The 57671-nt window shown below is 51.9% G+C and carries 51 protein-coding genes and 1 other RNA gene (2 of these 52 only partly in view); 34 read left to right on the forward strand and 18 right to left on the reverse strand.

Annotated elements, in window-relative coordinates; translation table 11 throughout:
* Positions 1–630 carry the 3' portion of a thiolase family protein gene (locus tag ACJJI0_RS20860; protein ID WP_444884046.1) on the forward strand. The gene continues 561 nt to the left of window position 1, outside the view, so only the last 630 of its 1191 coding nucleotides appear in the window; its start codon lies off the left edge, out of view; the stop codon is at positions 628–630.
* A gap of 129 nt (positions 631–759) precedes the next feature.
* Here the strand turns inward: ACJJI0_RS20860 and ACJJI0_RS20865 are convergent, their stop codons facing one another.
* The 4 genes from ACJJI0_RS20865 to ACJJI0_RS20880 form a co-directional block, all read right to left on the reverse strand.
* Entirely contained in the window at positions 760–1350 is a 591-nt protein-coding gene (locus ACJJI0_RS20865; protein ID WP_444884047.1) for a BON domain-containing protein, read from the reverse strand.
* Positions 1351–1353: 3 nt separating this feature from the next.
* Positions 1354–1944 carry an SIS domain-containing protein gene (locus ACJJI0_RS20870; protein ID WP_226645585.1) on the reverse strand — a complete coding sequence of 197 codons (591 nt, stop codon included), beginning with the start codon at positions 1942–1944 and terminating at the stop codon, positions 1354–1356.
* Positions 1945–2007: 63 nt separating this feature from the next.
* Positions 2008–2370, reverse strand: a complete 363-nt coding sequence (locus ACJJI0_RS20875; protein WP_252082974.1) for a YraN family protein — start codon at positions 2368–2370, stop codon at positions 2008–2010.
* Positions 2357–4270 (reverse strand): penicillin-binding protein activator, encoded by a 1914-nt coding sequence (locus tag ACJJI0_RS20880; protein ID WP_444884048.1) that lies wholly within the window; start codon positions 4268–4270, stop codon positions 2357–2359. The genes ACJJI0_RS20875 and ACJJI0_RS20880 overlap by 14 nt, the downstream gene beginning before the upstream one ends.
* A 39-nt stretch (positions 4271–4309) precedes the next feature.
* On the opposite strand from ACJJI0_RS20880, the gene rsmI reads away from it, so the two are divergent.
* The 21 genes from rsmI (at position 4310) to mutT (ending at position 29572) form a co-directional block, all read left to right on the forward strand.
* On the forward strand, positions 4310–5152 hold the full coding sequence (gene rsmI / locus ACJJI0_RS20885; protein WP_444884049.1) for a 16S rRNA (cytidine(1402)-2'-O)-methyltransferase: 843 nt from the start codon (positions 4310–4312) through the stop codon (positions 5150–5152).
* A gap of 69 nt (positions 5153–5221) precedes the next feature.
* An RNA gene (gene rnpB / locus ACJJI0_RS20890) (RNase P RNA component class A) lies at positions 5222–5589 on the forward strand.
* A gap of 465 nt (positions 5590–6054) precedes the next feature.
* A complete protein-coding gene (gene mraZ, locus ACJJI0_RS20895; RefSeq protein ID WP_252082971.1) occupies positions 6055–6498 on the forward strand; it encodes a division/cell wall cluster transcriptional repressor MraZ in 444 nt (147 codons plus the stop codon).
* A 12-nt stretch (positions 6499–6510) separates the two neighbouring features.
* Positions 6511–7443: a 16S rRNA (cytosine(1402)-N(4))-methyltransferase RsmH gene (gene rsmH / locus ACJJI0_RS20900; protein WP_444884050.1), complete on the forward strand. Its 933-nt coding sequence runs from the start codon at positions 6511–6513 to the stop codon at positions 7441–7443.
* A 4-nt stretch (positions 7444–7447) separates the two neighbouring features.
* Positions 7448–7723 carry a cell division protein FtsL gene (ftsL, locus tag ACJJI0_RS20905; RefSeq protein WP_252082969.1) on the forward strand — a complete coding sequence of 92 codons (276 nt, stop codon included), beginning with the start codon at positions 7448–7450 and terminating at the stop codon, positions 7721–7723.
* 166 nt (positions 7724–7889) lie between these two features.
* On the forward strand, positions 7890–9650 hold the full coding sequence (locus tag ACJJI0_RS20910; protein WP_444884051.1) for a peptidoglycan D,D-transpeptidase FtsI family protein: 1761 nt from the start codon (positions 7890–7892) through the stop codon (positions 9648–9650).
* Positions 9647–11176 (forward strand): UDP-N-acetylmuramoyl-L-alanyl-D-glutamate--2,6-diaminopimelate ligase, encoded by a 1530-nt coding sequence (locus ACJJI0_RS20915; protein ID WP_252082967.1) that lies wholly within the window; start codon positions 9647–9649, stop codon positions 11174–11176. Before ACJJI0_RS20910 ends, ACJJI0_RS20915 begins: the two co-directional genes overlap by 4 nt.
* The gene (locus ACJJI0_RS20920; protein WP_444884052.1) at positions 11173–12552 is read left to right on the forward strand and encodes a UDP-N-acetylmuramoyl-tripeptide--D-alanyl-D-alanine ligase; all 1380 of its coding nucleotides are present in this window, start codon (positions 11173–11175) and stop codon (positions 12550–12552) included. Before ACJJI0_RS20915 ends, ACJJI0_RS20920 begins: the two co-directional genes overlap by 4 nt.
* A complete protein-coding gene (mraY, locus tag ACJJI0_RS20925) occupies positions 12552–13637 on the forward strand; it encodes a phospho-N-acetylmuramoyl-pentapeptide-transferase (RefSeq protein ID WP_252082965.1) in 1086 nt (361 codons plus the stop codon). The genes ACJJI0_RS20920 and mraY overlap by 1 nt, the downstream gene beginning before the upstream one ends.
* Positions 13638–13644: 7 nt before the next feature.
* Complete coding sequence (murD, locus tag ACJJI0_RS20930; RefSeq protein ID WP_444884053.1) at positions 13645–15027, forward strand: UDP-N-acetylmuramoyl-L-alanine--D-glutamate ligase; 1383 nt, start codon at positions 13645–13647, stop codon at positions 15025–15027.
* Positions 15024–16256, forward strand: coding sequence for a putative lipid II flippase FtsW (ftsW, locus tag ACJJI0_RS20935; RefSeq protein WP_444884054.1), 1233 nt, complete (start codon positions 15024–15026; stop codon positions 16254–16256). The genes murD and ftsW overlap by 4 nt, the downstream gene beginning before the upstream one ends.
* On the forward strand, positions 16256–17353 hold the full coding sequence (murG, locus tag ACJJI0_RS20940) for an undecaprenyldiphospho-muramoylpentapeptide beta-N-acetylglucosaminyltransferase (protein WP_444884055.1): 1098 nt from the start codon (positions 16256–16258) through the stop codon (positions 17351–17353). Before ftsW ends, murG begins: the two co-directional genes overlap by 1 nt.
* A gap of 55 nt (positions 17354–17408) precedes the next feature.
* A complete protein-coding gene (gene murC, locus ACJJI0_RS20945; RefSeq protein ID WP_435583648.1) occupies positions 17409–18851 on the forward strand; it encodes a UDP-N-acetylmuramate--L-alanine ligase in 1443 nt (480 codons plus the stop codon).
* A gap of 6 nt (positions 18852–18857) precedes the next feature.
* Positions 18858–19664: a cell division protein FtsQ/DivIB gene (locus tag ACJJI0_RS20950; RefSeq protein WP_444884056.1), complete on the forward strand. Its 807-nt coding sequence runs from the start codon at positions 18858–18860 to the stop codon at positions 19662–19664.
* A 112-nt stretch (positions 19665–19776) separates the two neighbouring features.
* The gene (gene ftsA / locus ACJJI0_RS20955; protein WP_444884057.1) at positions 19777–21012 is read left to right on the forward strand and encodes a cell division protein FtsA; all 1236 of its coding nucleotides are present in this window, start codon (positions 19777–19779) and stop codon (positions 21010–21012) included.
* A gap of 88 nt (positions 21013–21100) precedes the next feature.
* Positions 21101–22360 (forward strand): cell division protein FtsZ, encoded by a 1260-nt coding sequence (ftsZ, locus tag ACJJI0_RS20960; RefSeq protein WP_252082958.1) that lies wholly within the window; start codon positions 21101–21103, stop codon positions 22358–22360.
* 428 nt (positions 22361–22788) lie between these two features.
* Positions 22789–23700, forward strand: a complete 912-nt coding sequence (gene lpxC, locus ACJJI0_RS20965) for a UDP-3-O-acyl-N-acetylglucosamine deacetylase (RefSeq protein ID WP_252082957.1) — start codon at positions 22789–22791, stop codon at positions 23698–23700.
* Positions 23701–23901: 201 nt separating this feature from the next.
* Entirely contained in the window at positions 23902–24837 is a 936-nt protein-coding gene (locus ACJJI0_RS20970; protein ID WP_252082956.1) for a M23 family metallopeptidase, read from the forward strand.
* 162 nt (positions 24838–24999) lie between these two features.
* Positions 25000–27744: a preprotein translocase subunit SecA gene (gene secA / locus ACJJI0_RS20975; protein WP_444884058.1), complete on the forward strand. Its 2745-nt coding sequence runs from the start codon at positions 25000–25002 to the stop codon at positions 27742–27744.
* A gap of 217 nt (positions 27745–27961) precedes the next feature.
* Positions 27962–29164: a bifunctional glutamate N-acetyltransferase/amino-acid acetyltransferase ArgJ gene (gene argJ / locus ACJJI0_RS20980; protein ID WP_444884059.1), complete on the forward strand. Its 1203-nt coding sequence runs from the start codon at positions 27962–27964 to the stop codon at positions 29162–29164.
* Between the two features lie 9 nt (positions 29165–29173).
* Positions 29174–29572 carry an 8-oxo-dGTP diphosphatase MutT gene (mutT, locus tag ACJJI0_RS20985; protein ID WP_444884060.1) on the forward strand — a complete coding sequence of 133 codons (399 nt, stop codon included), beginning with the start codon at positions 29174–29176 and terminating at the stop codon, positions 29570–29572.
* Between the two features lie 65 nt (positions 29573–29637).
* On the opposite strand, the gene yacG is transcribed toward mutT, so the two are convergent.
* The 5 genes from yacG to pilB form a co-directional block, all read right to left on the reverse strand.
* Positions 29638–29853, reverse strand: a complete 216-nt coding sequence (gene yacG, locus ACJJI0_RS20990) for a DNA gyrase inhibitor YacG (RefSeq protein ID WP_444884061.1) — start codon at positions 29851–29853, stop codon at positions 29638–29640.
* A gap of 73 nt (positions 29854–29926) precedes the next feature.
* A complete protein-coding gene (gene coaE / locus ACJJI0_RS20995; protein ID WP_444884062.1) occupies positions 29927–30595 on the reverse strand; it encodes a dephospho-CoA kinase in 669 nt (222 codons plus the stop codon).
* Positions 30596–30657: 62 nt separating this feature from the next.
* On the reverse strand, positions 30658–31536 hold the full coding sequence (locus ACJJI0_RS21000; protein WP_444884063.1) for a prepilin peptidase: 879 nt from the start codon (positions 31534–31536) through the stop codon (positions 30658–30660).
* 3 nt (positions 31537–31539) lie between these two features.
* On the reverse strand, positions 31540–32754 hold the full coding sequence (locus ACJJI0_RS21005; protein ID WP_444884064.1) for a type II secretion system F family protein: 1215 nt from the start codon (positions 32752–32754) through the stop codon (positions 31540–31542).
* Between the two features lie 122 nt (positions 32755–32876).
* Entirely contained in the window at positions 32877–34589 is a 1713-nt protein-coding gene (gene pilB / locus ACJJI0_RS21010; RefSeq protein WP_444884065.1) for a type IV-A pilus assembly ATPase PilB, read from the reverse strand.
* A 383-nt stretch (positions 34590–34972) separates the two neighbouring features.
* Here pilB and ACJJI0_RS21015 point away from each other — a divergent pair, with 383 nt between their 5' ends.
* Together ACJJI0_RS21015 and ACJJI0_RS21020 are read left to right on the forward strand one after the other, a co-directional pair.
* Entirely contained in the window at positions 34973–35494 is a 522-nt protein-coding gene (locus ACJJI0_RS21015; protein WP_444884066.1) for a pilin, read from the forward strand.
* Positions 35495–35558: 64 nt separating this feature from the next.
* Positions 35559–36731, forward strand: a complete 1173-nt coding sequence (locus ACJJI0_RS21020) for a methyltransferase family protein (RefSeq protein WP_444884067.1) — start codon at positions 35559–35561, stop codon at positions 36729–36731.
* On the opposite strand, the gene ACJJI0_RS21025 is transcribed toward ACJJI0_RS21020, so the two are convergent.
* From ACJJI0_RS21025 to imuA, 3 genes are all read right to left on the reverse strand, one after another.
* A complete protein-coding gene (locus tag ACJJI0_RS21025; protein ID WP_444884068.1) occupies positions 36711–37748 on the reverse strand; it encodes a serine hydrolase in 1038 nt (345 codons plus the stop codon). The genes ACJJI0_RS21020 and ACJJI0_RS21025 overlap by 21 nt on opposite strands.
* 210 nt (positions 37749–37958) lie before the next feature.
* Positions 37959–39134 carry a Y-family DNA polymerase gene (locus tag ACJJI0_RS21030; protein WP_444884069.1) on the reverse strand — a complete coding sequence of 392 codons (1176 nt, stop codon included), beginning with the start codon at positions 39132–39134 and terminating at the stop codon, positions 37959–37961.
* 21 nt (positions 39135–39155) lie between these two features.
* Positions 39156–39863, reverse strand: coding sequence for a translesion DNA synthesis-associated protein ImuA (gene imuA, locus ACJJI0_RS21035; RefSeq protein WP_444884070.1), 708 nt, complete (start codon positions 39861–39863; stop codon positions 39156–39158).
* 204 nt (positions 39864–40067) lie between these two features.
* On the opposite strand from imuA, the gene dcd reads away from it, so the two are divergent.
* The 3 genes from dcd to ACJJI0_RS21050 are packed head-to-tail and all read left to right on the forward strand — an operon-like array spanning position 40068 to position 42061.
* A complete protein-coding gene (gene dcd, locus ACJJI0_RS21040) occupies positions 40068–40637 on the forward strand; it encodes a dCTP deaminase (protein ID WP_152454498.1) in 570 nt (189 codons plus the stop codon).
* Positions 40638–40665: 28 nt separating this feature from the next.
* Positions 40666–41874, forward strand: a complete 1209-nt coding sequence (locus ACJJI0_RS21045) for a BaiN/RdsA family NAD(P)/FAD-dependent oxidoreductase (protein ID WP_444884071.1) — start codon at positions 40666–40668, stop codon at positions 41872–41874.
* A gap of 1 nt (position 41875) precedes the next feature.
* Complete coding sequence (locus ACJJI0_RS21050; RefSeq protein WP_252082943.1) at positions 41876–42061, forward strand: hypothetical protein; 186 nt, start codon at positions 41876–41878, stop codon at positions 42059–42061.
* A 142-nt stretch (positions 42062–42203) separates the two neighbouring features.
* Here ACJJI0_RS21050 and ACJJI0_RS21055 read toward each other — a convergent pair whose 3' ends face one another.
* Positions 42204–42473, reverse strand: coding sequence for a YMGG-like glycine zipper-containing protein (locus ACJJI0_RS21055; protein WP_252082942.1), 270 nt, complete (start codon positions 42471–42473; stop codon positions 42204–42206).
* A gap of 152 nt (positions 42474–42625) precedes the next feature.
* Between ACJJI0_RS21055 and ACJJI0_RS21060 the strand changes: the two genes are divergently transcribed.
* The gene (locus ACJJI0_RS21060; RefSeq protein ID WP_444884072.1) at positions 42626–42835 is read left to right on the forward strand and encodes a DUF3820 family protein; all 210 of its coding nucleotides are present in this window, start codon (positions 42626–42628) and stop codon (positions 42833–42835) included.
* 585 nt (positions 42836–43420) lie between these two features.
* On the opposite strand, the gene ACJJI0_RS21065 is transcribed toward ACJJI0_RS21060, so the two are convergent.
* From ACJJI0_RS21065 to gltA, 5 genes are all read right to left on the reverse strand, one after another.
* On the reverse strand, positions 43421–43969 hold the full coding sequence (locus ACJJI0_RS21065) for a Tll0287-like domain-containing protein (RefSeq protein WP_252082940.1): 549 nt from the start codon (positions 43967–43969) through the stop codon (positions 43421–43423).
* Positions 43970–43981: 12 nt separating this feature from the next.
* Positions 43982–45334: a cytochrome c3 family protein gene (locus tag ACJJI0_RS21070; protein ID WP_444884073.1), complete on the reverse strand. Its 1353-nt coding sequence runs from the start codon at positions 45332–45334 to the stop codon at positions 43982–43984.
* Positions 45335–47365, reverse strand: coding sequence for an FAD-dependent oxidoreductase (locus ACJJI0_RS21075; protein ID WP_444884074.1), 2031 nt, complete (start codon positions 47363–47365; stop codon positions 45335–45337).
* Between the two features lie 702 nt (positions 47366–48067).
* Positions 48068–48604: a hemerythrin domain-containing protein gene (locus tag ACJJI0_RS21080; protein WP_252082936.1), complete on the reverse strand. Its 537-nt coding sequence runs from the start codon at positions 48602–48604 to the stop codon at positions 48068–48070.
* Between the two features lie 318 nt (positions 48605–48922).
* The gene (gltA, locus tag ACJJI0_RS21085) at positions 48923–50212 is read right to left on the reverse strand and encodes a citrate synthase (protein ID WP_444884075.1); all 1290 of its coding nucleotides are present in this window, start codon (positions 50210–50212) and stop codon (positions 48923–48925) included.
* Between the two features lie 442 nt (positions 50213–50654).
* On the opposite strand from gltA, the gene sdhC reads away from it, so the two are divergent.
* The 6 genes from sdhC to odhB all read left to right on the forward strand — a co-directional run.
* The gene (gene sdhC / locus ACJJI0_RS21090; RefSeq protein ID WP_252082932.1) at positions 50655–51029 is read left to right on the forward strand and encodes a succinate dehydrogenase, cytochrome b556 subunit; all 375 of its coding nucleotides are present in this window, start codon (positions 50655–50657) and stop codon (positions 51027–51029) included.
* Positions 51023–51391 (forward strand): succinate dehydrogenase, hydrophobic membrane anchor protein, encoded by a 369-nt coding sequence (sdhD, locus tag ACJJI0_RS21095; protein ID WP_252082931.1) that lies wholly within the window; start codon positions 51023–51025, stop codon positions 51389–51391. The genes sdhC and sdhD overlap by 7 nt, the downstream gene beginning before the upstream one ends.
* Before the next feature lie 3 nt (positions 51392–51394).
* A complete protein-coding gene (gene sdhA, locus ACJJI0_RS21100; RefSeq protein ID WP_252082930.1) occupies positions 51395–53167 on the forward strand; it encodes a succinate dehydrogenase flavoprotein subunit in 1773 nt (590 codons plus the stop codon).
* A 19-nt stretch (positions 53168–53186) separates the two neighbouring features.
* Entirely contained in the window at positions 53187–53891 is a 705-nt protein-coding gene (locus tag ACJJI0_RS21105) for a succinate dehydrogenase iron-sulfur subunit (RefSeq protein ID WP_252082928.1), read from the forward strand.
* A 207-nt stretch (positions 53892–54098) separates the two neighbouring features.
* On the forward strand, positions 54099–56927 hold the full coding sequence (locus ACJJI0_RS21110) for a 2-oxoglutarate dehydrogenase E1 component (RefSeq protein WP_252082927.1): 2829 nt from the start codon (positions 54099–54101) through the stop codon (positions 56925–56927).
* A 46-nt stretch (positions 56928–56973) separates the two neighbouring features.
* Positions 56974–57671 carry the 5' portion of a 2-oxoglutarate dehydrogenase complex dihydrolipoyllysine-residue succinyltransferase gene (gene odhB, locus ACJJI0_RS21115; protein ID WP_444884076.1) on the forward strand. Its footprint extends 496 nt past the window's final position, so the window shows 698 of its 1194 coding nt (coding positions 1–698); it begins with the start codon at positions 56974–56976; its stop codon lies beyond the right edge, outside the window.

A 57671-nucleotide genomic window follows, 5' to 3' on the forward strand; every position in this document is an offset into this window, starting at 1 on the left:
CTGGCTCGGGCCCAGGCAGCCATCGAGAGTGGCAGTTTTGCTCGTGAGATCGCCCCAGTGACCATCGCTTCTCGTAAGGGCGAGGTAAAGGTTGATACGGATGAGGCCCCCGGCAATGCCCGCCCAGATAAGATTCCCCAGCTGAAGCCGGCCTTCCGCAAGGATGGTACTGTCACCGCGGCCAACTCCAGCTCTATTTCTGACGGCGCCGCCGCCCTGGTGCTGATGCGCAAGAGCGAAGCGGAGAAGCGCGGTCTCAAAGTGTTGGCGGTGATCAAGGCACAGGCTCAGTTTGCCCGCGAACCCGAGTGGTTCACCATCGCTCCGGTGGGCGCCATGCACAAGCTGCTGGAAAACTCTGGTTGGTCCGTCAGCGATGTAGACCTGTTTGAAATCAATGAGGCCTTTGCTGTGGTGACCATGTCGGCCATGCGCGAGCTGGATCTGCCCTGGGAGAGGGTCAATGTGAATGGCGGCGCCTGCGCATTGGGGCATCCTTTGGGCGCGAGCGGTGCCCGCATCCTGACCACCCTGCTGGCGGCGATGGAAAAGCGCGATGTAAAAAAAGGGGTGGCGAGCCTCTGTATCGGCGGTGGTGAGGCCACAGCAGTAGCGATTGAGCGGGTATAGGTCCCGCGCGATAGTTAGAAATAAAAAACGGAGGCAAAAGCCTCCGTTTTTTTTGCGCTTGTTCTTTTTGACCGATATCACCAGGCTCTTATTAAGGCCTAGCTACAGTAGCGCGCAGTGGATGAGTTGTTAGTTGATATATTCCACCGCTTTCACCACTTTTTGAACTCCGCCAATTGAGCGGGTGAGATCAGCAGCGCGCTCGGCCTCGGCTGGGGTGAGCAGCCCCATCAGGTAAACCACTCCGTTTTCCGTCACGACTTTAATGCGTGCACCATCAATTTCTTTGTGAGCGAGTAAGTTGGTTTTGACCTTGGTGGTCAGCCAGGCATCGCTGGTAGAGGCTAGAAAAGTAACTTTACCGCGAACCTGAGTTTCATTGTAAACCTGGCGAACATTTTGTACTTGGTTGGCAGTGCGCCCAGCGAGTAGGCGCAGTTCTTGATCGGGCACCTGTCCAGTGAGTAGTACGACTCCGTTAAAGGAGGTCACATCGATATTTGAGGTCTTCAGATCCGGATGTGCCTTATTGATATTGACCGTCACTATGGTTTCGATTCTCTCGTCATCGATATAGGTGCCCAGTGAGCGTTTGCCGGGATCTTGTTGAATGGGGCCATCGTGGGTGGCCTCCATAACGGTGCTACAGCCACCGAGTAATGCGGTTGCGGCAAGGGCAGAGAGAAGGCGTTTTCCCAAGGAAAGCTGGTTTTTTTTCATGGTTCAGTCCTCGTAGCCACCAAAAAGGCTGCTGTCGATTAGATCACACAGGCAAAAAATAGTCAGAAGGTGCACCTGGTGTACCTCTGCTGCGACATCAGAGGGCACTCGCAGTTCAATATCGTGTGTGTCTAGCAGGGCTGCACAATCGCCACCGTCGCCACCGGTCAGCGCCAGTATGCCCATATCGCGATCCCGTGCAGCGCGCATGGCTTGAACGAGATTTGAGTCGCGACCATCACTGCTGATAATTACCAAAAGGTCGCCGGGTTGTCCCAGTGCGCGCACTGGGTGCGCAAAGGTATCGGCGCTGCCGTGATTTTGCGCAACGGTGCCCATGGAGACGCCGTCACTGTTAAGGGCCATGGCGGGCAGGCCTGGGCGCTCACGCTGGAACCCCCCGGTAAGTTGAGAGCAAAAACTCTGTGCCAGGGCGCCGCTGACCCCATTGCCGCAGAGCAGCACCTTGCTCTCTGCCAGCAGTGTGTGCACCACCATTTCACTGGCTTCCGCAATCAGGGGCGCCAGTATCTCACCGGCGTTCATGGTGGCTTCCAGGCTGTGGTGAAAAAGGGTTACGACTCGCTGTTCCATTGTGTCCTTAATACTGGCGAACTGGGGTTCGCCATACTTGGCAAGGTAAATCTCGGTTTTGCCTCAAGCTTCGAAGGCGTTTTTAATCCACTGAATGTTTTGCGCATCGCCCTCTATAGCAAGGACATCGAAGCGGCAGGGACAGTCCAGTTTGTGTTGTTGCAAATAGCCGTGAGCAGTGGCGAGCAGTTTCTGTTGCTTGCGAATATCTACACTGGCTCCGGCCCCGCCGAAACGGTTGTTGCGGCGGAAACGCACCTCCACAAACACTACAGTATCGCTTTCACGGGCGATAAGGTCTATCTCTCCGTGGCGACTTCGGTAATTTCGTTCGATCAGGGTGAGTCCGGCACGCTGTAAATAGCGTGCCGCGGCGCCCTCCATGTGGGCGCCGATACTGCCTGCGGAGCCTTTAAAAAGTTTCACTATTATCCGCTTGCAGGCTGGGTTGTCGCGCTGGCATCGGGGGTTCTATGGTTGTAATCGGTACCGGCACACCTTTTTCAATTTGAGCCCACATCTGCTCGCGCACTATACGCCCGTCGGTGCTTAGGCTCAGTGCGCCGGTGAGGCCGTGAACTTTTTGCTCTGGGAACTGGCGCAACATTGGCAGACGCGGGTAGAGACGGAAAGCATCTGCGCCCAGAGCGTAAAGGCGGGCGAATGCAGCCTGCGGGGCTACCTGCTCTTCGATATTCCGTTTGGTTTCACTGTCTTCAAACAACCAGGGCAGTGCGGTAAAGCGCACGCCATTGATATCTCGATCGCGATTTGGGTTAGCCTGGCCGGCAAAAACATGTGAGGTCGCATAAACCGGCAGGTCTCCAGCATAGAAGTAGGTCAACATGGGGTTGAGCTGTCGTGCCTGCTGCGGCAGGGCGGCAACAAAGATCATGTCGACATCACCGCGCCGGCGTGGGGTGAACTCCAGTGGCGCCGACAGGCGTCCCTGGAGTGCCTTCTTGCGTGCCTTACTGTCGGGAATGAGTAGGACATCGCTGACCAGGTCAGAAAATTTGCTGTTATTAGTGAAGGTTTCATTGATGCTTACGGAGCCGCCAAGTTGCTGCCATTCCTCCACGAACGTTTCGGCACCACGCTGTCCCCAGCTGCTATTGGTGCTCAAAACCATCGCTTGGCGATGTCCCTGGCGATAGGCGTGACGAGCAATCTGGCGAGCTTCATCCTCAACTGCCAGTCCAAATTGGACCAGGTCGCCAGTAAGTCGGCCCCTGTCTCCATAGTTCAGCGCGAGTGTGGGGACGGGTAACTTTTCAGTGGCCAGTAAGTTAGCGACCTTACTTTTATCGAGTGGGCCGACAATAAACTGCGCTCCCGCGTCTACAGCATTTTGATAAATCTCCTCGAAAGGTTGTTCGGTACCGGTGTCGTACACCAATACCCGAGGCGTTGCTGCACCAGCTTTTAAGGCGGTGTAGTGGGCGGCCATAAAACCATCGCGAATCGCGCGGCCGGCACTGCCCAGTGAGCCACTGATAGGCAGTAATAAGGCAATATTATCTGCCCGCTGCGCAGCTAGGCGTTCGAGTAGTTGCAGTGCCTCGGGTGGGTGGGAATTGGCACTGTGTGCTGGCCAGCGCTCCCGCCAGCGGCTCAGGGCGGTGAGTTGAGAGCTGATATCGGCCTGGGTATCGCGCCCCAGCAGGGCGAGCTGATACCAGCCGCGCATCTGGGTATCGCTGCTACTGTTAGCGCGCTGCTGAAGTTCACTGGAGGGCAGCTGGGTTAACAGCTGCCAGAAACCGTTGTTGTTCTCGGTGATGCTTTCATCAGATTGGGCCAGGTAGGAAATCTCGCGGCGCTCAGATATAGCGCTATCCAAGTCTCCCAAAAGCCCCCATAGGTCGGCACGCAGGTTTCGCAACGGCAGGGCGGTATCGTGGGGTAGTTGCCTCCAGACGCTGTCGAGGCGCGTCGAGGTTGCTAGGTCTAAAGCCTCGAAGAAATCGTCATTATCAACCAGTAGGTGGCCGTAAACCTGGGCGTAGCTGGCAAACAGAGTGTCGTCGAGCTGCTCGGGAATTATTAGGGTTACTGCGTCTTTGGCCGTCTCTTTGTCGCCCAGCTCGTATAGAATAGCCGCCGCTTGCAGACGCTGTTGGTCCCTAGCGGGTGCCGGCAGGGTATCTGCGCGGCGCAGCAGCCGCAGGGCATCACTGCGGCTGACTTGGTGGTTTGCCGGATAGGAGGGCTGGTAGCCCCCAGGCCGTGAGGCTGGAGTCTGGCAGGCAGCTAAGGCCAGTGTCAGGGCGGCGGCTGCCACGCTGGTGATCACAGTAGAGGTACGCCGGGAAGAGGCGAACATATTCTTCTCCCGCAATATTTATATTTGGAGTGAACAGCTATGGGGCCGGATCAGGCGCTGCTATATATTGTTGCTACGCCCATCGGTAATTTGGCCGATATGGTACCGCGAGCGATTGAAGTTCTACAATGCGCCGATCTGGTTGCGGCAGAGGACACACGTCACAGTCAGAGACTCTTTTCCCATTTCAATATCGATACGCCGCTAATGGCCTATCACGATCATTCCGATGGTAAGCGTACGGGACAGATACTACAGCGCCTGGAGCAAGGGCAAACGGTGGCGCTGATCTCCGATGCCGGTACCCCACTAATCTCCGACCCCGGCTATCGTCTGGTACGCGAGGCGCGAGAAAAGGGTATTCGCGTGGTGCCTATCCCAGGCGCCTGTGCCTTTGTCGCCGCGCTGAGTGCTGCCGGCTTGCCCAGTGACCGCTTTAGCTTTGAGGGTTTTCTACCCGCCAAATCCGGCCCCCGTGAGCGAGCATTACAGGAGTTGGCATCAGACAGTCGCACTCTGGTTTTCTATGAGGCGCCCCACCGGGTCGCAGATACCTTGCAGGCGATGGCAGAGGTTTTTGGCGCTGAGCGCGAAGCGGTCATAGCGCGGGAGGTGAGCAAGGCCTTCGAGACATTCCAGTTGATGCCTTTGGGTGAGTTGGTAAATTGGGTACGTTCCGACAGTAATCAGCAGCGAGGAGAGATTGTATTGTTGGTGCGTGGTGCTGAGCGTCGCCGCGACAATGCGCTGGATGGAGAGGCGCAGCGAGTGATGACTCTGTTGCTGGCCGAGTTACCACCGAAAAAGGCCGCCGCTATTGCTGCGGAGATTACCGGTGTTAATAAGAAGGTCCTGTATAACTGGAGCCTGGAGCAAAAATAAGGCGCTGTCTTTCGCGGTTCAGGGAAAATGCCTGTTGCATTCCGGCTGTCGCCTCATTACTCTTCGCCGCGAGCTGGCCGGGCAATCGCTGTCGCCTTGTGCGGTGGAGGAAAGTCCGGGCTCCATAGGGTGGAACGCCAGGTAACGCCTGGGGGGCGCGAGCCTACGGAAAGTGCAGCAGAGAGTAGACCGCCGATGGCTTCCCTCGATTTTGGTCTGGGGAAGCACAGGTAAGGGTGAAAGGGTGCGGTAAGAGCGCACCGCGCGGCTGGTAACAGTCCGCGGCACGGTAAACCCCGTTCGGAGCAAGACCAAATAGGCCCTCTATAGGTGTGACCCGCACTGAGGGCGGGTAGGTCGCTTGAGGTGTCTGGTGACAGGCATCCCAGATGAATGGTTGTCCTCGACAGAACCCGGCTTACAGGCCAGCTCACACATTTCTAAAGCCCGGCATCCGCCGGGCTTTTTATTTTGCTCCCTCTAGCTTGGCATAGCCTTTGGCGGAGAATGGAACGGATGTACCTCTGTTTTTGATCGTGGCGCGCTTACTGGTGCTGTGGCGGCTAGTTTAATATGGTTGACTATTTTGTAAGTGGGTGCCCACTCCATTTTGTTACTTTGTGACAGTGATTTATATGTCATTACTCCCATCTTTGCTGTAGACCCCGATTTTACTGGGGTTTATGCGGACTTTGCGGTCGATTTCCTTGACTTTGTGTCGACCAGTTTTATAGTGTCGAGAGTGGGTAAAAGTGGAAATTCGTGGAACTTTGTGGTTTATTCGTCGCCGGTAAGTGGGCATTTACACAGTGCGGCGTAAGTTTAAATTTTTCCCGCTATCGGCCCGCTGGATGAAGGGGTCTACCGCGACAATCGCCTAGCAGAGCGAGTGAACTCACAAAGTGTATTTAGGCAGCCATGCAATCAATATGGACGCCAAGGGGCGTCTGGCGATACCGGCGAAGGTCCGCGACCGCTTGCTGGAGGAGTGCGCCGGTAGCCTGGTGATCACAGCTCATACAGAGGAGCGTTGCCTGCTGGTCTATCCGGCGCCGCAGTGGCAGCAAATTTTGCCTAAAGTCGAGGCTCTTCCCAGCTTTAATAAGGTGGCGCGCCGGGCCCAGCGATTACTGATTGGTTATGCCTGTGAGCTGCAGGTGGATGGCAATGGCCGCGTTTTGATCCCTCCTACTCTGCGCGAATATGCGGGGCTGGAGAAAAAGCTGATGCTCGTGGGGCAGGGCAAGAAATTAGAACTTTGGAGCGAGGAACGATGGATGTCCTGGCTCGATAATAGTGACGACGAGGAGGGAATGCCCGAGGAAATGGCTTCCCTTTCTTTATAAGGAGTACACCGAGTGTCTCAAGAATTGCATCGCAGTGTGTTGTTGCGCGAGGCCGTGGACGCTCTGGTGACTGACACCGAAGGTTTCTATGTGGATGGGACCTTTGGGCGCGGTGGACACAGCGCTGCGATCCTCGAACAACTGGGCCCCAAGGGGCAATTGTTGGCTGTGGATAAAGACCCCCAGGCGATTGACTATGCGCAGCAGCGTTTTGCTGCTGAGCCGCGCTTTTCAATTTGGCACGGCTCCTTTGCCGATATGGATCTCGCTGTTGGCGAGAGGGCGGGAAGTGTTAACGGAATCCTGTTGGACTTAGGGGTTTCATCTCCCCAGTTGGATCAGGCTGAGCGCGGCTTTAGCTTTATGCAGGACGGGCCGCTGGATATGCGTATGGATACTAGCCGGGGTATCAGCGCAGCGCAGTGGGTGAATACCGAGGCCGAGGATGAGATGGTCCGGGTGTTTAAAGAATATGGCGAGGAGCGTTTCGCGCGGCGAATGGCCGCAGCCATCGTTCGCCGTCGCACTGAAAAGCCCTTCGAGCGAACTTTGGATTTGGCTGAGGTAGTGAAGGCAGCCAATCCAGCTTGGGAAAAGGGTAAGCACCCGGCTACTCGAGTCTTCCAGGCTATTCGCATTCATGTGAATGGTGAGCTGAACGACCTGCAGAGTACGTTGGAGAAGTCTCTGCAGTTGCTCGCGCCGGGAGGCCGGTTGGTGATTATCAGCTTCCATTCGCTGGAAGATCGCATGGTCAAGCGCTTTATCCGCGAAAAAGAGCGCGGACCCAAATTGCCGCGCGGACTTCCGGTAATGGATAGCCAAATCGCGAAGCCCCTGCGTTCAGTGGGCAAAGCGGTCAAGGCTAACACCATTGAGGTGGATGAAAACCTGCGCTCGCGCAGTGCGGTGATGCGGGTTGCCGAAAAGCAGGGTGGGTGCTGATTCTGTGCCAATACGGTCGTTTCTTGGCATTGCTGTGCTCTGGGTGGGTGCAATTGCCTCGGCCTTGGCAGTGGTGTATTCGACTCAGCGCAGCAGAGAATTGACCGCAGAGCTAGGCCGCGCACAAAAGACTCGCGATGAATTGCGTTATGAGCAGGAGCGCCTGCTGCTTGAGCGGGGGGCTTGGTCTGCCTATAGCCGTGTGGAGAAAGTGGCCCGGGAAGAATTAAAAATGCGCATGCCGAGCCCTTCAGAGCAGATCTTGGTGCCAGTGGAGTGATTGGCTTGGTCGGAGTGTAGGCGGCTCTTTTAGGCAGTGTACACCGGAAATTGACTTAATAAACATAAGAAAATTTGTTTATCGATGCGCTGTCGGGGTACCGGTTAAATCGCCCCGCTAAGAGGTTTGCCCTCAGGATGACAATATAACGCCAAATTGGAAAATTATGGGCGCAGTAAAGAAAAAGCAAGTTCAAGCGGGAATCGCTCGCTGGCGCTTTGTGCTGGTAGCGGTTCTGTTGTGCCTGCTCGCCCTGGCACTGGTGTCTCACTTGGCGCGGTTACAGGTGGTTCCTGCAGCGGAACGGGGATATCGCTTCCTGCAGGATCAGGGGCGCGCGCGCACCATCCGTACCGAGGAGATAGCCGCCTATCGGGGTTCCATTGTCGATCGCAACGGAGAGCTGTTAGCGGTTAGCACCCCGGTGCACAGCCTCTGGGCCAATCCCAAATTATTGCGCGAGAGCAGTCCCGAACAAGTAAAGCAACTGGCTAAGACGCTGAGGTTAAAGGCGGATAAGTTGACCGCGCGCCTGGAAAAATACCGCAATAAGGAATTTATGTATCTGCGTCGCCACCTGACCCCAGAGCAGGCGGAGCGGGTCTTGTCTCTCGATTTGCCCGGTGTCTACAGCAAAAAGGAATACCGCCGCTTCTATCCCGCCGGCGAGGTGGTTGCGCAGCTATTGGGCTTTACCAATATCGACGATCGCGGTCAGGAGGGCATTGAGCTTGCTTACGATAACTGGTTGTCCGGAGAGCCAGGTGCGCAGCAGGTGGTTAAGGACCTGAAAGGTCGCACGGTGCAAGAACTGGCTATTCAGAGAGAGGCTCAACCCGGTCAGGAGTTGCGCCTCTCGATTGATATGCGTCTGCAATACCTCGCCTATCGGGAATTAAAAAGTGCTGTGGCAGAAAATGGTGCCGCTTCCGGTTTTATGGTGATTTTGGATATCCACAGTGGCGATGTCCTCGCTATGGCTAACCAGCCCTCTTTTAACCCCAATAACCGCAAGGGAGTTAGGGCGGCGGCCATGCGCAATCGTGCCCTGATTGATCAGTTTGAGCCGGGCTCTACGGTAAAGCCTTTGACGGTATTGGCGGCGCTGGAGACAGGTCGCTATAAGCCCCATACCCAAATAGATACAAGCCCGGGTTATATCCGCGTGCCCGGTAAAACTTTGGTGGATCCGGTCAACTACGGCAAGTTGGATCTAACCAGCATTATCACCAAGTCGAGTCAGGTGGGTATTACAAAAATTGCCCTGGATTTGGAACCAAATACGCTTCGAGAACTCTTTTACCGCCTGGGTTTGGGGGAGGCGGTTGGCAGTGGTTTTCCTGGTGAGACGCCGGGAATCCTACCTAGCCGCAGCCGCTGGCACCCAATTGAGCGGGCTAATTTTGCCTTCGGCTACGGTTTAACCGTGAATGGGGTGCAATTGGCCCAGGCCTACAGCGTGTTGGCTAACGGTGGGCTTAAACGTCCGGTTTCCCTGATTCTATCTGACGATAAGCCCGATTCTGAGGCGCAGCGGGTAGTCGAAGGGCCGCTCGTTAAGGATGTGAGCGCCATGCTGGAGACCGTAATTGGCAGCCGCGGCACTGGCCGTCAAGCCGCTGTAGAGGGTTACCGAGTGGCGGGCAAGACTGGCACTGTTCACAAGGTTGGTAGTGGTGGTTATGCCGATAATCGCTACCGTTCAGTATTTGCGGGATTTATTCCCGCAGACAAGCCGCGCCTTGCCGCGGTTGTAGTAATAGACGATCCCAGCCAGGCGAAGTACTACGGCGGTGAAGTGGCAGCGCCGGTATTTGGCGCTGTGATGGCTGGGGCTATGCGCCTGCTGCAAGTACCGCCAGAGCTTAAAGAGCCGGCGGAACGGCAGCTGGCCGCGCAGTTAACCGGAAGGGGTTCAAAGTCGTGACTCAGCGCGAACAATCATTTATCTCCCTGCAGGAATTGGTGCCCGGATACGCGAGCATACCCGATGTACCTGTTAGTGGTGTAGCTCTGGATAGCCGCAAGGTGAAAGCTGGCGATGCTTTTATGGCGTTGCGCGGCTCTGTCGTGGATGGGCGGGAATATATTGATGCCGCAATAGAAGCTGGCGCTGCCGTAGTGTTGGCAGATGGGGACAAACTGGAATGTAAAACCCACAAGGATATCCTTGTGGTTACCGTACCCGGGCTTGCTAAGCGGGTGGGGGAAATAGCCGCGCGCTTCCACGATAATCCCAGCGGAAAAATGCATTTGGTGGGAGTGACCGGCACCAATGGTAAAACTACCTGCGCTTATCTCACCTCCCAGTTATTGGCTCGGCATTTTGGCAGCGCTGCCCTGATCGGTACCATTGGTAATGGCATATGGAATCACGGGGTGATTGAGCTGCATGAGACGGGGCTCACAACTCCTGACCCTGTGCGGCTACAGGAGGATTTTGCCGATTTTTGCCGACGCGGAGTAGGTGCTGCGGCGATGGAAGTTTCCTCCCATGCCCTGTCACAGGGCCGAGTACATGGTCTTATTTTTGATACCGCAATTTTTACCAATCTTTCCCGCGACCACCTGGATTATCACGGCAATATGGCAGCCTACGGGGCTGCCAAAGAGAAATTATTTGGCCTGCCAAAATTAAAGCGCGGCATTATAAATCTGGATGACCCTTTCGGCGCTCAACTGGCGGAGCGTTGCAGATTGCGCGGGTTGCGTGTAATGACCTATGGCCTGCAGGCGGGCGACCTGCATGTGACAGATTTACGCCGTCATGAAAAAGGCTTTTCTGTCCAGCTCAGCTCTCCCTGGGGGAGTGGTGAACTCAATGCATCGCTGATTGGCGATTTCAATATTTATAACGCACTTGCAGTTATCGCTGCTGCTGCTTCGGCGGGCATGCCGTTCGAGGAAATTCTCACGGTTTTTCCCTCTATTCAGGGGGTGCCCGGTCGTATGGAGCGGGTTCAAGTCGAAGGTGTCTATGAAGTGGGAGTGTTGGTCGATTACGCCCATACTCCAGATGCGTTGCGAGCGGCGTTGGCCGCTGCACGCCCTTATTGCCGTGGGAAATTGTGGTGTGTATTTGGCTGTGGTGGTGATCGTGATACTGGTAAGCGCGCTTCAATGGGGCGTATAGCTTCGGAAATGGCCGATCGGGCCATTGTTACCAGCGACAATCCCCGCAGTGAAGAGCCGCAAAAAATTATCGACGATATCCTCGAAGGTGCTGCCAGTAATATTGAAGTAGAAATTGATCGGGCCAAGGCTATTGGCCAGGCAGTGGCTGCGGCACAGCCGGGAGATATAGTGCTGATCGCTGGTAAGGGCCATGAGAATTACCAGATTATCGGCAGCGAAAAAATTCATTTTTGCGATCGCGAACAGGCAGCTTCTGCGTTGCTTCGGCGTATGGGTAAGCCCCTCAAGGTTGAAGGGATGAAGGGGGAAGCCCAGTGATTGGGTCGTTATCTCTTAAGCAACTGCAAGAGCGCTTCGGTGGTGAGTTGATCAATGGCTCGGTCGAATTTTCTGAGGTGTGCACAGATACTCGTAAATTAAACCCCCAAGCACTGTTTGTTGCATTGGTTGGTGACAATTTCGATGCTCATGATTTTGTCGGAGAGCTTGATGGTCAGGCACTTGGCTTAGTTGTTGATCGGGAGGTTCGGGGTTGCAGCCTGCCTCAGTGGCGGGTGAAAGATACTACCGTAGCACTCGGACAAATTGGTCTGCTGTGTCGTGAGAAATTCTCTGGTCCAGTAATTGCGATTACTGGTTCCTGTGGCAAGACCACGGTTAAGGAAATGCTATCGGCGATTTTCTCCCAACGCCACACACCTTGTGTGACTGCAGGCAACCTAAACAACCAGTACGGTTTGCCGATAACCCTTTTCGGTCTCAGCGAAGAGCACGATGTACTGATTTTGGAGATGGGGGCGAATGGCCCTGACGATATTGCTTATCTGTGTAGTATCGGCAAGCCACAAGTGAGTGCCGTCAATAATGTTATGCCCGCTCATGTTGAAGGGTTTGGTTCTATTGACGCCATCGCCAAAGCCAAAGGTCAAATTTATACAGGGTTGGATGTCGGTGGAACCGCAATTATCAATGCCGATGATAATTACGCAGACTATTGGCGCGGGCGAATGCCCGAAGGTGTGCGCACTTTAGAGGTGGGGCTTGCCAGCCAATGTGAAATCTTTGCGGAAAATATTGTCCTGAATAATAGTGGCTGTGCCGGATTTGACCTAGTGATTGAAGGGCTTAGCTACCCGTTGCAGCTTCAGCTACTTGGAGAGCACAACGTGCATAACGCTCTAGTAGCGGCAGCCTGTGCTTTTGCCGCGGGGATATCGGCAAAAGAAATTGTTCAGGGGCTATCAAGCCTGAGAGGTGTCAGCGGTCGCTTGCAGGAGCAGCGCGGTATTTGTGGAGCCACAGTTATCGACGATAGCTATAACGCGAATCCGGGTTCTGTGGGTGCGGCTATTGAGCTTTTGGCACAACGACCAGGGAAACGAATCCTGGTGCTTGGGGACATGGCGGAGTTGGGGCCAGATGCTGAGGGCATGCATCGCGACGTGGGTGATCTGGCGCGAGAGCGAGGGCTTGATGCGCTGTTTACTCTGGGACCATTAGGCACTGCTGCCAGCTTGGCATTTAGCCATGGGGGCAATGAGCCCCTGCAGAATTATCGGGAGCGGGAGCCGTTGATCGCGGCTCTGACCCATGAATTAGATAACAACACCACTGTTTTGGTGAAGGGTTCTCGTAGTGCCCGTATGGAACTGGTCGCTCAGGCCCTGCTTGGCAACAGCAGAGGGGAGTCGTAATGCTGCTTTGGCTGGCGGAATTATTACAACAACATGTGAGCACCTTTTCGGTGTTCAATTATTTAACTGTCCGCGCAATTCTTGCGGCCCTTACCGCACTGGGGATTTCCCTGATTGTTGGACCACGCATGATCAACTGGCTGAACCATTTGCAAGTGGGGCAGGCGATTCGCGACGATGGCCCTGAAACACATTTGAGTAAATCCGGTACGCCCACTATGGGCGGCACCCTGATTCTCGCCTCGATCTTTGCTTCGGCGCTGCTATGGTCGGATCTTGGTAATCGCTATGTGTGGGTCACATTACTGGTGACCTTTGTCTTCGGCGCGGTAGGTTTTGTCGATGACTATAAAAAAGTTGTACACAAGAACCCCCGTGGCCTCATCGCGCGCTGGAAATATTTTTGGCAGTCCATTGCCGGTTTAGGGGCGGCCATATATTTATTTATGAGTGCGACCAGCCCGGCGGAAACCCAGTTCTTTGTGCCTTTCTTTAAAGACGTCGCTATTAATCTTGGGCCCGTCACCTTTATTTTGCTGACCTATTTTGTAGTGGTGGGTTCCAGTAATGCGGTTAATCTGACCGATGGTCTTGATGGCCTGGCAATTATGCCTACGGTGATGGTAGGCGGGGCACTGGGAATTATTGCTTATTTATCTGGACATGCGGAGTTTGCCGATTATCTACATATTCCTGCGATTGCTGGTGCGGGGGAACTCGCCGTATTTTGTGCCGCTCTGTGCGGTGCGGGCTTAGGGTTCCTATGGTTTAACACCTATCCGGCGCAGGTGTTTATGGGGGATGTAGGTGCCCTGGCCTTGGGTGCGGCACTGGGCATCATTGCGGTGATCACTCGCCACGAGATTGTGCTGTTTATTATGGGAGGCGTGTTTGTGATGGAAACTGTTTCAGTCATCCTGCAGGTTGCGTCCTTCAAGTTGACGGGTAAGCGTATTTTCCGCATGGCCCCGTTGCACCACCATTTTGAATTGAAAGGTTGGCCCGAACCGAGGGTAATCGTGCGCTTCTGGATTATCACGGTAATTCTGGTTCTGGCTGGACTGGCAACACTGAAACTCCGATAAAAATACAATGAGCCTGATCGCGACTTCCTCGCAGCATAAAGTGGTAATTGGACTGGGCGCTACCGGGCAATCGGTGGTGCGCTACCTGCTGCGTCATGGTCATACCCCGGTGGTGGTGGATAGCCGTGATAACCCTCCAGGGCTTGCGGCTTTTCAGGGGGAGTTTCCTCGGGTCGTGGTGGAAACCGGCCCGCTACGTCCAGACACTTTACTTGCGGCCAGTTTAATTATTGTCAGCCCAGGTGTGCCCTTGGCGGAGCCGGTTTTGCAAAAGGCCGTTACCGAGGGTATTCCGGTTGTTGGTGATATTGAATTATTTGCCCAGGCTTTAGTGCGAAAGCAGTCTAAAGCGAAATTGGCCGCGATTACTGGTTCTAACGGCAAAAGCACGGTCACGACACTACTTGGCAGAATGGCTGAAGCCGCCAACATTTCTGTGCGGGTGGGTGGCAATATTGGCGTACCGGTGCTCGATTTATTGGATGACCCCTTACCGGAGTTGTTTGTACTGGAGCTTTCCAGTTTCCAATTGGAGACAACTTATTCCCTCACTCCAACAGTAGCGACTGTTTTGAATATGAGTGCGGACCATATGGACCGCTATCCCAGTATGTTGGAGTATCACCGGGCGAAACAACGGATTTATCGCGGTGCAGAAGTATTTGTGGTTAATCGCGAAGATCCCCTGAGCCAGGGACCTCTGTCGCGAGAGCGGCGTGAGTGGACTTTCGGCCTTGATCGACCGGACTTAAAACAGTTTGGTGTGTGCTTATCTGGGGAGCGTGAGTGGTTGGCTCAAGGAAGTGAGCAGTTATTGCCGGTCGATGAGCTGGCGATGGTGGGCAAGCATAATATTGCCAACGCTCTGGCTGCATTGGCCATGGGTAGTGTAGTGGGACTGCCCATGGCGGCAATGCTGTCGGTGCTGCGTAGTTTTCCTGGCTTGGCACATCGCTGTGAGCGCGTGGCGGATTTACATGGCGTAACTTATGTCAACGACTCTAAGGGCACTAATGTAGGTGCAACACAGGCCGCGTTGGATGGATTGGCGACCTCAACCCGTAAAATAGTTTTAATCGCAGGTGGAGATGGTAAAGGTGCAGACTTTTCCGCATTGAAGAAAAGCGCAGGCTCCTTGCGTGCAGTGGTTTCAATCGGTGTTGATGGCGACAAAATTGCCAGCGTGTTTGCCGGTCAGTGCAGGACACTCAGCGCTGATTCTATGGCGGATGCTGTGAGTAAGGCCCGAACTTTGGCTCATAGCGGAGACTACGTGTTGCTCTCCCCGGCGTGTGCCAGCTTTGATATGTATCGCAATTTTGAAGCGCGTGGTGAAGACTTTTGCAATATTGTAGCGACGCTGTGTGAGTGCTCACGGGAGGGGCAATGAGTGAATTGCCCTCCCTAAATACCAGGCGTGATTTTCTCGATGCTCTTTTACCTTTTAGCGTTTTGGCGTTGGTGAGCATCGGCGTTGTGATGGTGGCTTCAGCGTCGATCGCTTTTGCTACAGATATTTATGCAGACCCTTGGTATTTCCTGAAGCGTCACTTGGTATTCTTGTTAATTGGGGCAATTGCGGCGTTATTGGTAAGCCAGATCCCATTGGCTATTTGGTCGCGCCTATCTTGGCCACTGCTACTGTTTTCCTGTCTGCTTTTAATCGTGGTATTGGTGCCAGGTATTGGTCGAGAGGTGAATGGTAGTCGACGCTGGTTGGTGTTTGCGGGAATTACTATCCAACCTGCAGAAGTGGCGAAGTTTTGCATGCTGGTATTTTTTGCCAGTTTTCTAACCCGGCGCAGCAAGCAATTACACCACTGGAGCAGCTTTATGGTACCGGTGGTTATTCTCACGATGGTTGCTTTTTTACTGTTATTGCAACCGGACTTCGGCTCTGTGGTAGTACTTTCCGGCACAGTGCTGGCGATGGTGTTTTTGGGTGGTGCACGCTTACCCCACACGTTTTTACTCGTGGCGGCAGCGGCTTGCGGTTTGGCCTTGATGGCGCTGATGAGCCCCTATCGTTTGCAGCGCCTGCTAACGTTTCTAGACCCCTGGGGAGACCAGTTTGCCAGTGGCTATCAGTTGACCCAATCGCTCATCGCTTTTGGTCGTGGTGAATGGTTTGGTGTGGGTCTGGGTAATAGCGTGCAAAAACTGTTTTATCTGCCCGAGGCCCATACCGACTTTATTTTTGCCATCCTCGCCGAGGAGTGGGGCATGTTTGGCGGCTTGGTTGTTGTTGGGCTTTTTGCGCTCCTGACCTGTTCGCTATTGCGTTTGGTCCGTGAAGCCCTGGCGCAACAAAAATTTTTTGCGGCTTTATTGGCATTTGGCATGGCAATACAGATTGCTGGCCAGGCTTTTGTGAATATGGGAGTGGCTTCAGGGTTATTACCGACTAAGGGGCTGACCCTGCCGTTTGTCAGTTCCGGTGGTAGTAGTTTGATTATTTGCTGTGCCCTATTGGGGTTGGCTTTGAGGATTCGCACTGAATTGCGAGGGCAATTTGGGCAAGCCGGAGATAGTGAGGAAAGTCCTGGTTTGTTTGGGAAGTTGCCAATTTTTGCCCGGCGCCGCACCAGTGCTGGTGTTGGTAGTGGGGAGGTAGTCTGATGTCCCATGAAGAAAAAATTTTCGCCAATAAGAAGTTTTTACTGATGGCCGGAGGTACCGGTGGCCATGTATTTCCAGCACTGGCAGTGGCAAAAGCCTTGCAGGAGCGCGGTGCCAGTGTTGAATGGCTGGGTACACAGCGCGGTATCGAAGCGCGTTTAATTCCCGAGGCGAATATTCCACTGCACTGTATTCGTGTGGAGGGTGTGCGTGGCAAAGGTAAATTGGCCTTGTTCAAGGCACCTCTGCAGATTTTTCGCGCGGTGGTCCAGGCCCGTGCCGTGGTAAGGGCGGTAGCACCAGATGCGGTGCTCGGGTTCGGTGGCTTTGCCACCGGTCCCGGTGGTGTAGCAGCACGACTCAGTGGAATTCCGCTGATTATTCACGAGCAAAATGCGGTTGCCGGCACCACTAACCGCCTGCTTGCTCGAATCGCGAGTAGGGTATTGGAGGCTTTCCCCAGTGGTTTGCCTGGTGCTAAGCAGGTCGGCAATCCTGTGCGTACTGAGATTGCGAGTTTGCCTGAGCCGCAACAGCGTATCGGAAATGAGGCACCACTGCGCCTGTTGGTGCTCGGTGGCAGTCTCGGCGCTGTGGCAATTAATGAGCTGGTGCCAAAAGCTGTGGCTCTTCTGCCGTTATCCCTACGGCCGAAAGTGGTTCATCAGGCGGGTGAACGTCATGCAGCGTTGGCCCAAGAAGCTTATAAGGCTGCGGGAGTAGAGGCAGAGGTTGTACCTTTTATTGCGAATATGGCCGATGCCTATAGCGTTGCAGATTTGATCATTTGTCGCTCCGGGGCGCTGACTGTGTCGGAAATCGCTGCCGCTGGTGTGGGCGCAATTATGGTGCCTTTTCCCTTTGCGATTGATGATCATCAGACACGCAATGGCGAGTGGTTACAAAATGCCGGTGGTGCTGTGGTAATTCAGCAGAGCGCCATGGATGCACAGAGTCTGTCAGAATTATTGCAGAAGCTTCTCTCGGACCCTCAAGCGTTGCTTGAGATGGCGAAAGCTGCGCGCAGTGTGGCAAAAATTGATGCAACCGAGCAGGTAGTAGGTGCCTGCGCTGAACAGCTGGCTCTTGTCAGATAGCAAATAAAAAATGAGTGGATCAAGGTTGGAAAGTATGGCTTCTGAGCGTGCCAATATGGAAAAAAGTTATGCTGTACCGACGATGCGCCGCATTCGTCGCATCCACTTTATCGGTGTGGGTGGTGCAGGCATGAGCGGCATTGCTGAAGTGCTACAGAATCAGGGTTACGAGGTTTCTGGTTCCGATTTGCGCGAATCAGCTGTAACAGACCGCCTGCAAAAGCTCGGTGTTAGGGTTGAAATTGGACACAGTTCGGAAAATATCCGCGGTGTCGATGTGGTTGTTAACTCTTCGGCCGTGCATGACGACAATCCAGAGTTGGTCGCTGCCCACGAAAACCGAATTCCGGTGGTGCGCCGTGCGGAAATGCTCGGGGAACTGATGCGTTATCGCTACGGTATTGCCGTAGCGGGTACACACGGAAAGACTACAACTACCAGCCTGATAGCCTCGATTTTTGCTGCGGATAAAAAAGATCCGACGTTTGTGATTGGTGGTTTGGTCAATTCGGCAGGTGCCAATGCGGCATTGGGCGAAAGTCGTTATCTAATCGCCGAGGCAGATGAAAGTGATGCATCTTTTATTCACCTGCAACCAATGGTGACGGTGATCACGAATATTGATGCGGACCATATGGAAACCTATGGTGGGGACTTTGAAAAGGTCAAACAGATCTTTATTGATTTTGTTCATAACCTGCCTTTTTATGGCCTTGCTGTGGTCTGTGGTGATGATGCCAATGTGCAGGAAGTAATACCCAAGTTTTCCCGGCCGGTGCTGACTTATGGGTTTGCTGAGGGCAATGATTTCCGCATTGTCGAGGTTAAACAGGAGCCGTTGCGAAGCCATTTTAAAGTGCAGCGCCCGGCGGGTGATCTGCTTGAGGTCTCGGTAAATACTCCTGGCATCCACAATGTATTGAATGCTACTGCTGCAATTGCTGTCGCTACCGATGAGGGTATCGGTGATGAAGCTATTCAAAAGGGATTACAAGGTTTTCAAGGTGTCGGTCGTCGCTTCCAAATTTATGGAGATTTCTCTATTAGTGACGACAGTAACGCAGAAAAAGTGATGCTTGTGGACGATTATGGCCACCACCCAAGGGAAGTGGCAGCAACCATCAGGACTGTACGTGACGGCTGGTCCGATCGGCGCTTAGTGATGGTTTACCAACCGCATCGCTATACCCGAACCCGAGATCTGTTTGAGGATTTTGTTCAGGTGCTGTCCGAGGTGGACAAATTAATTTTGCTGGATGTTTACAGTGCTGGGGAGGCACCGATAGCCGGCGCGGATGGGCGGACTTTGGCTCGTAGCCTGCGCAATCGAGGCCAGGTCGATCCCATTTTTGTCGAAACCGTTGATCAGGTTCCCCCGATCCTGGCTGATCTACTGGAACCCGGCGATGTGGTTCTGACTCAGGGCGCGGGTAATGTTGGGGCTCTTTCACAGAGGTTGGCGGAATGGCGCCTGGGTGAGAAAGATCTCGAGGCTTGAGTGGTAGTGAGGTCTGCACAAAAAAAAAATACAGGGACTCCCCGGGCCTCGGTTCGTGGTGCCAGCCCTCTCATAGAGAGAGAGAAGCGGGGATTCCACTGGCGCCCCTGGTTATTTACCAGTGTCTTTATGTTCTTGCTTGGTGGGTTGCTTAGTGGGGGCTACTGGTTGTGGCAGCACCTACCGGCGATTCAGCTCAGTCGAGTTGATGCACTGGAGCAGGTTGAGGTTCGCGGAACCTTTAATGCTGTAACTGAAGAGCAGATTAAAGAAACTTTACTGCCGTATTTGCAAGCGGGTTTTTTTTCTGTTGATATCCGCGCGATGCGCGCAGCATTGCTGGAGAAACCGTGGATTACCAAGGTTTCCATAAGTCGCCGCTGGCCCAAAGGCGTTGTTGTTGAAGTCAGCGAGGCGCAGCCACTTGCCATCTGGGGCCGTGATCGTTTGTTGGTTGCCAGTGGTGCACTGCTGCCACGGCCGAAACAAATGCAGGTGGGTACACTACCCGAGCTCGCCGGGGATGAAGAGTTGGTTGGGCAAATTATGTCCCAATACCAAGCGCTTGCGGGGCTTTTGACTACGCGGGATATGGAAGTAAAGCGCTTGTCATTTGATGACCTTAGTGGCTGGCATCTGGAGTTGATGTCGGGAATTGAATTAAAACTCGGTCATGAGGCACTGCTGGAGCGTGTTAACCGCTTTCTCACTTTGAGTCGCGGGTTACTTGCTCCTTATTTACAAAAAGTAGCCGAGGTAGATACTCGTTACGGTAACGCGGTAGCGGTTCAGTGGAAGAACGAGCAAGAGTAAACAGGGACGCGGCAGTAGCCGCTGTGGAAAGATAAAGTTTAAAAGCGAAGGCGCTGATCCGGTTGATAATGAAAGGAAAGCCGGGGTATGGCCTAGCGAGGTTGGCACAAAAATGACACAAGTATCCGATCAGCGCATGATTGTTGGGCTGGATATCGGCACCTCCAAGGTGGTTGCCATCGTTGGTGAGGTATCTGCTAACGGGGACCTCAATATTGTTGGTATTGGCTCCCATCGCTCCACCGGGATGAAAAAAGGTGTGGTGGTAAACATTGAATCCACCGTGCAATCTATTCAGCGTGCGGTGGAGGAAGCAGAACTAATGGCGGGGTGTGAAATTCACTCTGTGTATGCCGGTATCGCGGGCAGCCATATTCGCAGTCTCAATTCTCACGGCATTGTGGCTATTAAAGATCGTGAAGTAACCCAACAGGATTTGGATCGGGTAATTGATGCAGCTCGTGCAGTTGCTATACCCGCGGATCAGAAAATTTTACATACGCTGCCGCAAGAATACCTGATCGACAACCAGGAGGGGGTAAAAGAGCCTCTGGGGATGTCTGGTGTGCGCCTCGAAGCAAAGGTGCATTTAGTCAGTGGTGCCGTCAATGCGGCACAAAATATTGAGAAGTGTATCCGCCGCTGTGGTCTTGAAGTGGAGGATGTCATTCTCGAACAGCTGGCTTCCAGTTACGCGGTACTGACTGAAGATGAGAAAGAGCTCGGAGTATGTATGGTGGATATCGGTGGGGGCACCACCGATATTGCTGTATTTACCGGTGGCTCAATTCGCCATACTGGAGTGATTCCCATCGCTGGGGATCAGGTGACTAACGATATTGCGATGGCATTGCGTACCCCGACACCGCACGCCGAAGATTTAAAAATAAAATATGCCTGTGCTCTGGCAAAACTTGCGCGGGAAGGTGAAACCATAAAAGTACCGAGTGTCGGAGATCGGGAACCCCGGGATTTGTCCCGTCAGGCCCTGGCTGAAGTAGTAGAGCCGCGCTATGACGAACTGTTTACTCTGGTGCAGGCGGAATTGCGCCGCAGTGGATTTGAAGATCTGTGCGCAGCAGGAGTGGTTTTAACAGGAGGCTCTTCAAAAATGGAGGGTGCTGTAGAGCTGGCTGAGGAAATTTTCCATATGCCGGTACGTCTCGCAGTGCCTCAAGGAATTTCTGGATTGAGCGATATTGTGAGCAATCCAATTTACTCCACCGGAGTTGGATTATTGATGTACGCAATGCAGCAGGAAGAGGCTGCAGAGGGAAGAACTCAGCCCGTGCGTAACGATAATCAGTGGTGGGACAAAGTAAAGCACTGGTTTCGTGGAAATTTGTAATAGCATGCAACCAGAATTAGCCGTCCCATAAGGGATTTTTTTTAGGCGTGGCTGTAAAATTCGACATGAGCAAGAAAGGGGAACAGCGATGTTCGAGCTAGTTGATAGCGTACAGGATAAACCTGTCATCAAGGTAATAGGAGTCGGCGGCGGCGGTGGCAATGCTGTTAAGCATATGATTGCCAGCGACGTGGAGGGCGTAGACTTTATCTGCGCGAACACTGACGCTCAGGCGCTGAAAGATATTGAAGCGCAAACTATCCTACAGCTTGGTAATACGATTACCCGTGGACTAGGTGCTGGGGCCAATCCCGATATCGGTCGTCAGTCCGCTCTGGAAGACCGCGATCGCATCGCTGAAGTCTTGGGCGGTGCTGATATGGTGTTTATTACCGCTGGCATGGGGGGCGGCACTGGTACCGGTGGAGCGCCGATTGTAGCCGAGATTGCCAAAGAGCTCGGCATTCTCACCGTGGCTGTTGTTACTCGCCCGTTCAAAATTGAAGGCCGCAAGCGCACTGTCGTAGCCGAAGAGGGTATTCTCGAACTGCGCGACAAAGTGGACTCCCTGATTACTATCCCTAACGATCGCCTGCTGGAAGTATTGGGTAGCAAAATCACCATGAAGTCTGCCTATAAAGAGGCTGACAACGTGTTACTCGGAGCGGTTCAGGGTATTGCCGATCTGATGATCCGCCCCGGCATTATGAATGTGGACTTCGCCGATGTACGCACGGTGATGTCTGAAATGGGTATGGCGATGATGGGCTCCGGCTCTGCCATTGGCGAGAATCGCGCTCGTGAAGCGGCGGAGAAGGCTGTACGCAGTCCTCTGTTGGATAACGTTAACCTTGCTGGTGCACGCGGTATTTTGGTCAACATCATTACCGGCAGTGAAGAAGCTGGCTGTCAGGAGTTGACCCTGGGTGAATACTCTGAAGTGGGTGAGATCGTGCAGGAGATCGCCTCTGATGAGGCCACAGTGGTTATTGGTACGGCAGTGGATGATAAGCTGGGTGATGAAATGCGGGTGACTGTAGTAGCCGCTGGCCTGGGTGAGGGAACTCCTGCGGCTCGCCCGGCTAAAGTGGTAGATAACACACGTCGTCCAGAAGTGCGTGAATCCCGCGATGTTCGCGAGACTCGAGACATGCGTGAGAGCCGGGATATGCGCGATATGCGTGAAAGCCACGGTGCCGCAGGGCTAGTCTCTCGTGAGAGCGCGGCCGACACCCGTCCTAGGGTGGATGTAGAGCGTCCCAAGCGCCCCGCTCCGTCGCTCAGTTCTGCTGATGCCGATATGGAATATTTGGATATTCCGGCCTTCCTGCGCCGTCAGGCAGACTGAGAGTAGCCGCCGCAGAGGCAGTACACTGCTCATGTCCACCCAGCTTATTGTTGGGTGTCGCCTCTGCGGGGCGGCTTATCGCAGAATTTTGTATTTGATATCACTTTTGGTATTGCTAAATCAGAAGTTTGCTCAGTTCCATAAGACCTGCTATCAGAGTTACTCTCTGCTATGAGGGGCAAGGAAATAGGCAAGTAAGAGTTTAATTAACAATTTTTTACAGTGATCCCGGCGCTCATGGTCTTAAAATGCTGTCTCAGCGACTGAGATGTGGCGCTCCAATCTTTATTTAAACTATCCTTAGAAGGACGGTGGCGGTGTGTTAAGTTGACCACACGCCCACAATTGGTATTGGCGTCGCAATTGTGCTAATATCGGCGGCTTGCTGCGCGTTTTGCGTAGACCACCGACTGGGAAAAGATAGTTTCATGATCAAACAGCGCACGCTTAAAAATGCTATTCGCGCCACTGGCGTAGGTCTGCACACTGGCAAAAAGGTCATCCTGACCTTGAAGCCGGCTCCCGTAGACACCGGCATCGTGTTCCGTCGAACGGACTTGGACCCGGTGGTCGAAATTGAAGCCCGCGCAGAGAATGTGGGCGATACGCTACTTTCCACTACCCTGGTCAAGGGTGATGTTCGTATCGCTACCGTGGAGCATTTGCTCTCAGCGATGGCGGGCCTGGGTATCGATAATGCGATTGTCGAACTGTCCGCCCAAGAAGTACCGATTATGGACGGCAGTGCCGGTCCTTTTGTGTTTTTGATCCAGTCTGCGGGCATTCAAGAACAGTCTGCGCCGAAGAAATTTCTGCGTATTAAGAAGCCGATTACCGTGGAAGAGGGCGATAAAGTAGCCAGCTTCCTGCCTTTCAATGGTTTCAAGGTCTCCTTTACCATCGACTTTGACCACCCGGTATTCCAGGGGCGTAACCTAACCTCTTCCGTGGACTTCTCCAGTACTTCTTTTGTGAAAGAGGTGAGTCGTGCGCGTACATTTGGATTCATGCACGAAATTGAGTATCTGCGCTCTAAGGGCTTGGTTCAGGGTGGCTCTGTGGATAACGCCATCGTGATTGACCAGTACCGCATTCTGAATGAAGGTGGATTGCGTTACGAAGACGAATTTGTGAAACATAAAATTCTCGATGCAATTGGTGACCTTTATCTTCTGGGTACCAGCCTGATCGGTGAGTTTAAAGCCTTTAAATCCGGCCACTCCTTGAACAATAAGTCTCTGCGTCATTTGATGACCCAAAAGGACGCATGGGAGATGGTGACATTCGAGGGAGAGCAAGAAGCTCCGATCTCCTACGTTAAGCCAATACTGGCAGTTTAAACTCTCAATAAAAAAGCCGGCATTATATTGCCGGCTTTTTTACGTGACAGATTCGCCAGAGAGGGTTGGGGTAATTCTGGTAACCTTGTTTCCCTTTGGGTATTTGGATGACCGGTCTTTTAGTGTGAGGTATTGCACTGGAGCCTCGTCTCACTTACAGAGACAGCAAAATTACAAGATATCGGACTTCTCCTGCTTGTTATGAAAGTAATTCTGGTCAATGAGCGCGGTGCAACCCGCAGCTTCAACTTTGGTGGGCTGAGCAAGGCGCTATTGAGCTTGTGCCTCTTGGGCCTCCCGGTTGGTGCCTTCTTCCTGGGTGCCAATCTTCCCGTGACCAAAACTGATTTATTTGATGCGCGTACAGCCAAGGCTTGGGAGCGCGCTTTACGTAAGCAGCAGCAGGAAATTGAGGAGGCCGATCGCGAGGCTCACGAGCAACTTGCTGCGCTCACGGTAAAACTGGCTGAATTGCAGGCGCGCCTTACCCGATTGGATGCTGTGGGTGAGCGCCTAACCGCAGCGGCCAATCTCGATCAGGGCGAGTTTGAATTTAGCGCTGTGCCTGCAGTGGGTGGTCCGGAAGATCCCGGCATCGCCGGAGCTTCAGATTTACCCTATCAACCCCCCGAGTTTCTCGAAGTGATTGGTGACTTGTCTCACAAAGTAGATGATCGCCAAATGCAGCTCAATACGCTCGAGTCCCTGATGGCAAACCTGCAGCTCGAGGATGAGCAATTTATTGCCGGGCGCCCGATCACCAAAGGCTGGATGTCCTCGCGCTATGGTTATCGTACCGACCCTTTCACAGGGCGCCGCACTTGGCATAAAGGTGTGGACTTTGCCGGTAAGATGGGGTCAGACGTAGTATCTGTAGCCGCCGGTGTTGTTACCTGGGCTGACGAGCGTCACGGCTACGGACATATGGTGGAAATCAATCATGGTAATGGTTATTCCACCCGCTACGGCCATAACAGTGAGCTCAATGTTGGGCTCGGTGATGTAGTTAAGAAAGGGCAGGTGATTGCCCAAATGGGGTCCAGTGGGCGCTCCACTGGTCCTCATGTACACTTTGAGATCTTTAAGAACAATCGCACGGTCGACCCGGCCAGCTATATCCGCCGTACAGGCAGATAACAACTATCCTTCCTTTACGCGTAATTGCTGGCAGCTTGGCATAAGAGTTGCCAGCGCTTACGCCTTCCTGTTTACTTGCACCCCTCGCATAAAGGAGTATCGGTGCAATATCTGCCCAGCATTAGCGCCGATAGCGCACATAAGATAAGTGGTTTCTAGATAATGATTGGCAAACTGATTAAATCGGTCTTTGGTACAAAAAATGACCGCGAGCTGAAGCGCATGCGACGCGTCGTGGAAAAAGTCAACGCGCTGGAAGAGGATTTCCAGAAGCTGGATGATGCAGCTCTTCGAGCCAAAACAGAAGAGTTTAAAAAGCGTATTGCAGATGGGGAAACCCTAGACCAGCTGCTGCCGGAAGCTTTCGCTGCAGTGCGTGAAGCGGGTCGGCGCACAATGGGCATGCGTCACTTCGATGTTCAGCTAATCGGCGGTATGACGCTACATGAAGGTCGTATCGCGGAAATGCGCACCGGTGAAGGTAAGACTTTGGTAGCGACCTTACCGGCTTATTTGAACGCGCTCGAAGGCAAGGGCGTACATATTGTTACAGTCAACGATTACTTGGCATCCCGCGACGCCAATTGGATGCGCCCAGTCTATGAATTTCTCGGTCTGACTGTTGGAGTGATTATCTCCCAGCAGCACCCGGACGATAAAAAGGCCGCCTATCAAGCCGATATTACTTACGGCACCAACAACGAATTTGGCTTCGATTATCTGCGTGACAATATGGTGTTACGCAAGGAAGATCGTACTCAGCGCCCACAAAACTTCGCTATCGTGGATGAGGTGGACTCAATCCTTATCGATGAGGCGCGTACCCCGCTGATTATTTCTGGTGCGGCGGAAGATTCCTCTCACCTTTACTTGGCCATGAATAAGCTGATTCCACAGCTGGAGCGTGCCGAAGAAGGTGGTGAGGGACACTACACCGTAGATGAGAAGACCCGCCAGGTAGAGCTGACCGAGCAGGGGCATCAGTTGGTGGAAGAGCTGCTGTCTAGCAGCGGCTTGATGAAAGAAGATCAATCTCTCTACGCCCCTGGTAACCTGGGCCTGCTGCACCATGTGCATGCCGCATTGCGTGCCCAGGTACTGTTTAACCGGGACGTGGACTATATTGTGCAAAACGGTCAGGTTGTCCTGATCGATGAGCACACCGGCCGTACTATGCCGGGCCGTCGTCTCTCCGAGGGTTTGCACCAGGCGCTGGAAGCCAAGGAGAATGTTCAGATCCAGTCTGAAAGTCAGACGCTGGCCTCCACTACCTTCCAGAATTTATTCCGTTTCTATCCAAAGCTCTCTGGTATGACAGGTACCGCAGACACTGAAGCGTTTGAATTCCAGCAGATTTATGGTCTGGATGTGGTAGTGATCCCCACTAATAAGAATATTCAGCGGGATGACCTCAACGACCTGGTCTACCTGAGTAAAGAAGAAAAAATGGACGCCATTATCGAGGATATTAAGTTCTGCCGTGATAAGCAGGCACCCATCCTCGTAGGTACTGCCTCTATCGAGACTTCTGAAGAGATGTCGCGCATGTTGCAAATGGCGGGCATCAAGCATCAGGTACTAAACGCCAAATATCATGAGCGTGAAGCACAAATAATTGCTCAGGCTGGCCGTCCCGGCACTGTCACCATTGCGACCAATATGGCCGGTCGCGGTACTGATATCGTGCTGGGTGGTAACTGGGAGGCTGAGGCCGAGGCGCTCGCTCAGGAGAAAGGTAGTGATTTGAGTGAGGCCGAAGTGGCCAAGGTGAAGGAGCAGTGGAAGAAGCGCCACGAACAGGTGATCGAGGCGGGTGGTTTACATATTATCGGCACCGAGCGTCACGAGTCGCGCCGTATCGACAACCAGCTGCGCGGCCGTGCCGGGCGTCAGGGTGACCCCGGTGTAACCCGTTTCTACTTGTCTCTGGAAGATAATCTGATGCGTATCTTCGCCTCCGATAGGGTGAAGAACTTTATGCAGATGCTGGGAATGGAGCGCGGTGAGGCTATTGAGCACCGCATGGTCTCCAATGCGATTGAAAAAGCCCAGCGTCGCGTTGAAGGGCGCAACTTCGATATTCGCAAGCAGCTGCTGGAATATGATGATGTGGCCAATGATCAGCGCCAGGTGATTTACAGCCAGCGCAATGAGCTGCTGGAAGCCGGTCAGATCAGCGATACCATCAACGCTATTCGCGAAGATGTTGTGAATGAAATTATCTCCGCTTCTGTACCACCACAGAGTGTTGAGGAGCAGTGGGATATCCCGGCACTGGAGCAGCAGTTGGCCGGTGAACTGGGCATTGAGCTGCCTATTCAGAAATGGTTGGATGAAGACCGCAATCTGCACGAGGAGACGCTGCGCGAGAAGGTTGTTGCCGAAGCTCAAGCCGCTTACGCCACCAAGGTGGAGCGCATTAGTGAATCTTCTGGCGATGCCAATCTGATGCCGACAGTGGAGCGTCAGATCATGCTGCAAGTGCTGGATCAGCTATGGAAGGAACACCTCTCCAGCATGGACCACCTGCGAGCGGGTATTGGTTTGCGTGCTTACGCCAACAAGAACCCTAAGCAGGAGTTCAAACGCGAGTCTTTCCACCTTTTCCAGAGTATGCTGGAAAACCTCAAGCACGAGGTGGTACGTATCCTGGCCCATGTGGAACCTATGACCCGCGAGCAAATGGACGAGTTGGAGCAGCGCCGCCTGGAAGAGCAGCGTAAGCAGCAGCTGGAGCTCCAGCATGCCGAGGCCTCCGCAATTCCTGAAAGTCAGCCGCAGCAGCAGGCGGCACCTGTGCCAGAGCGCCGTGGACCCAAGGTTGGCCGTAATGACCCATGTCCCTGCGGTTCTGGCAAGAAATACAAGCAGTGCCACGGTAAGTTGGCTTCCTCTACCCAGAGCTAAGGCCTTCAGACTGTAGTGTTTAAGTTAGAAAATACCCCGCTATATGCGGGGTATTTTTTTGACTGACAAGAAAATATTCTGCGGAATTTATATTTTTATCCGCATCAAGTGCGGATAATTGTTGATTCGAAAGAGGTAGGATCTAATAATGGCGCTTTTCTACCTACAGCTAGCTTTAACTAACTAGAGCCGAAGCCGGTGCTAGAGTCGATCAGATATGCCTGAATCATTACTTCCTCCCGTAAAAGGGGTTCGCCTTGCCAGTGTTCCAGCCAAGATCAAAGATTGGTCCCGTGATGACCTGTTGTTAATAGAGGTCGCCGAGGGTGCATCGGTCTCGGCCACCTTTACCCGGAACAGCTTCTGCGCCGCGCCGGTATTAGTAGCCAAGGAGCATATCGCACAGGGCAATATCCGCGCCTTGCTGGTTAATGCGGGTAACGCCAATGCGGCCACGGGTGCGCGTGGTCTAAGCGACGCCAGGGTCTGCTGTTCAGCAGTAGCTGCAGCGATGAATGTTCGAGCAGAGCAGGTATTGCCATTCAGCACTGGGGTGATTGGTGAGCACCTGCCTTTGCAGCGTTTATTGGATGCTATCCCCAGCGCTGCTGCCGAACTAATCGAAAGCGGATGGGGGCGGGCAGCAAAAGCCATTATGACTACGGATACTCGCCCGAAAACTGCCAAGCGTCTCCTGAATATTGGCGGTGAAGAAATTACGGTCGTGGGGATCGCCAAAGGATCCGGCATGATTCAGCCAAATATGGCGACCATGTTGGCCTATGTCGCCACTGATGCCAGCATCGCCCAGCCTTTACTGGATCAAATGGTGAAGGAGGCCGTAAATGCCTCCTTTAATCGCGTTAGTGTAGATGGCGATACCTCTACCAATGATGCCTGTGTGCTCATTGCCAGTGGAGTAAAAGGTAAGCCTATCCATTCCCCTGCTGATGAAGGTTATAGCGCATTGATGGAAGCTATTACCCAGGTGCATATCGAGCTGGCCCAGGATGTGGTTCGGGATGGTGAGGGGGCCAACAAATTTGTCACGATTCAGGTGGAAGGTGCGGAGAGTAGTGAAGAAGCTCTTAAAGTCGCTTTCGAAGTAGGTAATTCCCCTCTGGTAAAGACTGCACTCTACGCTTCAGACCCCAACTGGGGGCGTTTAGTGATGGCTGTTGGCAATGCAATAACTCATGGTCTGGATACTGAAAAGGTCAATATTTACCTGGATACTGTGCAGGTAGTACAGGCCGGAGGTCGCGCGGTGGACTACCGGGAAGAGTTGGGCGAGCAGGTGTTTTCTCAGCCTGAATTTACCATTCGTATAGAGCTGGACCGTGGCAACGTCAGTGAGCATATCTGGACCTGTGACTTCTCCCACGAGTATGTCACCATCAACGCCGAATATCGCACCTGAGGAGTTGTTGTGAGCCGTGTTATTCATGTTGCTGTTGGTGTAGTCCGTCGCAGCGATGGCAAAATTTTAATTGCCCGCCGCCCGGATCATCTGCATATGGGCGGGCGCTGGGAGTTTCCTGGTGGCAAGGTGGAGCTAGGGGAAACCGTACAGCAGGCTCTGACCCGCGAGCTGCTTGAGGAAGTGGCAATTGAGGTTGAGCAACTGCAGCCTCTGGTGGAAATCCAGCATGAGTATGCGGAAAAGACCGTATTGCTGGACACCTGGCAGGTAACGGCATTTTCCGGTGAGGCTCAGGGACGTGAAGGGCAGGAGACCGCCTGGGTGGCGGTACAGGAACTAAACAATTATCAATTCCCAGATGCCAACCAGGCGATTATTGAGGCTATCAAGGCTGTGGAAGTTTAAATCGAGCACGCCTATGTAAAGTCTTGGCAGAGTCTTATGCATAGGCTGCAATCATAGATCTCGACTTAATGGCGCTGCTTGCTCGGGTCCAGGTCATCACTCAAAACGTCATCATAAATTGACTCGCCCGGTATCTTGTGCCCCTCACTGGCCCACTCGCCAAGATCAATTAATTTGCAACGCTCGCTGCAAAAAGGCTTAAAGGGAAACTTATCGCTCCACTCTATTGGCTTTTTGCAGGTGGGGCAGTTTAGGCTTGGGGCTTCTTTTGGCTTGGGCATATTAGGTTTGGTACAGCTTCTTCGATGTTTGGGGTAGTCTCAGGGTCTATTATTTTACATTAGTAGAGTCGTGCTAAGACTTCGCTAATTGCAAATATTTCTGATGCAAAGCTTGTACCTGGCTGCGTAACTTCGTCAATTCTTTAGAGTTGTCCAACACATCATCAGCCTTGGCCAGGCGTTCCTGTCGGTTAAGCTGCGCCGCCATAATTTTGCGTATTTGTTCAGGGTGATTTTCATCTCTACTGCTGGCCCTCTCCAGCTGTAAGCTTTCCGGCAAATCCACCACGCAGATTCTATCTACCAGCTGATATTGGCCGGATTCGATCAATAGTGGTGACTCCAGTATCGCGTAAGGGCTAGAACTCTGTTCCAGCGAGGTAATGATTTCCTCGCGTATTAAAGGGTGCAGCAGTCTCTCCAGCCAGGCCCGCTCTTCATCATGATTAAACACCAATACACGCAGTTGCGCTCGATCCAACTCACCATTTTCTAGTAATACATTTGCGCCAAAGTGACGGGCTATCTGCTCTAATGCAGGTCTGCCAGGTTGTACCACTATCCTTGCGGCCCAGTCAGCGTCTACCACGTGAATGCCCAGCTCGCGAAAGTACCCCGCGGCGGCTGACTTGCCACTGCCGATACCTCCAGTTAAGCCTACTCGAAACAATGGCTTGTCCCCTTGCAATAAAAAATTTGGAGCTAAAAATAAGAAACCCGGCCAATGAGTGACCGGGTTCATGGTAATTCACTTGCCTCAAATGGGCTAATTGAGCCCTGAAAATAGCTGGTATTACTGGCTATCTATAGGCCGGAAATACTCAGGTACCAAGCAACTATCTGCTCACCCCATAGCATAGCAATCCAGCCGGCACCGGCCAGATAAGGACCAAAGGCAATCGGCAGGCTGCGATCCCGTCCAACCGCCAGGCTCCAGGAAATACCCGCTATAGCACCAACTGCGGCAGAGAGCAGAATTACCAGAGGCAGCATCTGCCAGCCAAACCAGGCCCCGATAGCTGCGAGTATCTTGAAGTCCCCAGCTCCCATACCTTCCTTGCCGGTAACCAGCTTAAAGATATGAAACACTAGCCACAAAGAAAGATAGCCTGCGATAGCCCCAATAACGGCATCTTGCAGTGGAACAAAAATACCCCAAAGGTTTATCAGTAAGCCGCCCCAGAGCAACGGCAGGGTAATGCTGTCTGGTAATAACTGCTTATCGAAGTCGATACCGGTTAGTGCGACTAAAGCCCAAGTAAAAACACAGCCTGCCAGCGCCTGCCAAGTAAAGCCCAGCTGCCAAACCACTACTGCGGTGAGAATTCCAGTAGCCAACTCAATCAAAGGGTAGCGTTTGGATATCGGTGTACCGCAGGAGCCGCATTTGCCACGCAAAAATAGATAGCTGATGACAGGAATATTATGCCAGGGCTTAATCTCGGTTTTGCATTTAGGGCAGTGTGAGTTGGGTAGCACTAGATTAAAAGGCTTCTCGAGTTCTTCCTGTTCTTTGGTGTCTGGTTTAGTGTTGAAGTAGCTATAAAAATCTCGTTTGTATTCCCGCTCCATCATCGTTGGCAGGCGAAGGATTACTACATTAAGGAAGCTGCCTATGAGTAGTCCTAAAATAAAAGCACTACTTAAAAGCAGCGCAGGGTGAAAAATAAAATATTCAAGCATTTTTTAAACAACTTGGCCCAGCTGGAAGATAGGGAGATACATAGCAATCATCAGGCCGCCCACCAATATACCCAGTACGGCCATAATCATAGGCTCTAGAAGGGTAGTGAGATTATCCACCATATTGTCTACGGCCTCTTCGTAGTAGTCGGCGGCTTTTCCCAACATTTCATCAAGTGCACCGGATTCTTCGCCGATTGCTGTCATTTGCACCAGCATAGTGGGGTAAAGACCCGAAGAGCGCAGGGCACTATTGAGAGGGACACCAGTTGCCACTGAGTCTCTGATCTTAAGCGTAGCCTCTTCATATAGGCTGTTTCCGGTAGCTCCGGCCACAGATTTAAGGGCATCTATAAGGGGGACACCAGCGGCAAAAGTTGTAGATAGAGTTCGGGCAAATCTTGCTGAGATAGAGTTGTACGTGATTGTGCCTAGAATGGGAAGTTTTAAGATTAGTCGGTCAAAAAATTCAGCAATTTTTTTATTACGTTTTTTGGCTTCAATAGTGCCGCCAATTCCAATAACAATTGCTATTAAAGCAAAAAGCCAATTAGCCTGCATCCATTCAGACATGCCAACAACAAGTTGGGTGAATGCCGGTAAGTCTGCCCCGAAACTAGAGAAGGTTTCGGCAAACTGCGGTACAACTTTTATCAGCAAAATGGAAGTGACGATGATGGCAACTACAACGACTGCTATAGGGTAGGTCATTGCCTTTTTGATCTTTGCTTTCAGTGACTCTGTTTTTTCTTTATAGGTGGCAATCCTATCCAGCATGGTTTCCAGTGCGCCGGATTGTTCACCGGAGGCAACAAGGTTGCAAAAGAGGTCATCAAAATAAAGTGGATGTTTTCGTAGGGCATCAGCAAAAGTAGTACCTGAAGCCACTTCATCCCGAACTTTAAATATTAATTCTTTAACCCCCTGATTATCTAAGCCATCGGCGACAATCTCAAAGCTCTGAACCAAGGGGACCCCGGCCTTCATCATTGTGGCCATTTGGCGGGTAAACAAAGCAATGTCGGCAGGTTTGACTTTTTTCTTGCCTCCCCCAAATAAAGGTTTAGGCTTTTTTTGGACGCGGTTGGCAATAATACCCTGTTTGCGTAATTGCGCCTTTATCAGCGCTGGGCTGGTACCGTTGATTTCCCCTTGGACCTTGGCCCCCTTGCTATCCACTCCTTTGTAGATATATGGGACTGCTGTGGCATTGGCCATAAGTGCTTTCCTACTTTGTCTCAACTAACAACGGTCAATTATTGGCTTATTCCGTTGATGTATTTTTAATCGCAAACCCAGAAGGTTAGTTTTATTTAGTTATTGAAAGTACATGCATGGTTCTAATCTTTAGTCACCCGATTTGCCTCCTCTAGGCTGGTCACTCCCATAACCACTTTGCGCAGGGCGGAGGTTCTTAAATTGTTAAAGCCTTCCTCGAGAGCCTTATCGGCAATCTGAATTGAATTGCCGCCCTCCATTATAATTCTTGATATACCGTCGGTAATGCGAACCACTTCATACACACCTACGCGCCCTTTATAGCCCTTGGAGCAATGTTCACAGCCAGTAGGTTGGTAGATCGTCCATTCATTTTGGGGGATGGTGACGTTGTCAAAGCCTTCGGCCTTGAGTACTTCACTGGGAAGACTTGTGGGCTTCTTGCACTCATTACACAAACGTCGTGCGAGGCGTTGAGCAATAATCACACTGACAGATGTAGCGATATTAAATGTAGGGACCCCCATATTCATAAGGCGCGTGAGGGTCTCGGGTGCTGAATTTGTGTGCAGTGTAGAAAGCACTAGGTGCCCTGTCTGCGCTGCCTTGATGGCAATCTCGGCTGTCTCCAGGTCTCGTATTTCCCCCACCATCACGATGTCTGGATCCTGACGAAGGAAAGAGCGCAGCGCTTCGGCAAAGTTGAGCCCCACTTTAGTGGAGACATTGACCTGGTTAATGCCTTCCAAGTTGATTTCTACCGGGTCTTCCGCCGTGGAGATGTTACGTTCCGGTGTATTAAGAATATTAAGGCCGGTATATAGGGATACTGTCTTACCGGAGCCTGTAGGACCTGTGACCAGGATCATACCCTGTGGTTGGGCCAGGGCATCCATATAGATTTTTTTCTGCTCATCCTCATAGCCAAGTGCATCAATGCCCAACTTGGCTGAGGAAGGGTCTAGAATACGCAATACAATCTTTTCTCCCCACAAGGTCGGCAGGCTGTTTACACGAAAATCAATTGCCTTGGTTTTAGAGAGTTTCATTTTAATGCGGCCATCTTGTGGAACCCGCTTTTCAGAGATATCCATCCTGGACATAACTTTAAGACGTGCGGACAGGCGGCTGGCAAGTTGTATTGGTGGTTTCGCGATCTCGTGCAATACGCCATCGGTGCGAAAACGTACCCTATAAGATTTCTCGTAGGGCTCAAAATGAATATCCGAGGCACCGCTTCGAATAGCATCAAGTAAAACTTTGTTTACAAAACGCACAACGGGTGCTTCATCTCCCCCCGGTTCGCTGTCGTCACTGTGCTCGGTATTGTTACTCCCAACATCGAGAGCATCTAACTCCTCATTTTCCATGCCCTCTAGGCCGGCACTTATATCGCCGCTATCGGATAGGTAGTTCTCGATGGCTTTTGCCAGCTTGTCGGTCTCTACGAGTACAGCATCGGTATTAAGACCAGTATTAAAGTTGATTTCGTCTAGGGCGGCTAGATTGGTGGGGTCTGCTACGGCAACGAATAGCCGATTACCTCGCTTATAAAGGGGAAGGGTAAAGTGCTTGCTGATTAAATTTTCAGCAACGATATCCTTGGGGATTAAGTCAAAATTATAACTGCCCAGCTCGAAGAGCGGAGTGCCAAAGGCTTGCGAGGCAATATCGGCAAGCTCCCGGCTTTTGACAAGTTTTGCCTCCACAGCATGCTGGGCAAAAGTTTGCTGCTCCCTGCGCGCAGCTTTAAGGGCCGACAACGCCGTAGTTTCGTCGATAACTTGGTCCGCAACCAAACGCTTAGCCAAGCCACTAAGAGAAATAGTGCTCATTGTTTTACCGCTTTATTGAACTGACAGACACCCAACTGCCGGGGATTCGGTTTTACCTCACTGGAATCATACCAGAGAGGACTACTGTTTGAGTGACCTGGCTAAGCAATGCGTATTAAGATGAGGGCAAGCAGGAAGTTGTTGTCAGCCTGTGAAGTGACAAAGCGGGCCAGGCCTGACATTTTTTGTCAGTCCTGGAAGGAAATTGTCACTGCAAGTTGGTTTGTCCAGATTGGCAAATGTAAGAAAGGGGTTCACAAACCTATTTATTCGGTAGGTTTGCCAAACTTGGCACAATCCTTGTATCTTGCATGATGAATTCCTCACGGGATGCCATCCCTCACGGGGCTCACAACAAAAAAGTCTGTATGGAGACGGTTGCAATGAAAAAGCAAATGAAAAAGCAAAAGGGTTTTACACTGATTGAATTGATGATCGTGGTTGCGATTATCGGTATTTTGGCTGCAGTAGCTTTGCCCGCTTACCAGGATTACACCGTGCGTGCAAAAGTATCTGAAGGCATGATTATGGCTAGCGCCCTTAAAGTTGGTGTAACTGATATGTTTGCTGATGGTGGCGTTGATGGAATTAAAGCATACGCAGCTGAGATTAAAGCTGATTTAGCTAACTTGAAAACCGAAAAAGTGACTGGGGTAGAGATAAATGCGACAACAGGTGAAATTAAGCTTACATTCGGTGGTATCCCGCAGCTTACTGGTAACAACGTAATAGCTTACAAGCCTACTATTGGCGGCAAGGACCTCGCCAATGATAACTCTACTGGTACTATTATCTGGTCCTGCTCTAAGGGCGACGGTGCTGCTACTACGGTTCCTACAGAGTTTTTGCCAGCTAACTGTCGCAAGGCTGCCTCTTCTACCTCCACTGGTGGTGGCTCTATCTAATAACTTGCTGCTTAGTTAGTTAAATAGAAGGCGGGCTTGTCCCGCCTTCTTTATTGGTGCTTTTGTGTATAATGTCAGGGGAATTTTTTTAGGGTCGGTATCTCTCGGCCTGTTCACAATTACGCTGCTGGCGGCAGTAATCTTAGGTCTTTCTGCATATAGTGTCGGTGTTATTCTTTTTGCGAGTGCAGTGAGTTTTGGGGTGTCCGTTTGGCAGGAGTCATCTGGTCGCTTGCAAAAAAAACCTAGAGATTGGCAAAGAATCAAAGTAAAGATATTTGGCCTTTTGGTTTATTTCTTGTTTTTTGTGCTTTTACTGAAATGCCTTTCGCTCGTTTCTGAGCCACACAGGATGTTCCTCTCTGATTATTTTTTTTATATTTTATTGGGTCTTATTTTTTTTGTTTTCTATTTTGTCTACTGCGATAAATTTGCATCTCTTAATAATGATGAATGGGTTGCTCTGGGGGTTGGCGTTGTCCGGGCAAATTTCTCAAAAGTTTTACCTGCGGCTAAAGGATTAATATTAAAAAGCTTCTTTCTACCTTTGATGTTTCTCTGGCTTGATGTTTCATTGGTGAAGTTTATGGAGGGCGGCTTTGGGCGCCTTTTGACATCTGCAACTTTTATTACAGAATTTATCCTGCTAGGTACGATATTTGATTTATATATAGGTTTTCTGGGGTACATCTTTGTCTCTCGCCTAACAGGGGCTGAAATGAAGGTGGATAATGGCTGGCGGAGCTGGTTGTTTTGTCTTGCATGCTATCCACCACTATATAGCGTGGTACAGCTGGTATTAAAGCCATCTGACGATATTTATTGGAATGATTTCTTTCTGGATGGCGGTATATCTTTCTATGTCTGGGGCTTTTCGTTGGTCACGCTTTGGGTTATTTATTGGTGGGCAACACTGTCCTTTGGCTTAAGGTTTTCCAATCTTAGCTATAGGGGGCTGGTTGATAGGGGGCCGTATAAATACCTTAAGCACCCGGCGTATGCTAGCAAAGTCTGCTACTGGTGGCTGTTGTCCGTGCCGTTTGTATCACCTCTAGGGTTCTGGGGTGTGATTCAAAACTTTGTTTGCCTGGCAGGTGTTTCATGGATCTACTTTATGCGTGCTCGAGAAGAGGAGCGATTCCTCTCTGGTTTTCCTGAGTACAGGGAGTATCAGGATAGGGTTAAGGCAACAGGCCTGCGTGCAAGGGTGAATAGTTTAAAAATATTGATAAGTTAATGTGCGAATAAAATTAATTGCGTTTGGGTCACCTTCGGCAATAATAATTGCTATGGTTTTTAGCTCTTTGTGAGATAGTGCAATCGCACATCTCGATGAATCAAGTTGGCCTAGGTGTTGAGATACCAGATTGCTCCCAATTTTTTGTATCTTCCATCCCAATCCATATCCGCTTGAAGTTGGTGTGTGAATTTCTTTGGGGTCAATATTGAGGGGGCATTCGCCGGACTCACTCAGGCACTTATAGTGGATATCTGCAAATTTTCTTAGAGTTTTTGATGAGGCGAAGAAGTTTCCAGCTGCGGATAGGCTTTCCGGTAGTTTTATTGGGATGTCATCCTTGAGTTTTTTTCCTTTAATGTTTTTGTGATACAGCATGTGGCGCTTCCCTGATTGGTAGTCGCTCAATCCGGCTGTATTTAGTGTTTGGTCTAAATAGCTTTCAAAGCTAAGCGGTAAGTTTCTCTCTAATAGGTTGGCCGCAAAGATATATCCTAAGTTTGAGTATTGGGGCGGTTGCTTTGGGTTTATTTGAGGGGCGTACCTAGAGATGAGCTCTGCTCTGGATGCTTTGTTTGCTAGTGCTTTAGTTTGGAAGCTTTCTGGGATATTTTTGGTAAATGGCGCCACACCTGCATTGTGGCTGAGCAGCAGTTTTATTGATCGTTTTTGATTCTCTGTGAATCTGTCTGAGTGGCTTTCCAGTGTGTGGAGTATGGTGGTGGCCGCTAGTGGCTTTACACATGAGGCGGTTTGAAGGCGTGTCTGATTGCTTATGTCTGGTGACTGGATTTCACAGGTCTGCCCATTAATATTGGCAGAGATGCTCACTGTTTTTATTTGGTTGTTATGTGCGGCAAAGAGAACTTTTTGAGAGAGTTTTTGGCAGTCCGTAATTGCGTCTATGTTCCTGAGGGGGGTGTCATTAGGGATGGATAAGGACGTTGCGAAGATTAGGGTTAGTAGAGGTTTTAGGGCTTTTCTTATTATGCCGTTTTCAGTTTTGGTCTGGATCATGTGGTGAAAAAAGAATAGAGGCCTTGAGAAATATTTGTTTTATAATTGACTGTTGATTTTTCATGGTGGATGGTGCGCATCGCACTCTTATTGTTCACTAGGATGTGGCATGTTGCTAAGGGAGTGTTTGTGCCAAAGAAAATGATAGTTGTCTACAGTCTAAATATCTACAAAATTTTATACATTTAAAGTTGGGGTATATATCATACTTTACTTCGATGTAATATGAGATAGTGCATGATGTCCGAGGCGGCTTGTTAGTTTTTTCATGAGTCTTTGAGATTCATTTTCTCTGTTTGAATGCTTAGCGATAGGGGGCTTGCCTCCTTGATCAGTTAGACTTTTCGAGGGTAGTTGATATAAATATAGATGTAAATTTTGCATCGTTTGGAAAAAAAGTTTTTTTTCAAACTGGAGTTTTATATGTGCTGATAATTCTTGTGTTTCTAGAGCCGAAGATGGGGCATAAGTATAAATACTGATGGATCTTTTTTTATCTTTGATTTGCCAGTGCAAGAGCCGTGTAGAAAGTTTACGGTGCTGCAGTAGCTGGTAGAGTTCTCGAAGCAGTAAATTGCAGAAAAATAACAGTTGTTCACTATTATTCAGTGTTTGTAGAGGTAAGACCTTAAAGTTTAAGGTATCTGGTGGATGATAACAGGCAGCTGGTTCTTTTGGGCTGCCACTGAGGAAAGTCAAGTAACCAATAAAAGCACGGCCAAAGTACATTTCGATTTCCGATACAGGTGCTGCCAGTAATTGACCTATTTGCTTGAACCCAAGGAAATATAGTTTTTGTATAGTTTGACTATCGCACTCTAGTAATTTGCAGGGAGTATCGTTGATCCACTGTTTCCATTGCGTAGAGGTGGGTAGTGTCTGGGTTTGCTGAAGCCACTGACTGTGCGTAGGTATCTGGCTAAGCAGCAACGCTGCACTGGGGTTGGGGCCAAGCCCTAGGCTATGGCTAATACCCATTTGCCTGATTTCCAGCTGTATTTGATTGAATAGTGGTCTGAGCCCGCCATAAGTTCCTAAGCAGCTATTCAGTTCAATGTACAGTTGAGGGTATTTGTTACCTTGCTCAGGATTTATAGCCTTAGCAAAAACCATAGGCGTGAAGCTGCCTCCCCATAGTGCCAGCTCTTCCAATTGCCACTGCTCCCTACCCCTGTCGCGAGAAAGTATCTGGAGATCTGGGCATAGATTAAGAGCGGTGGCAGAGCTCAAACCAGAAATGACTCCACACCCGAAGGCGGCTTTATTTGCCTCCACTATGATTTGCTTTTCCACTATCGCCAGTGGCTGGTTTTTCTCTTCCGGCGTCTGAGCTCGGGTGAGCGCCTCCAGGGGAAGTTTGGGAAACTGGATACAAAGCCAGAGCATGGAGAGTCCCTTAGATGCCGCTTAGTGCAGGGCTTGATGATGCCATTTTGATGTGCTGTGTTGCAGGAGGTTTAGCTGAAGGTGTTGACCACTAGGGCCGCCCACTTGTTTCAGTAGTCTGAGGGCAAGCTGTTCTGGCTTGCTATGCAGCTGTAGCCGTAGCGTGGCAGGCGAGGGCTGGGGGGCTTCTGACTGGGGGCGGAAGTGGAAGTGCAGGCAGCCGCTTGCTTCGGCGGATTGTTGCAGGCGCTGCAGCTCTCGATAACTTATCGCCTGTTCACCCTGCCAGCTCAAGACTGCGCTACAGCCGCCAGATTGTAGGGATTGCTCTATGGCCCAGAGGCAGTCTCGCTTGTCGCGGGGATGGACTAATAACAAGTGCTCCAGCTTGACGTCATACTGGGTAAGCTCTGTGGCGCAGGGAGTAAATGGGGGTTTGATGAGAATCACCATCTCTCCCTTTTGGGTCAGTTCAGCGAGCATACGGAGTAGGAGGCTCAATGCGTTGGCACTTGACTGGCCGACAAGTAATTCAGTAGTAGCCCCGCGCGGCCAGCCGTGGTCTTTGAGTAAGGCGTCCAAGCTAGCAAAACCGGTAGTAGCGCCTGGGTTCTGAGGTTCATTGGCTGCCTGGGAGGCCTCTCTCCCTCGAAAGCGCCGCTGTTGGATGGTGGGCTTGGCTTGGTTTTCTAAGTATTTGTTTTGTAAGCGATTTTTGGCTGTATTCACGCTGCCTCCCCGTTTCCCTGCCTCGATCTTCAATCGGATTTTGCTAGATATCTGTATATGTATACAGTTATCTGTGAATTTATACAGTAGTTGCTGGTTAGCGACAAGGTCGAAAGGCGTCGATTGGCACTTTTTTGCACAGTCTAAACCGGCTATGATTCCGCCTCTTTTGTTGAGCACTGATTATTCTTTTAGGGGGACGGAGTGAGTATCAAGTCCGATAAGTGGATTCGCCGCATGGCTGAGCAGCACGGCATGATTGAGCCTTTTGAGCCGGGTCAGGTGCGCCATGGCAATGATGGCGAGCGACTCATCTCCTACGGTACTTCGAGTTACGGTTACGATGTGCGCTGTGCTGGCGAGTTTAAGATCTTTACCAACGTGCATTCGGCTACCGTGGACCCCAAGACCTTCGATGAGAACAGCTTTGTCGATGTGGAAGGGGAGTACTGTATCATCCCGCCGAACTCCTTTGCCCTGGCGCGTACCGTGGAGTATTTCCGTATTCCGCGCTCTGTATTGACTATCTGCCTAGGTAAATCCACCTATGCGCGTTGCGGCATAATCGTCAATGTAACGCCGCTGGAGCCGGAGTGGGAAGGGCATGTGACCCTTGAGTTTTCAAATACCACCAACCTGCCGGCGAAGATCTACGCCAATGAAGGTATCGCGCAGATGCTGTTCTTCGAGTCTGATGAAGTCTGCGATGTGTCCTATGCGGATCGCGGTGGTAAGTACCAGGGGCAGCGCGGCGTGACCCTGCCTCGTACCTGATACTTGGGTGATTGCGCAGCCCTAATTCATGAGTGATGTATCCCATAGCCAGCTGCCCAAAAGTGTCGATGCACTGATTATCGGCGCTGGGGCAGCGGGTTTAATGTGCGCCGCCACTGCCGGCCAGCGCGGCCGCAGTGTGCTGGTATTGGATCATGCCAATAAAGTTGGCAAGAAGATCCTGATGTCCGGCGGCGGCCGCTGTAATTTCACCAACCTCTACACCAGTGCGGAAAATTTCTACAGCCGCAATCCCCATTTTTGTAAGTCTGCCCTGGCGCGCTATAGCCAGTGGGACTTTATTGCATTGGTGGAAAAGCATGGGGTTTCCTACCATGAGAAAACACTGGGCCAGTTGTTTTGCGACAACAAGTCCAAGGATATTCTCGACCTGTTATTGGCGGAGTGCCGTGCAGCCAAAGCTCAGGTTCGCACCCGTTGTGCCATATCCTCAATAGAGTCGGGGCAGGGTGGTTATCGTGTTGAAAGCAGTCTGGGGACAGTTCACTGTGAGTCCCTAGTCGTGGCTACTGGTGGAATGTCGATACCCACCATGGGGGCTACGGGCTTTGGCTATGATATCGCTCGGCAGTTTGGGCTCAATATCATCCCCACTCGTGCGGCCTTGGTACCCTTTACCCAGCACAAGCGCCAGTTGGAGCGGCAGGATAGCCTACCGGGCAGCTCGCTTAGTGTGACGGCTTCCTGTGGTGAGGGCAGCTTTCACGAGCAGATGCTGTTTACTCACCGAGGTTTGAGCGGACCGGCAGTGTTACAAATATCCAGCCACTGGCGCGAAGGCGAAAAGGTGACTTTCGATCTGGCCCCCGATCGCGATCTGGCCGATTGGCTGCAACAGCGCCGCCGGGAGAGCCCGGAGATTCACTTGCACAGTGTTTTGGCTGAGCTTTGGACTAAAAAGCTTGTGCAGTTTTTCCTACAGCGGCAGCATATCGACAGCCGTCCCCTTAAGCAGTTTACTGAAATAGAGCTGCAGGAACTCGGAGCCAAGTTGCAAACCTGGACGCTGGTTCCCGATGGCACCGAAGGCTATCGCACTGCAGAAGTTACCCTCGGCGGCGTAGATACAGATCAGATTTCTTCGCGTACTATGGAGTGCAAAACCCAGCCAGGGCTGTATTTTATCGGCGAGGTGCTGGATGTGACTGGCTGGCTGGGGGGCTTTAATTTTCAGTGGGCCTGGGCTTCTGGGCACGCGGCGGGGGAGGTCGCCTGATATGGGAGATGTGATTCCTTTTAAAAGAAAAACCACCTGGCAGAAACACAAGGGCAGTACTCTTTGCCGGGAAGGTTTTCACAAGTGGAAAGTGGTTACCGAGCGCAAGTTTGATGTTAAGCAGGGCAAGCTCGTCACAGAGTATTGCTGTGAGCGCTGTGGAAAAACCAAGACCAAGTTGCTTTAGAGTGGCTCGCTAGAGAAAACGCAGCTTCCTGAATGTTGCTTATTGTCCCGGTAGCTCTTATCCCGGATAACCCCTGGTGCGTTAGGTACACCAAGGGCTGCGCCATGCATTAACTCTGAGCCTGACGATTCTCCATTAAACACTAATAGCGATAGTAGCCTCCGCGATAGCGATAGTAGTCTCTGCGTTTTCTTTCTCTATCGTAGAGATAGCCTGCCCCTGCGCCAATCACTGCGCCTGCCGCAGTGCCACCGGGCCGACCACCACTGATTAGGGCACCGGTTACTGCACCAACGCCGATGCCGGTTCCGATGCGACGATCGGTATCGCTCATATTGGCACAGCCTTGCCCGCCGAGGCCTAGGGCCAATACTGCGGTTAAGCTGAGGTATTTAATCGCTTTGATACGCATAGTCACCCCTTTCAGTGATGCTTGAGGGATAGATATTCGGTAAGACAGACCGAATAATTTCGCAGCCAGTGTAGGGTGGAGATAAGTCAGCAACAAATATCTAAGCTGTGGGCTGCGTATAGCACAAAATAAGAGGTTTGAAGGATTTTGCGATGTTTGAAAAGCAGCAATTGATTGATATTGCCCAAACCCCAATGCCATTCGGTAAGTATGCGGGTAGAGTACTTATCGATCTTCCTGAGGAGTACCTGCTTTGGTTTGCCAAAAAGGGTTTTCCTACTGGGAAGTTGGGGCAGTTGATGGCTCTGACATTGGAGATCAAAATTGAAGGGCTGGAAGGGCTGATTGCGCCGTTAAAATAATCTGAAGATGTTTATCGTTGTCTCTTGGCAAAAGTCAAAAAAATCTAAGCAAGTGACCACTTTAAAAACTCCTAGGCTGCTCTTTTCTTTGTTTCGTTTTCCATGATTTTTTGTGGAAAAAATGCCTACTAGCTCGGTTAAGAGCATGTTATACCAGTACCTTGATTTTGATTTTCTAGGTTGCGAGTCTAGTATGTAAATGCCTAGGTGAGCTTTGCGGAGCGAAGCGTTAACAACAAGCGGTCCGTAATGGAGACTGGACTAACCCGGAAATAGGCCCACAGCGGGTGACCACTGGTCTGAATGATTTCAGCGAGGTTAAAGCGGGAGTAGAGCCAGTCATATTAAAGAGGGAGCGGTCGAAATGAATTCGGCCGCTAATTAATTGTACCTACTCAAAATATTTTTCTTAATTTCTTCTTATATTTTGATTTTTATCGGTAAATGTTGCAATTCTGAAAAATCTTGCAATTAGTTCTGTGGGATAAAAGGCAATCGTTGATTGTTAAATGTAGAGTGCGTTGGGGAAAACCCCGGCAGCGGATTTGCCGGGGCTGGGTTAGCTAAGGAAGCTCAGGCGATAGATTAAAGCGGTATACGAACAACTACACCACCCATAGTTTCGCCTAGCTCAAAATTATCACGTGGACTATCCGCGTGATCATTGTGACAGCTGACACAAGCTGGGGATACACCCACATCGGCATAAACCGCGGTAAAGTATTCGGTATCACCGAGTGTCTCACGGCCATAGAAGTTTTTACCTGGGTTATCGATGACAAACTGCAAACCTTGCTTTTCCATTTCGGTGCGCGGCTTGTTCTGTTTGTTTACCGGCCATAGGGATAGCAGAGCGTAGCTGAAGCCGGATTCTTTTTCCGCGACTCGCTCAGCACCCATTCGCATCATTTGTGCGGGCAACGGCAGCAATTTTTTATCCTGCCAGTGCTCGTCGGCATCCAGAACTTTTTCCTCATTTTGCAAACGGTTAACTACCTTGTTGGTGTAATTGGCTCTGTCTGCCTCAATCACGGCAAAGATAGCATCCGCCATTCGCTCCGGTGCCACGCCCTGGTTTTTTTCACAGCCAGTGAGTAGGGCCAGTCCGGCGATAAAACAAGCGGCAATACGCATAGTGTTCCCCTCCTATTGGGATTGTGTTTGCTTATTTTTGCTTTTGGAAATTCTTGCAATGCGGTCGCGGATTAAGTCAAACGTTTCATGCTTATCCGCAGGCTTATGCTTGAAATTCTGAGAGATCAGTTTTTCGTCCGCCATGGCTGCCAGGGAAAACTCCGCTCCATGGCAGTTCAGGCAGACAGGCAACATTTTTTCATTGGGGCGGAGATTGTGGTTCTGGTTATGATTGACCACAACCTGTTCTCCGTGGGTTTCCCGCGGCAAGTGACAGCTGGCACAGCTAACTCCGTTTTCTGGATCTGCTTGCCAGGTATTGAAGTGCGGCGATTCCTTGTAGGCCAAGCTGTGTTCATCGCTGTGGCAGCTGAGACAGGATTCCACAGCAGCGAACTGCAAGTCGACATCGTGCGGGCCGTGACAACTGGTGCAACTGAGTTCCCCGGAAGCGTCAGACTGCATGGGTATCCAGGCCTGGTGTGGCGTCATGGCACCAACTTGTTGAACAAATTCCTGTGGCAACTTGGATGAGAGGCGCATTCCGTGTTTACCTTGGGTAAAAGATTCCCGTTGCTCGTTGTGGCAGCTTGCACACTGTTCCACAACCTCAGCACTAGTAAATTGCATCTGTCCATTGGCGTGGCAGCTGCTGCAGTTCACGTCCACTTGAGCATGGGGGCTTTGCACCCAAGTCTCAGCGATTCCTGCAGCTGCAGTTTCTTCCTGTATATCCGCCTGCTGCACCTGTAGGGGCTGGGCATCGGGATGTTCCTGTAGCCAGGATTGCATGGCGGTACGAGCCGGAAGCTTTGCCTCCTCGAGCAGATCGGGTTGTCCGACATGGGCGATTAAGAAATCTTCATAAAGGGTGCCGTTATCGTGGTAGTTGTGGCAGCCGGCACTGGCACAGGTCTCGAAGCCCATACCTTCATGGCTACTGCGCTCTTCGGCAATTTCGCTGTGGCAATGAAAGCAGAAATCCCCGGCCAGGCTGACACCCATTTCGCGAGTAATTTGCTGTTTGTGTTCTGTGTGGCAGCTGATGCACTGACGCGCATCCAGGGTTTCCAGCAATTGGGCGTTACGAGGGTCGAGAAATTTTTTGCGTGGATGGGAGTCATCGGCCAGCTCTAATTCTTCTGCGTGGCAGCTTAGGCAAGATTGCTGAATAGATTCTTCCCCTGAAAACCCATCGGTATGACAAGAAGTACAAGCGAGCTCTATCTGATGATGGCCATGTGTGGGCTCGCCAGTTATAAATAAAGACTTGTCATCTGCCGTTAGGTTATAGGAAGCGTAGGCACCTACAGCCAGGGTCAACAGTAGTCCGTAATGCCAAAATTTAAATTGATAAGATTTCATTTAGAAGTAATAAACCGCAAGAATGTGATAGGCGAGGAGTACCGGCAGTGCCCAAAGTAAGGCGTAGTGAACGCGTGACCACCACTTGCGATGTTCGCGTAGTCTGAGATCGGTCCAGTGATGGTTGCGGGCCATAAAAACACCAACAAGGGAGCCTGTAGCGGTAACCCCAAGGAAGACCAGCATGAGTGCGAGGTTGAGGTTTTGCCCCATACGGAAGCCTGTGTGCACAGCGAGTGCGACCACGGCAACTACCCCAGTAAGGCTGTGGGCGTAGCGCCAGTGATCCACATGGCCGAAAGATAGTTTTTTCCAGCGCTTTCGCACACTGAGTGCAGCGGTAAAAAAACACAGCGCGAGAATCGTGTAGCCGGTTACCTGTTTCCAGAAGTTGTCGTACCAGAGTTTTTCCCAGAATTGGCCGGCCTGTACCGTGTCGGATATTGGCGGGGGTGGCATCAGGAATGACAAGGTAATTAAAAGTAACGATATGATCGAAGTGATTAATATACCCTTGGCGTGGCGCATAACCAGATTAGGCGCAGGGGTATCGAGTAGCTCGGCCATTAAGGGGCGACAGCTGCCGCAGACAGATCCGGCGGTGGTTGCCTGCTGCAGTTCGTTTAACGTGCGCTTGCCTTCGGAAATAGCCTTGCATAATTCCCCTTTGCTGACGGAATTACACTGGCACACCAGGTAGCTGTCGGGAAAACTCTTGATACTGTTTGACGCCTGCTGGCCAAATAGACGGCCCTCGTCTGCAAACTGCTTAAGCGCTTGAGCACTGACTTTTTCCTCCTGAGCCACCGCTTGGCGCAAGCTGTTGGCCTCATCCCAGCTGCCAATATAAATAGCACCGAGAATGCGCCCATTTTGAACAAATAGCCGGCGATAAATACCCTTGAACCGATTACGGAAAACGTGGCTCTGTAAATTTTCCTGCTGGTGAAGGTTATCGGAGGCAACGTCTCCCATAATAGCGCAAGGAATATGGGCGATTTTGAGTTGGATATCTGTGTAACTGCCGGAGTAGGGGCGCTCTAAAATCTCTCCGCCATGTTCGCGGCGAATATGTGAACAACAGCTTTCCGCCTGTTCATAACCGGGGCGAACCAGCTGATAAACCTTTTGATCAAACTCGGCACATTCACCAATTGCGTAAACATTCGGATCGGAAGTTTGCATCCATTCGTTAACTACAACCCCTCTATCGATTTTTAGTCCGGCTTTTTTGGCAAGGGAGACTTCCGGCTGAATACCAGTGCAAAGAACAATGGCATCGACGCTGAGGCTTTCGCCGTCCTCAAAGTGTAAATGGGATTTTTCTTCCTGCTGCTCAATTGACTTAAGAATTGAGCCCGTTTTCAGCTGCACACCAAGGGCGGCAAGAGAGGATTTTAAAAACTCTTCGCCTTCCTCGCCTAAAAGGCCACTTAGTAATTTTCCGCGGGATTGAAGCGTGACAGTATTTTTCGGTGTTTTTAGAGCCGTTGCCGCTTCCAGCCCCAGGGCGCCGGCGCCGATCACACAAATATCGGCGTGCCGCTCCCGCAGGGCGATTAGATCATTGGTATTGCGCAGGCTGCGAAAGGGGTAAACGCTGGGTAAGCCTGCACCGGGTATTATGGGAATTTTGGGGTTGGAGCCGGTGGCTAGAATCAGCTTGGTGTAGGGCTGAATATTACCGGCAGCATCTGTTACCGTTTTTTTGACACGGTCTATAGAGACGATTTTACGGTCGATATATTCTGCGAGACGGTGGTCAGTTTTACCTAGGATGGGATTATCCAGTTCCTCCCGTTCCACATGGCGAGAGAGGTACTGAGATAATTTTACACGATTATAAGGTGATTCTGTTTCCGCTCCATAGATAACAATTTGCGCTTCGTCACAGAATTCAAGCAGCTTTTGTGCGCAGCGAACCCCGACCGGTCCAGTGCCTACAATTACATAAATCGGATAGCTGCTGTCGCTGGTGCGGGCGCCATCTGGTGAATATTGACGAGCAGCTGAACTTTCTAGTTCAGTCATATTTCCCCCGAATCCCCCGGCTTTTACTACTGGCCTTTTGTCCTTCTTGTTTTAAGCCACAAAGCTTTCAGAACTTCCTAGGCCAATATTCCACCGTTATGAGTTTTTTTAAATTCTAATTTCTATATGTTTAAACAAAATTAAATAAACGTCTAGTGTTGAATAGAAATCGCGAGAGAGAATAGGAAGGTATGGGAGGTCAGGCTGGAAAGTTTTTTTAAGTTGTTGTTATCATTCGCTTTTTTTGATGCTGGCTTTAGCAAAAAAAGTAGCTGGCCTGATCGTGGCTACCACTTTTTATTTGCTGAGGAAATATTTTCGATCAGGCCCTCACTGTCAATACCTATTAGGTGGGTAAGTTTGGTTATCCCTGGGGTGTAGCTTTAAATAAGCTAAAAAATATGCGCCCCACTCTTATGGGCTAGATACGCTTATCCGAAATAATTCCAAAATAATTTTCACTTACCTGTCGGGTATGCGTCTAACGCTTTTGGGTTGGTAAGCGGTTTTTAGAAAAATATTTTGAGTCAGCGAGAGGGGGCCTGGGCCAGGCTTCTAAAGGGAAAAGGTTTGCGCCCCGTCCTTGTGGGTCGCAGACATCCATTCAAAGTATTTTTTAATAAGTTGTTACTCACTCATTGGCTTGCGCCGAATTCCTGTAGATGTTGAGTAACGAACTGGACCTCTCTAGTCCGAAAATACTTAGGAGGGCTGATAGAGAACGTAAAGTTCTTTTTCCTCCAGTGCGGTGCGGCGAGTGAGTGCTTCACCTATCTTTTGGTAATCCATTTTAAAGTCGCGAACCATTTCCGGGGTGAAGGCTTCATGATTGTAGCGTTTGCAGAATTGCACCACGGCATTGGCGATTTCATTCATATCAGTGCGGAAATCTTTTACAACCTGCAGTGTGTGTGCATCGCCGGCGAGGGCCTGCTCCAGATAGACGTAGAAGCGAACATTTTCCTTTATCAGGTGTGCCTGGAAGCCGGACTTAAATTGAGTGAGTAGTTGTGACAGTTGGCGATAGTTTTGCTTTTCAAAGCCTTCGGACCACATACGCTGGAAAATGCCAATTAAGTGGCGATGATCGTCCTCCAGGGCTTTGATCAGAGTTGGGTCGTAAGAAATTGTGCGGCTGCCTTTAGCGCTGGCATAGTTGCTGCGGGTATATTTTTCTTCCAGGTCGACGCTGTCGGAGGACTTGCTACCTCTGAACATGCCGGAGATAAAGCTAAGCATATGCTGTGCCCTTAATAGGTTTAATTTTGTGTGTTGTATGGGTAAGGGAAACCGCGGGCGGGTAGTCGCTGAGGTGCGGTAACTACACAGCAAATTCACCCGGTCCGAGAGGCGCGGATTTTACATTGCATGACAGGTGTTTTTCTGTGTGGCGGGAGTTGCATCAGGGTGAGAATTTTAATATTGAGAACCTCGTCACAATTAATGAGGGTCTAGGTTGTTGCGTTATTTGAATTTTGTTGAATATTTTTAAATTCCAGGTGGTTATTTCAGGAAATAAAAAACCCGGCATTGCCGGGTTTTTTATTTTGAGCTTTATTAGCGCTGTTCCAGTGGAGCATAATCGCGCTGGGCATAGCCGGTGTAAAGCTGGCGAGGGCGACCAATTTTGTACGGGTTAGAAATCATTTCGTTCCAGTGTGCGATCCAGCCTGAAGTGCGGCCGGTGGCAAAAATTACGGTGAACATATCGGTGGGGATGCCGATAGCCTTCATGATAATACCGGAGTAGAAGTCGACGTTCGGGTAGAGCTTCTTCTCAACGAAGTAATCGTCCTCAAGGGCGATTTTTTCCAGCTTCTTGGCGATCTTCAGCAGTGGATCGTTCTCGGCACCCATGGCTCCCAGAACTTCATCGCAGATGCCCTGCATTACGCGGGAGCGAGGATCGAAGTTCTTGTAGACGCGGTGACCAAAGCCCATTAAGCGGAAGGGGTCATTCTTGTCTTTGGCGCGCTTCACGAATTCGTCGATACGGCTCTCATCGCCGATTTCCTGCAGCATGTTCAGTACTGCCTCGTTGGCGCCGCCGTGAGCGGGTCCCCATAAAGTGGCGATACCGGAGGAGATGCAGGCGAAGGGGTTGGCGCCAGAGGAGCCCGCCAGGCGCACGGTAGAGGTGGAGGCGTTTTGCTCATGGTCAGCGTGTAACAGGAAGATGATGTCCATTGCCTTGGCGACAACCGGATCAATCTTGCTGGGCTCGCAGGGATTGCCAAACATCATGTGCAGGAAGTTCTCGGAATAGCTGCGGCTATTGTCCGGGTACATGAAGGGCATGCCTTGGGAGTGCTTGTAGCACATGGCTGCCAAGGTTGGCATCTTGGCAATCAGGCGGTGCGCGGAAATCTCGCGGTGCTCTGGATTGGTGATATCCAGGGAGTCGTGATAGAAGGAGGCGAGGGCACCCACTACGCCACACATCATCGCCATCGGGTGGGCATCGTAACGGAAGCCTTTAAAGAAACTCACCAGGGATTCGTGAACCATGGTGTGAGACATAATAGTGTCTACATACTTCTTCTTTTCTTCTGCATTGGGCAGTTCGCCATTCATCAGCAGGTAGCAGGTTTCCAGATAGTCGGATTTTTCTGCTAATTGCTCGATGGGGTAGCCCCGGTGCAATAATTGGCCTTTGCCACCATCAATAAAAGTGATCTTGGAATCACATGAGGCGGTAGATACGAAGCCCGGGTCGTAGGTGAAAAAGCCTTTGCTGGTCAGGCCGCCGACATCAATCACATCGGGGCCGAGGGTGCCGGAGCGAACGGGCATCTCAAGAGCGCCGTCGATACCATCGACTGTGAGGTGCGCTTTTTTATCGGACATTGCGGACTCCTAAAAACTGTTCTTATGGCGGCCTTTTCCTAGTGTTTTCGGGTGCTGGCGGCCTTTTGAGCGGGGCCAAACTTAAGTGCCGCGCCGCAAATTGTCAAACCCAAAGGGGTGGACGGCCAGTCGGCCGGCAACAGGATATTCGGCGACAGCGTGGGCTGGTAGAGCTTTTGCCTGGTCGTGGGCGCAAAAATCTGCGGAAATCCCGTTGGGCTAATTCCTGTGCCTGCGAGGTGCGCTGAGGTGGCGTATTCCTAGGCGTTCGTTGTGTTTTGACTATCGAATGCCTATAATCCGCGCGGCTTGCGCCATGGTACGGCTACTTTGTACAAGGCTTCATCAGGTCGAGTGCAAAGTGATCAGCAAGCAGCTCGTCCCTCCCAATTTGAAAAGCTAACGGGCGCCCGGTCGTTCAGGGCAACAAGGTGTTTTTCCTGTGAACAAAAACAGACCTGTCAATTTAGACATTTCCACTATAAAGCTTCCCGCTGCCGCTTTGGTTTCCATTTTGCACCGTGTATCCGGTGTGGTGCTCTTCGCCGTTGTGGCGTTGCTGCTCTGCATGCTCGATGCCAGCCTGGAATCCGAACAGGGCTTCGCCGATATGGCGGCAGCATTTAACAGTATTCCAGCCAAGCTCATCCTGTGGGCCTCCCTGGCAGCTCTTATTTACCATTTGCTGGCCGGTGTTCGCCACCTGTTTATGGATATGGGTATGGGTGAGAGCCTCGAAGGTGGTCGCCGCAGTGCAATTGCCGTGCTGGTGGTGAGTGTAATCCTTATTCTTTTAGTGGGAGTATGGTTGTGGTAAGAACAGTAACTAGCTTCGGCCGTAGCGGCACATTCGACTGGCTCTACCAGCGCGTTACCGCAGTAATACTGCTCGCTTACGTCCTCTTTATAGTGGGCTTTATCTTTTTCACCAAAGACTTCGGCTACCAGGCCTGGTCTGAATTGTTCGCCCAGCGCTGGATGCGTGTATTCAGCTTGGTTGCCTTGCTGTCCACCGTGATTCACGCCTGGATCGGCCTCTGGTCTGTGGTTACCGACTACATCACCAACCGGGTGATGGGCGGTAAGGCCACTGTTCTGCGCCTATTCGTAGAAGTGATTCTGGCTGCGGTTGCCGTGCTTTACACGGTGTGGGGCATTGAAATTCTTTGGGGTGTATAAGCAATGGCGAACATGCGAACTATTTCTTTTGACGGGATTGTGATTGGTGGCGGCGGTGCTGGTATGCGCGCGGCTCTGCAGATGGCCCAGTCCGGCTATAAAACTGCGGTAATTACCAAGGTATTCCCAACCCGTTCTCACACGGTATCCGCCCAGGGTGGTATTACCTGTGCGATTGCCAGCTCTGACCCCAATGATGATTGGCGCTGGCACATGTATGACACCGTTAAAGGCTCCGACTATATCGGAGACCAGGAAGCGATTGAATACATGTGTTCTGTAGGCCCCGAAGCGGTATTTGAGCTGGAGCACATGGGCCTGCCTTTCTCCCGAACTGAGGAAGGCCGTATTTATCAGCGCCCATTCGGCGGTCAGTCCAAAGATTTCGGCCGCGGTGGCCAGGCAGCCCGTACCTGTGCTGCCGCCGACCGTACTGGCCACGCACTCCTGCACACGCTGTACCAGAATAATGTTAAGCACCAAACCGAGTTTCTGAACGAGTGGTTTGCGATTGACCTGGTGAAGAACCAGGACGGTGCCGTGGTGGGTGTGATCGCCATGTGCATAGAAGATGGCGAAGTGGTGTTTATTAAGTCCAAGGCGACCGTATTCGCTACCGGTGGTGCCGGCCGTATCTTCGCCTCCACCACTAACGCACACATCAACACCGGCGACGGTGTCGGTATGGCCCTGCGCGCAGGTATGCCTGTACAGGACATCGAGATGTGGCAGTTCCACCCGACTGGTATTTACGGTGCCGGTGTACTCGTGACCGAAGGTTGTCGTGGTGAGGGTGGCTACCTGATCAACAAAGACGGCGAGCGTTTTATGGAGCGTTACGCGCCCAACGCTAAGGACCTCGCTTCTCGCGATGTTGTAGCCCGCTCCATGGTACTTGAGATTCTCGATGGTCGCGGCTGTGGCCCCGAGGGCGATCACGTGTTCCTGAAGCTTGATCACTTGGGCGAAGACTTGCTCAACAGCCGTCTGCCCGGTATCTGTGAGTTGTCCAAGACCTTTGCCCATGTCGACCCAGTTAAGGCGCCGATTCCGGTTGTTCCCACCTGTCACTACATGATGGGCGGTATTCCGACCAACGTTCACGGCCAGGCCTTGACCCAGGACGCTGCGGGCAACGACCAGATCATCGATGGCTTCTACGCCTGTGGTGAGGTTGCCTGTGTATCTGTACACGGCGCTAACCGCCTGGGTGGTAACTCGCTGCTGGACCTGGTGGTATTCGGCCGTGCATCCGGCCTGTTTATCGAGAAGGCGCTGCGTGAAGGTATCGAGCACCGCGAAGCTTCCGAGTCCGATCTGGAAGCGGCGATGGCGCGTCTGAACCGTCTGGAAACCAACGAAACCGGTGAGAAAGCTGCGGACCTGCGCAAAGAATTGCAAGGTGTAATGCAGAATCACTTCGGCGTATTCCGCCGCGGCGACTACATGGCGGAAGGTGTGAAGAAGCTGGCTGACCTGCGTGAGCGTATTGAGAATGTACGCCTGGACGACAGAAGCCGTGCCTTTAACACTGCCCGTGTCGAAGCCCTGGAGCTGCAGAACCTGCTGGAAGTTGCCGAGGCCACCGCGATTGCCGCTGAGACCCGCACTGAGAGCCGCGGTGCCCATGCCCGCGAAGACTTCCAGGAGCGCGATGATGAAAACTGGCTGTGTCATTCCATGTACTTCCCAACTGAGAAGCGTGTGGGCAAGCGTGCGGTAAACTTCGCACCGACCACCATGGAAGCCTTTGAACCGAAAGCTCGGACCTACTGATTCGGGAGCGGAATAGAGTATGTTGAAAGTAAGCATTTACCGTTACAACCCGGAAACTGATAAAGCGCCTTACATGCAGGACTACCAGCTCGACACCCAGGGCAAGGACCTGATGGTGTTGGACGTGTTGGAGTTGCTCAAGGCTCAGGATCCGACCCTGTCCTTCCGCCGCTCCTGCCGCGAAGGTGTGTGTGGTTCCGACGGTATGAATATTTCCGGCCGCAATGGCCTGGCGTGCACTACGCCACTGTCTGAAGCTGCCCCCAAGGGTAAACTGATTCTGCGTCCGCTGCCGGGCCTGCCTGTGATTCGCGACCTGGTTGTGGATATGGAACAGTTCTACGAGCAGTACAAAAAGATTGAGCCGTATCTGCAGAATGACACTCCGGCACCGGCGATTGAGCGCCTGCAGTCCCCAGAGGATCGCGAAAAGCTCGACGGTCTGTACGAGTGTATCCTGTGTGCCTGCTGCTCCACCGCCTGTCCGTCCTTCTGGTGGAACCCGGACAAGTTTATCGGTCCGGCCGGCCTGCTACAGGCTTACCGCTTCCTGGCGGATAGCCGCGACCTGGCCACTGACGAGCGTCTATCCAACCTGGACGACCCCTTCAGTGTGTTCCGTTGTCACGGTATTCAGAACTGTGTCAACGTATGTCCTAAGGGTTTGAATCCGACTCGCGCCATTGGCCATATTCGCAATATGCTGCTGACGCGTGCTGTATAGGGATTAATGAAGGCTGCAAAGCAGTCTTCAGGGCTCACCTTGGGTGGGCCCGGTGCCAGGTAGGGCGCTTATCTAATACAAAAGCCGGCTCCGGTCGGTATTAAATTAAAAAGGGGAGGTGGCTTTGTGCGCCTCCCCTTTTGTGAGTGAAGGAAAGCGCAGTGGCTGTAGCGATGAGAGCCCACTGCAATCGAGGTAGGCATCAAAATGCACGAAAGTACCATGGAGCAGCTGTGGCGTAGCTCCCATATCTCCGGGGGCAATGCTGCCTATGTGGAGGAGCTTTACGAGACCTATCTGCACGACCCCAACGGTGTACCGGAGGAGTGGCGCAATTACTTCGACAGCCTCCCCCGCGTTGAGGGTAGCAGCGATGTCTCTCACGCCGCAGTGCGCCAGCACTTCGAGCTGCTCAGCAAACACCGCGCGCGCCCAGTAGCGGCGCCCGGTTCCGGCTCCGTCAATATCGAACACGAGCGTAAGCAGATTAAAGTTCTGCAGCTGATCGATTCCTATCGCCATCGCGGCCATAAGAAAGCGACCCTGGACCCGCTCGGCCTGATGGCCCGCGAGCAGGTGCCCGATTTACAGTTGAGCTACCACGGCCTGACTGAGGGTGATTTCGATACTACCTTCAATACCGGTAGCCTGTTCCTAGGCAAAGAAGAGGCGACCCTGCGTGAAATCGTAGAGGGGCTGGAGCGCACCTACTGTGGCAATCTGGGTGCAGAGATCATGCATCTCTCCAATTTGGAAGAGCAGCAGTGGTTTCAGCAGCGCCTGGAGCGCAGCCAGTCCAAGGCCAATTTCGGCACCGATATCCAGATTGAAATCCTGCAGCGCCTGTCAGCAGCAGAGGGCCTGGAGCGCCATCTGGATTCCAAATACCCGGGTACCAAGCGCTTTGGTGTCGAGGGTGGCGAGAGTCTGATCCCGATGATGGACGCACTGATCCGCCGCTCCGGTACCTACGGGGTGAAGGAAATCGTGATTGGTATGGCCCACCGTGGCCGTCTGAATACCCTGGTGAATATCCTCGGTAAAAACCCATCGGACCTGTTCGAAGAGTTCGAGGGCAAGAAAACTCTGGATACCTCTGGCGACGTGAAGTACCACCAGGGCTTCTCCTCCAACGTAATGACTCCCGGTGGTGAAGTACACCTGGCGCTGGCCTTTAACCCGTCACACCTGGAAATCAGTGCGCCTGTGGTGGTTGGTTCTGTACGCGCTCGCCAGGACCGTCGTAAAGACGGGACTGGTGAGAAAGTAATGCCGATTAACATCCACGGCGACGCGGCTTTTGCCGGTCAGGGTGTGGTGCAGGAAACCCTGCAGATGTCTCAGACACGCGGTTACTACACCGGTGGTACTGTGCACATCGTACTGAACAACCAGGTGGGCTTTACCACCAGCAAGCGCGAAGACGCTCGCTCCACTGAGTACTCTACCGATCCGGCCAAGATGATCGATGCGCCGGTGCTGCACGTAAACGGCGACGACCCGGAAATGGTCGTATTGGCCGCGCTATTGGCGGTGGACTACCGCTACGAATTTAAGAAAGACATCGTTATCGATTTGGTTTGTTACCGTCGTCGCGGTCATAACGAGACTGATGATCCCTCTGGTACCCAGCCGCTGATGTACCAGACTATCCGCAAGCATAAAACTACCCGTACCCTCTACTCCGAGAAGCTGGTAGGTGAGGGCATTCTCGATAAGGCTGCTGCGGATAAACTGGCCAACGACTACCGCGATAAACTCGATGCGGGTGAGGACGTGGCCACCGGCTTGGTGAAGCAGCCGGACTCCTCCATGTTTGTAGATTGGAGCCCCTACCTGGGCCACGACTGGCAAGTAGCTGCAGATACTGGCTATGCGCTGCCGAAGTTGCAGGATGTGGCCAACCGTATGACCGCTGTGCCCGATGGCATTGTGATGCAGCGCCAGGTCTCCAAGATTTACGATGACCGCCGCAAGATGGCCGGTGGCGCACTGCCCTTGAATTGGGGCATGGCGGAAACACTGGCTTATGGCACTTTGCTGGAAGAGGGCTTTATGGTCCGCTTTACCGGTGAGGATGTGGGTCGCGGAACTTTCTCCCACCGTCACGCGGTGATTCACAGCCAGAAAGATGGCCAGAGCTATGTGCCTTTGCAGCATATGTTCGAAGACCAGCCGCCTTTCTACATCTACGACTCGCTGCTGTCTGAAGAGGCGGTGTTGGCGTTTGAATACGGCTACGCCACCACTACACCAAAATCCCTGGTGGTTTGGGAGGCTCAGTTTGGTGATTTCGCCAACGGTGCCCAGGTAGTAATCGACCAGTTCATCACTTCCGGTGAGCACAAGTGGGGCCGTATGTGCGGCCTGGTAATGCTGCTGCCGCACGGATACGAAGGCCAGGGTCCGGAGCATTCCTCTGCACGTCTAGAGCGCTTTATGCAGCTGTGTGCCGAGCACAATATCCAGGTGTGTAATGCCACTACTCCGGCACAGATCTTCCACCTGCTGCGTCGTCAGGCGGTGCGCCCGATGCGTCGTCCGCTGGTGATTATGAGCCCGAAATGGATTTTGCGTCACAAGCTGGCCACCTCCAGCCTGGAAGAGCTGGCCGAAGGCCGCTTCCATAACGTGATCCAGGACCAGGGCGTAGACCCAGAAAAAGTGAAACGCTTGGTGCTGTGCTCCGGCAAGGTTTACTACCACCTGCTGGAAGCCCGTATGGAGCGTGAGCAGGAAGATGTTGCGTTCGTACGAATCGAACAGCTGTACCCATTCCCAGACGAAGAGTTTGTGGAAGCGGTATCCGCATTCAAGAAGATCAAGAGTGTTGCCTGGTGTCAGGAAGAGCCCATGAACCAGGGCGCCTGGTACTCCAGCCAGCACCACTTGCGTCGTCTACTGTCGGAAACCCATCCGAAGCTGGATCTGGAATACGTGGGCCGCGCCCCATCCGCAGCACCTGCGGCAGGCTATATGTCCACGCACCTTGAAGAACAGAATAAGTTCATCAACGAGGCGCTGACCGTCAAGTAACCGGCGGCAGTAATAAGTGAAGAGTCAATCTCAGGAAACAGAAAAAATGACGATCGAGATTAAAGCGCCAACTTTCCCTGAATCTGTTCAGGACGGAACTGTCGCCACCTGGCATAAACAACCCGGTGAAGCTGTGTCCCGCGATGAACTGATCGTGGACATCGAGACCGATAAAGTTGTGCTGGAAGTTGTTGCACCTGCCGATGGTGCCCTGACTGAAATCATCAAGGGTGAGGGCGATACCGTCCTCTCCAATGAAGTGATTGCCAAGTTTGAAGCGGGCGCTGGCGCGGCCGCTGCCCCGGCGGCAGAAAAAGCAGAAGCTCCGGCTGCCGAAGCGGCTGCCCCCGCTGCTGGCGACAAAATTGCCATGCCATCCGCTAAGAAAATGGCTGCTGAGAAGGGTGTCGATCTGGCGGGTGTTGAAGGCACTGGCAAGGGTGGCCGTGTTCTCAAAGAAGACGTAATGAAAGCTGGCACTGCGCCTGCCGCTGCTGCTCCCGCCGCTGCTGCTGAAGTGGCTGTTGCTCCGGGCGAGCGCGTGGAGAAGCGTGTTCCTATGACCCGCATGCGCAAGCGTATTGCTGAACGCCTGCTGGATGCCTCCCAGTCCACCGCCATGCTCACCACCTTTAACGAGGTGAACATGAAGCCGGTCATGGACTTGCGCAAGAACTACAAAGACCTGTTCGAAAAAACCCACAACGGCACTCGCCTGGGCTTTATGGGTTTCTTCGTGAAAGC

The sequence above is a fragment of the Microbulbifer mixtoriginis (SeqCode) genome (assembly GCF_052466695.1).

What these genes read in the sequence shown, in the direction of transcription:
- ACJJI0_RS21005 (WP_444884064.1), bottom strand. Translation starts at nt 32,754, where the DNA reads ATGGCCAATGCCACAGCAGTCCCATATATCTACAAAGGAGTGGATAGC.
- ACJJI0_RS21045 (WP_444884071.1), top strand. Translation starts at nt 40,666, where the DNA reads ATGAGTGATGTATCCCATAGCCAGCTGCCCAAAAGTGTCGATGCACTG.
- ACJJI0_RS21025 (WP_444884068.1), bottom strand. Translation starts at nt 37,748, where the DNA reads ATGATCCAGACCAAAACTGAAAACGGCATAATAAGAAAAGCCCTAAAA.
- lpxC (WP_252082957.1), top strand. Translation starts at nt 22,789, where the DNA reads ATGATCAAACAGCGCACGCTTAAAAATGCTATTCGCGCCACTGGCGTA.
- coaE (WP_444884062.1), bottom strand. Translation starts at nt 30,595, where the DNA reads ATGAACCCGGTCACTCATTGGCCGGGTTTCTTATTTTTAGCTCCAAAT.
- yacG (WP_444884061.1), bottom strand. Translation starts at nt 29,853, where the DNA reads ATGCCCAAGCCAAAAGAAGCCCCAAGCCTAAACTGCCCCACCTGCAAA.
- ACJJI0_RS21015 (WP_444884066.1), top strand. Translation starts at nt 34,973, where the DNA reads ATGAAAAAGCAAATGAAAAAGCAAAAGGGTTTTACACTGATTGAATTG.
- ACJJI0_RS20970 (WP_252082956.1), top strand. Translation starts at nt 23,902, where the DNA reads ATGAAAGTAATTCTGGTCAATGAGCGCGGTGCAACCCGCAGCTTCAAC.
- ACJJI0_RS20880 (WP_444884048.1), bottom strand. Translation starts at nt 4,270, where the DNA reads ATGTTCGCCTCTTCCCGGCGTACCTCTACTGTGATCACCAGCGTGGCA.
- ftsZ (WP_252082958.1), top strand. Translation starts at nt 21,101, where the DNA reads ATGTTCGAGCTAGTTGATAGCGTACAGGATAAACCTGTCATCAAGGTA.
- ACJJI0_RS20865 (WP_444884047.1), bottom strand. Translation starts at nt 1,350, where the DNA reads ATGAAAAAAAACCAGCTTTCCTTGGGAAAACGCCTTCTCTCTGCCCTT.
- sdhA (WP_252082930.1), top strand. Translation starts at nt 51,395, where the DNA reads ATGGCGAACATGCGAACTATTTCTTTTGACGGGATTGTGATTGGTGGC.
- murC (WP_435583648.1), top strand. Translation starts at nt 17,409, where the DNA reads ATGGAAAAAAGTTATGCTGTACCGACGATGCGCCGCATTCGTCGCATC.
- ftsW (WP_444884054.1), top strand. Translation starts at nt 15,024, where the DNA reads ATGAGTGAATTGCCCTCCCTAAATACCAGGCGTGATTTTCTCGATGCT.
- ACJJI0_RS21110 (WP_252082927.1), top strand. Translation starts at nt 54,099, where the DNA reads ATGCACGAAAGTACCATGGAGCAGCTGTGGCGTAGCTCCCATATCTCC.
- rsmI (WP_444884049.1), top strand. Translation starts at nt 4,310, where the DNA reads ATGGGGCCGGATCAGGCGCTGCTATATATTGTTGCTACGCCCATCGGT.
- murG (WP_444884055.1), top strand. Translation starts at nt 16,256, where the DNA reads ATGTCCCATGAAGAAAAAATTTTCGCCAATAAGAAGTTTTTACTGATG.
- ACJJI0_RS21065 (WP_252082940.1), bottom strand. Translation starts at nt 43,969, where the DNA reads ATGCGTATTGCCGCTTGTTTTATCGCCGGACTGGCCCTACTCACTGGC.
- argJ (WP_444884059.1), top strand. Translation starts at nt 27,962, where the DNA reads ATGCCTGAATCATTACTTCCTCCCGTAAAAGGGGTTCGCCTTGCCAGT.
- ACJJI0_RS21055 (WP_252082942.1), bottom strand. Translation starts at nt 42,473, where the DNA reads ATGCGTATCAAAGCGATTAAATACCTCAGCTTAACCGCAGTATTGGCC.
- secA (WP_444884058.1), top strand. Translation starts at nt 25,000, where the DNA reads ATGATTGGCAAACTGATTAAATCGGTCTTTGGTACAAAAAATGACCGC.
- ACJJI0_RS21050 (WP_252082943.1), top strand. Translation starts at nt 41,876, where the DNA reads ATGGGAGATGTGATTCCTTTTAAAAGAAAAACCACCTGGCAGAAACAC.
- murD (WP_444884053.1), top strand. Translation starts at nt 13,645, where the DNA reads ATGAGCCTGATCGCGACTTCCTCGCAGCATAAAGTGGTAATTGGACTG.
- ACJJI0_RS21080 (WP_252082936.1), bottom strand. Translation starts at nt 48,604, where the DNA reads ATGCTTAGCTTTATCTCCGGCATGTTCAGAGGTAGCAAGTCCTCCGAC.
- ACJJI0_RS21070 (WP_444884073.1), bottom strand. Translation starts at nt 45,334, where the DNA reads ATGAAATCTTATCAATTTAAATTTTGGCATTACGGACTACTGTTGACC.
- mraY (WP_252082965.1), top strand. Translation starts at nt 12,552, where the DNA reads ATGCTGCTTTGGCTGGCGGAATTATTACAACAACATGTGAGCACCTTT.
- ACJJI0_RS20910 (WP_444884051.1), top strand. Translation starts at nt 7,890, where the DNA reads ATGGGCGCAGTAAAGAAAAAGCAAGTTCAAGCGGGAATCGCTCGCTGG.
- ACJJI0_RS21030 (WP_444884069.1), bottom strand. Translation starts at nt 39,134, where the DNA reads ATGCTCTGGCTTTGTATCCAGTTTCCCAAACTTCCCCTGGAGGCGCTC.
- ACJJI0_RS21060 (WP_444884072.1), top strand. Translation starts at nt 42,626, where the DNA reads ATGTTTGAAAAGCAGCAATTGATTGATATTGCCCAAACCCCAATGCCA.
- gltA (WP_444884075.1), bottom strand. Translation starts at nt 50,212, where the DNA reads ATGTCCGATAAAAAAGCGCACCTCACAGTCGATGGTATCGACGGCGCT.
- ACJJI0_RS21075 (WP_444884074.1), bottom strand. Translation starts at nt 47,365, where the DNA reads ATGACTGAACTAGAAAGTTCAGCTGCTCGTCAATATTCACCAGATGGC.
- ACJJI0_RS21105 (WP_252082928.1), top strand. Translation starts at nt 53,187, where the DNA reads ATGTTGAAAGTAAGCATTTACCGTTACAACCCGGAAACTGATAAAGCG.
- pilB (WP_444884065.1), bottom strand. Translation starts at nt 34,589, where the DNA reads ATGAGCACTATTTCTCTTAGTGGCTTGGCTAAGCGTTTGGTTGCGGAC.
- ACJJI0_RS21000 (WP_444884063.1), bottom strand. Translation starts at nt 31,536, where the DNA reads ATGCTTGAATATTTTATTTTTCACCCTGCGCTGCTTTTAAGTAGTGCT.
- ACJJI0_RS20870 (WP_226645585.1), bottom strand. Translation starts at nt 1,944, where the DNA reads ATGGAACAGCGAGTCGTAACCCTTTTTCACCACAGCCTGGAAGCCACC.
- ftsA (WP_444884057.1), top strand. Translation starts at nt 19,777, where the DNA reads ATGACACAAGTATCCGATCAGCGCATGATTGTTGGGCTGGATATCGGC.